This window comes from Lactobacillus sp. X-49, assembly GCF_057063645.1.
The window spans coordinates 1-52,730 of record NZ_JBXSQM010000014.1 but is presented as its reverse complement, the minus strand read 5'-3'; the positions used below and the strand labels follow the sequence as shown (position 1 = coordinate 52,730).

General features: G+C 33.2%; 41 protein-coding genes and 1 CRISPR repeat array. Of the genes, 33 read left to right on the top strand and 8 right to left on the bottom strand.

What is annotated here, in order from left to right:
• The first annotated feature begins 633 nt into the window (after positions 1-633).
• A complete protein-coding gene (locus ACYIAQ_RS07440; RefSeq protein WP_483563199.1) occupies positions 634-3,246 on the top strand; it encodes a class III lanthionine synthetase LanKC N-terminal domain-containing protein in 2,613 nt (870 codons plus the stop codon).
• Positions 3,246-4,874 carry an ATP-binding cassette domain-containing protein gene (locus tag ACYIAQ_RS07435; RefSeq protein WP_483563198.1) on the top strand — a complete coding sequence of 543 codons (1,629 nt, stop codon included), beginning with the start codon at positions 3,246-3,248 and terminating at the stop codon, positions 4,872-4,874. Before ACYIAQ_RS07440 ends, ACYIAQ_RS07435 begins: the two co-directional genes overlap by 1 nt.
• A gap of 692 nt (positions 4,875-5,566) precedes the next feature.
• Here ACYIAQ_RS07435 and ACYIAQ_RS07430 read toward each other — a convergent pair.
• From ACYIAQ_RS07430 to ACYIAQ_RS07420, 3 genes are read right to left on the bottom strand one after another with little or no spacing between them, the layout of a single operon-like run.
• Positions 5,567-6,370, bottom strand: a complete 804-nt coding sequence (locus ACYIAQ_RS07430) for an ABC transporter ATP-binding protein (RefSeq protein ID WP_483563197.1) — start codon at positions 6,368-6,370, stop codon at positions 5,567-5,569.
• 1 nt (position 6,371) lies between these two features.
• A complete protein-coding gene (locus ACYIAQ_RS07425) occupies positions 6,372-7,262 on the bottom strand; it encodes an ABC transporter permease (RefSeq protein ID WP_122022620.1) in 891 nt (296 codons plus the stop codon).
• 30 nt (positions 7,263-7,292) lie between these two features.
• Positions 7,293-8,261 (bottom strand): ABC transporter substrate-binding protein, encoded by a 969-nt coding sequence (locus ACYIAQ_RS07420; RefSeq protein ID WP_483563196.1) that lies wholly within the window; start codon positions 8,259-8,261, stop codon positions 7,293-7,295.
• Between the two features lie 443 nt (positions 8,262-8,704).
• On the opposite strand from ACYIAQ_RS07420, the gene ACYIAQ_RS07415 reads away from it, so the two are divergent.
• The 7 genes from ACYIAQ_RS07415 (at position 8,705) to rpoN (ending at position 15,996) form a co-directional block, all read left to right on the top strand.
• Complete coding sequence (locus ACYIAQ_RS07415; RefSeq protein ID WP_483563195.1) at positions 8,705-11,272, top strand: sigma 54-interacting transcriptional regulator; 2,568 nt, start codon at positions 8,705-8,707, stop codon at positions 11,270-11,272.
• A 136-nt stretch (positions 11,273-11,408) separates the two neighbouring features.
• A complete protein-coding gene (locus ACYIAQ_RS07410; protein ID WP_483563194.1) occupies positions 11,409-11,825 on the top strand; it encodes a PTS sugar transporter subunit IIA domain-containing protein in 417 nt (138 codons plus the stop codon).
• A gap of 11 nt (positions 11,826-11,836) precedes the next feature.
• Complete coding sequence (locus ACYIAQ_RS07405) at positions 11,837-12,328, top strand: PTS sugar transporter subunit IIB (RefSeq protein ID WP_122017721.1); 492 nt, start codon at positions 11,837-11,839, stop codon at positions 12,326-12,328.
• Between the two features lie 21 nt (positions 12,329-12,349).
• Positions 12,350-13,189: a PTS mannose/fructose/sorbose/N-acetylgalactosamine transporter subunit IIC gene (locus ACYIAQ_RS07400; RefSeq protein ID WP_483563193.1), complete on the top strand. Its 840-nt coding sequence runs from the start codon at positions 12,350-12,352 to the stop codon at positions 13,187-13,189.
• On the top strand, positions 13,186-14,013 hold the full coding sequence (locus ACYIAQ_RS07395) for a PTS system mannose/fructose/sorbose family transporter subunit IID (protein ID WP_122017723.1): 828 nt from the start codon (positions 13,186-13,188) through the stop codon (positions 14,011-14,013). The genes ACYIAQ_RS07400 and ACYIAQ_RS07395 overlap by 4 nt, the downstream gene beginning before the upstream one ends.
• Entirely contained in the window at positions 14,014-14,718 is a 705-nt protein-coding gene (locus ACYIAQ_RS07390; protein WP_483563192.1) for an MgtC/SapB family protein, read from the top strand.
• 18 nt (positions 14,719-14,736) lie between these two features.
• Positions 14,737-15,996, top strand: coding sequence for an RNA polymerase factor sigma-54 (gene rpoN, locus ACYIAQ_RS07385; RefSeq protein WP_483563191.1), 1,260 nt, complete (start codon positions 14,737-14,739; stop codon positions 15,994-15,996).
• A 104-nt stretch (positions 15,997-16,100) separates the two neighbouring features.
• Here the strand turns inward: rpoN and ACYIAQ_RS07380 are convergent, their stop codons facing one another.
• Complete coding sequence (locus ACYIAQ_RS07380; protein ID WP_122022599.1) at positions 16,101-17,042, bottom strand: aldo/keto reductase; 942 nt, start codon at positions 17,040-17,042, stop codon at positions 16,101-16,103.
• Between the two features lie 185 nt (positions 17,043-17,227).
• On the opposite strand from ACYIAQ_RS07380, the gene cas9 reads away from it, so the two are divergent.
• The 4 genes from cas9 (at position 17,228) to csn2 (ending at position 23,507) form a co-directional block, all read left to right on the top strand.
• Positions 17,228-21,418: a type II CRISPR RNA-guided endonuclease Cas9 gene (cas9, locus tag ACYIAQ_RS07375; protein WP_483563190.1), complete on the top strand. Its 4,191-nt coding sequence runs from the start codon at positions 17,228-17,230 to the stop codon at positions 21,416-21,418.
• A 229-nt stretch (positions 21,419-21,647) separates the two neighbouring features.
• The gene (gene cas1 / locus ACYIAQ_RS07370) at positions 21,648-22,559 is read left to right on the top strand and encodes a type II CRISPR-associated endonuclease Cas1 (RefSeq protein ID WP_483563189.1); all 912 of its coding nucleotides are present in this window, start codon (positions 21,648-21,650) and stop codon (positions 22,557-22,559) included.
• Entirely contained in the window at positions 22,537-22,842 is a 306-nt protein-coding gene (gene cas2, locus ACYIAQ_RS07365; RefSeq protein WP_305021738.1) for a CRISPR-associated endonuclease Cas2, read from the top strand. Before cas1 ends, cas2 begins: the two co-directional genes overlap by 23 nt.
• Entirely contained in the window at positions 22,839-23,507 is a 669-nt protein-coding gene (csn2, locus tag ACYIAQ_RS07360; RefSeq protein WP_483563188.1) for a type II-A CRISPR-associated protein Csn2, read from the top strand. The genes cas2 and csn2 overlap by 4 nt, the downstream gene beginning before the upstream one ends.
• Positions 23,508-23,539: 32 nt before the next feature.
• Positions 23,540-25,027: direct repeats of the CRISPR family, unit length 36 nt; unit sequence GTTTTAGATGGTTGTTAGATCAATGATGATTAGAAC.
• A gap of 316 nt (positions 25,028-25,343) precedes the next feature.
• On the opposite strand, the gene ACYIAQ_RS07355 is transcribed toward csn2, so the two are convergent.
• Together ACYIAQ_RS07355 and ACYIAQ_RS07350 are read right to left on the bottom strand one after the other, a co-directional pair.
• Positions 25,344-26,531, bottom strand: a complete 1,188-nt coding sequence (locus ACYIAQ_RS07355; protein WP_483563187.1) for a glycosyltransferase family 2 protein — start codon at positions 26,529-26,531, stop codon at positions 25,344-25,346.
• A 464-nt stretch (positions 26,532-26,995) separates the two neighbouring features.
• Positions 26,996-27,895, bottom strand: a complete 900-nt coding sequence (locus ACYIAQ_RS07350; RefSeq protein WP_122017731.1) for a proline-specific peptidase family protein — start codon at positions 27,893-27,895, stop codon at positions 26,996-26,998.
• Between the two features lie 165 nt (positions 27,896-28,060).
• On the opposite strand from ACYIAQ_RS07350, the gene ACYIAQ_RS07345 reads away from it, so the two are divergent.
• The 17 genes from ACYIAQ_RS07345 (at position 28,061) to ACYIAQ_RS07265 (ending at position 46,940) form a co-directional block, all read left to right on the top strand.
• Entirely contained in the window at positions 28,061-28,801 is a 741-nt protein-coding gene (locus tag ACYIAQ_RS07345) for a PAS domain-containing protein (RefSeq protein WP_483563186.1), read from the top strand.
• Between the two features lie 163 nt (positions 28,802-28,964).
• Positions 28,965-29,414, top strand: coding sequence for a DUF3290 domain-containing protein (locus ACYIAQ_RS07340; protein ID WP_122017733.1), 450 nt, complete (start codon positions 28,965-28,967; stop codon positions 29,412-29,414).
• An 11-nt stretch (positions 29,415-29,425) separates the two neighbouring features.
• Entirely contained in the window at positions 29,426-30,061 is a 636-nt protein-coding gene (locus tag ACYIAQ_RS07335; RefSeq protein WP_122017734.1) for a DUF421 domain-containing protein, read from the top strand.
• A 12-nt stretch (positions 30,062-30,073) separates the two neighbouring features.
• A complete protein-coding gene (locus ACYIAQ_RS07330; RefSeq protein ID WP_483563185.1) occupies positions 30,074-30,898 on the top strand; it encodes an SIR2 family NAD-dependent protein deacylase in 825 nt (274 codons plus the stop codon).
• A gap of 9 nt (positions 30,899-30,907) precedes the next feature.
• Complete coding sequence (locus ACYIAQ_RS07325; protein ID WP_483563184.1) at positions 30,908-31,861, top strand: exonuclease domain-containing protein; 954 nt, start codon at positions 30,908-30,910, stop codon at positions 31,859-31,861.
• Between the two features lie 100 nt (positions 31,862-31,961).
• Positions 31,962-32,834: a DNA/RNA non-specific endonuclease gene (locus ACYIAQ_RS07320; protein WP_483563183.1), complete on the top strand. Its 873-nt coding sequence runs from the start codon at positions 31,962-31,964 to the stop codon at positions 32,832-32,834.
• Positions 32,835-33,168: 334 nt separating this feature from the next.
• Complete coding sequence (locus ACYIAQ_RS07315) at positions 33,169-34,254, top strand: ABC transporter ATP-binding protein (protein ID WP_483563182.1); 1,086 nt, start codon at positions 33,169-33,171, stop codon at positions 34,252-34,254.
• Positions 34,254-35,120, top strand: a complete 867-nt coding sequence (locus ACYIAQ_RS07310; protein ID WP_483563181.1) for a carbohydrate ABC transporter permease — start codon at positions 34,254-34,256, stop codon at positions 35,118-35,120. The genes ACYIAQ_RS07315 and ACYIAQ_RS07310 overlap by 1 nt, the downstream gene beginning before the upstream one ends.
• Positions 35,121-35,945, top strand: coding sequence for a carbohydrate ABC transporter permease (locus ACYIAQ_RS07305; RefSeq protein ID WP_122022608.1), 825 nt, complete (start codon positions 35,121-35,123; stop codon positions 35,943-35,945). It begins immediately after the preceding gene.
• Positions 35,929-37,224 (top strand): MBL fold metallo-hydrolase, encoded by a 1,296-nt coding sequence (locus ACYIAQ_RS07300; RefSeq protein WP_483563180.1) that lies wholly within the window; start codon positions 35,929-35,931, stop codon positions 37,222-37,224. Before ACYIAQ_RS07305 ends, ACYIAQ_RS07300 begins: the two co-directional genes overlap by 17 nt.
• A 48-nt stretch (positions 37,225-37,272) precedes the next feature.
• A complete protein-coding gene (locus ACYIAQ_RS07295; protein ID WP_483563179.1) occupies positions 37,273-38,583 on the top strand; it encodes an extracellular solute-binding protein in 1,311 nt (436 codons plus the stop codon).
• A gap of 351 nt (positions 38,584-38,934) precedes the next feature.
• On the top strand, positions 38,935-40,239 hold the full coding sequence (locus ACYIAQ_RS07290; RefSeq protein ID WP_483563178.1) for an extracellular solute-binding protein: 1,305 nt from the start codon (positions 38,935-38,937) through the stop codon (positions 40,237-40,239).
• Positions 40,240-40,356: 117 nt separating this feature from the next.
• Positions 40,357-41,274: a magnesium transporter CorA family protein gene (locus tag ACYIAQ_RS07285; protein ID WP_122017744.1), complete on the top strand. Its 918-nt coding sequence runs from the start codon at positions 40,357-40,359 to the stop codon at positions 41,272-41,274.
• 15 nt (positions 41,275-41,289) lie between these two features.
• On the top strand, positions 41,290-42,213 hold the full coding sequence (locus ACYIAQ_RS07280; RefSeq protein WP_483563177.1) for a serine hydrolase: 924 nt from the start codon (positions 41,290-41,292) through the stop codon (positions 42,211-42,213).
• 161 nt (positions 42,214-42,374) lie between these two features.
• Positions 42,375-42,938 (top strand): TetR/AcrR family transcriptional regulator, encoded by a 564-nt coding sequence (locus ACYIAQ_RS07275; RefSeq protein ID WP_483563176.1) that lies wholly within the window; start codon positions 42,375-42,377, stop codon positions 42,936-42,938.
• 14 nt (positions 42,939-42,952) lie between these two features.
• Positions 42,953-45,817, top strand: a complete 2,865-nt coding sequence (locus ACYIAQ_RS07270; protein ID WP_483563175.1) for an MMPL family transporter — start codon at positions 42,953-42,955, stop codon at positions 45,815-45,817.
• Positions 45,818-45,929: 112 nt separating this feature from the next.
• A complete protein-coding gene (locus ACYIAQ_RS07265) occupies positions 45,930-46,940 on the top strand; it encodes a zinc ribbon domain-containing protein (protein ID WP_483563174.1) in 1,011 nt (336 codons plus the stop codon).
• Positions 46,941-47,047: 107 nt separating this feature from the next.
• Here the strand turns inward: ACYIAQ_RS07265 and ACYIAQ_RS07260 are convergent, their stop codons facing one another.
• On the bottom strand, positions 47,048-48,424 hold the full coding sequence (locus ACYIAQ_RS07260) for an NAD-dependent succinate-semialdehyde dehydrogenase (RefSeq protein ID WP_483563173.1): 1,377 nt from the start codon (positions 48,422-48,424) through the stop codon (positions 47,048-47,050).
• A gap of 75 nt (positions 48,425-48,499) precedes the next feature.
• Complete coding sequence (locus ACYIAQ_RS07255) at positions 48,500-49,291, bottom strand: alpha/beta hydrolase fold domain-containing protein (protein ID WP_483563172.1); 792 nt, start codon at positions 49,289-49,291, stop codon at positions 48,500-48,502.
• Between the two features lie 242 nt (positions 49,292-49,533).
• Here ACYIAQ_RS07255 and ACYIAQ_RS07250 point away from each other — a divergent pair, with 242 nt between their 5' ends.
• The 3 genes from ACYIAQ_RS07250 (at position 49,534) to serS (ending at position 52,353) form a co-directional block, all read left to right on the top strand.
• The gene (locus ACYIAQ_RS07250) at positions 49,534-50,139 is read left to right on the top strand and encodes a TVP38/TMEM64 family protein (RefSeq protein ID WP_122017751.1); all 606 of its coding nucleotides are present in this window, start codon (positions 49,534-49,536) and stop codon (positions 50,137-50,139) included.
• Positions 50,139-50,687 (top strand): GNAT family N-acetyltransferase, encoded by a 549-nt coding sequence (locus ACYIAQ_RS07245; RefSeq protein WP_483563171.1) that lies wholly within the window; start codon positions 50,139-50,141, stop codon positions 50,685-50,687. The genes ACYIAQ_RS07250 and ACYIAQ_RS07245 overlap by 1 nt, the downstream gene beginning before the upstream one ends.
• 358 nt (positions 50,688-51,045) lie before the next feature.
• Complete coding sequence (gene serS, locus ACYIAQ_RS07240; RefSeq protein ID WP_483563170.1) at positions 51,046-52,353, top strand: serine--tRNA ligase; 1,308 nt, start codon at positions 51,046-51,048, stop codon at positions 52,351-52,353.
• Positions 52,354-52,730 lie beyond the last annotated feature (377 nt).

Here is a 52,730-nt window from a genome sequence, read left to right as displayed (position 1 = left end):
ATTAAGCGAGTTCATTGGTAACTTCTTTCTAGAATTGATTGGGTAATTACATTCTATCAAAGAAGTCCAATGGACTTTTTTCATTTTTTAATTAGGGCAAGTGTTCAACTTCATTTTACAATTTACCATTTAATTTTGTTCAAGCCAATTTTTGAAATTAATATCCATTTTTAATCCGTTGGTCGTAATTATTCTTAAGTTACATAAAATAGCATGTTAGCTAGCTTTTTAATTTTTAGATTTTATGGAAAATATTACGTTAGTAGCAAAAATAAATTGGAGCATAAGCTCCACTGGTCCGTAATTTATCAAGTTGCAATCACTAAAACTAAATATAAATGACAAAAAATAAATATATGTGTTTACTTTTAATTTTTATAGCGTATAATTATCATAAAAATATAATTAATCAGAGCTATTAAAGGAGAAAATCATGAGTTTTGAACAAATGTTACAGAAAAAAGTAGAGAACATGGATATAGATGATGAGGAATTAGTTGTTTACTCCTGGTCTACAGGTAGTTGTCCTTGTCGAATAGGTTAATTTTTATAATATATAATTGTCATAAAAATATAATTACCACATGTGCCGTACAAAAAATTCGACACATGTTTTTTTAAAAGAAAATAAAAATGAATATACTTATCAAAAAACTGAATCCAAACAAGCATAATTATTATTTTTGTAAAAATAATAATAATTCTGTTGGCTGTTTCATCAATTTAGCTGTATATCAACAAAAATTTCGTTGCCTTATTAGACGAAAAGGAATGTTTACAAACATTTTTTTTGAAGATACCAAAAAATATCCTGAACAGGGGTGGAAAATACATGTATCAACCGATATTTATAATTCTAGTGAAATTTTGTCTTTAGTTTCTTCATACTTAGGTAAAAGAAAGATAATGTTTAAATTTATTACCAATATGACAGAATTGCTAAAAACCACAAGAAAAGATTTCCCTAAAATGCAATTTGGTAAATATATTACTATATATACCTGTGATCAAACTACAACAAAAAGAGTAGGAGAAGATTTATCACAAATTCTTAAACATTTTAAAGGGATAAAGGTATTGACAGATAAAAACTTTCCCAGTTCTAATATTGTTTCTTATCGTTATGGTGTGATAGTTCCTAAATGGAAAATAAATGGATATAATGAACACTTTTATATGATAAAAGATGGCATGGATAATAATATAAGTGATAGTAGAAAAAATTATTTTTATTTACCGTTAGGAGTAAAGGATATTTATCCTAATAATAGTAGCAGTAAAAATAGTTTATTTGATAATTTCAAAATACTGGATATAAGTAGAAACAACAATGAAGGAATAACTTTAGTTGGTGAAATCGGTTCAGAGAACAAAATAAATGTTATCCTTAAAGAGGGAAAACGTCTATCCGTTCTATTAGACGAAAAAATCTCAGTAGATGGTTTTTATTATAAGAAGAATGAAGCAAGGGTTTTAAAAGAATTTATTAATTATAATTTTGTTCCTAAACTTGTAGATCATCAAATAATTGATGGAAATTATTATTTAATAGAAACTAAAATGCCTGGAATATCTCTTAAAAAATTCGGACCAACCAATCCTATTTTGAAAAGTCATTATACTATCTTAGAAGTAAAAAATTATTTATTAGATGTTTTTATTATTTCTGAAAGTATAATAGAAATATTAATGATATTTTTAAATCATAATAAAATAATTAGTGATGTATCACCTGATAATTTTCTTTATGATATTAAAAGGAAGTCTTTATCTGTAGTAGATTTAGAATCTGTACAAAAAATTGGAGTAATTAATGTCCCATTATTGAGAACTACTGGATTTTTCAACCCTAAAACTCCAATAGGATCTATAGAAAGTGATATTAGTGGTATTGGATTGACGCTATTCTATCTTTTCTTTTCTAAAAGTATAGAGATAGAAACAAGATCAGAAGATATAAAAGTTGACATTGATTATGCTCAAAAAATTTATAATCAAAAGGATATTAAAGAACTTCTTACAATAATAAGGTTAATGATTTTTTTCCCTGAAAAAATTAAACTAAAAAGTACACTAAATCATATAAAAAAACTTTACACCAATTTTGTTAATAGTGAAGATTTCGAAATAAATTTACAACCTTCTATTGAAAAAAGTAAACTAAAGAAAGAGGTTAATGATACTTTTAATACATTAGTTAAACAGATAGAAAACAAGTGTAATGACAATTATACTTTTGTTAAAAAGCATCTAACCCCTTATTATGAGAATGAATTTTCTTATTCATATGGACTTGCTGGTATAGAAAGTGTTCTTGAAAATATAACTAAAAAGAGCAAATATAAGATACTTTTTTATAAAGACTTTAAAAATTATGATTACTCTGACAAATTGTCTTTAACGCTTAGTGGGGGGTTAGCAGGAGTTTTATATGCTTTACCATCATCACCTTGCAAAAACAAAATAATTACAAAGTTAGTTAGTTATATTAACCAATTTAAAGATATAAATTTTGGATTATTTAATGGCTATGCAGGAATAGGCCTTTCTTTATTGCATAATTCCAAATTAACTCCTGCAATTCAAGCCTCACTTTCGGATTTTTCCAAAAAACTATTAAATAAACAAATTATTTTGAATTATAATTATGCAGGGTTAGCACAAGGTGGAGCAGGTATAGCATATTATTTGTTACGATATGAACAAAAATTAAACTCTCACGAATATGATGATGCGATTTATAGTTGGATTGCTCATGATTTTGCCTTGGCAATACGTGATGAAAATAATGATTTCATTGGTCTTCCAGAAAAGAAAGAGGGAACTATAGAATATCCTTACTTAGCATATGGTACTGTAGGATTATTAAGAGTCTGTTTAGAAACTTATGATTACTGTAATAATCTGCGTCCAAGTCTTAAAAATAAGATAAAAGAAATGGCAATGAGCTTAGACTTGCCTTATACGGTATACTATGGATATTTTCTTGGAACCACAGGTATTATTGATACGCTGATTGAGTATAATAAAAGCTTTCCTTCATTAAAAGGGGAACAGATTATCGATCGACTATTGTCTTATGTTATGTTACATAAATTCAAGTCAAAATCTGGAGACATATTGTTTTTATCTGACCAATTACAGGGTGTTGGTACGGATTTGGGAGCTGGACTTATTGGTATAACAAAAGTCTTAGGAAAACATTGTAATAATTTAGAATATGATAGTTTATGGAGGGTTCCATAATGTCTTTAAAAAAATTATTTTCGTTTATTCCAAAATGGTTATTATTCTTACTTTTTATCACTTTATTAGTTAGCTCATTTGAAGGGGTTGTCAATTCTGCAATCATTGGGTACTTACCGGTTTTCAATCAAAAAAGCTCAGTGACTGAGTTTATTAAGTTCGTCATAGTTTCAGTGATTGCTTATATAATTATTTATTCTTCAGTTTGGCTATTTTCTAAAATTCAAAATAAAATTGTTTATATAATTAACACCAAATTGAAAGCAGAATATATTGAAAAAGCAACTTTTCAAAGAATTGATACTAATAAAGAGATTTCGACTTTAATTAATGATTTCAAGTTAATTGAAACTAATTATTTTACTTTAATCGTTCAGATTATCTCTGATATTTGTATGTCTTTAGTTTCAACGCTTTTTATTTTAAAGCTTAACTTTCTTCTGGGTATTGTCTTTATTCTTTTTGCCATTCCACAAGTATTTATTCCTAATATTTACCAATCCTTTTTAACTAGGCGCTCTACCACTTGGTCTAAGAATAATAGTGAGTTTGTTAAAAAATTACGTGACTTAATGGGTGGTAGAGATATATTGTTGCGCTATCATGCTTTCACCCCCGCCTATAAAAAAATCAAGCAACAGTTATTTTTGACTGAAGCTTCATATCAGGCCCTAAATGATTCGAAAATTAGTGCAAAATTGGTTTCATGGTTGTGGTCCCTTATTTCTTTATTTGTACCAATTAGCGTAGGATTTTATTTGATGGTTAATCATCAAGGGATCACTGCTGCGACTATTTTAGCTATCTACTTAGCCAGCAACCAAGTAATGATGCCACTAAGAGAAGCAATTGATGATTTTGCTTCTGTAAAAACCACTAGTTCGTTACGCCAAGAAATCGAAAATATTTTTGAAAAAGACAGTAACCTTGATAGTCATAATAAAACAGTTGTTGATAAACCGGCGGTTTTGCAACAGATTTTAGGAAAACAGCTTAGCTTTTCCTTTGGCAACAAACAAATTCTTAAAAATACTTCGTTTACTATTAAGCACAATGATAAAATCCTTCTAACCGGTGCCTCAGGAATGGGAAAGAGTACGATTTTTAATTTATTGATGGGAACACTTCTACCAACAGATGGTCAGCTTGTTTATCAAGTTAATGGGCAGTATCAAAGTCAAGTTGATCCAAATATGTTTGCACTAATTCAACAAGATCCATATATTTTTAATGAAACTATTCGCTTTAATCTAGGCTTGGGACTTAATTTCTCTGATGATATACTACTTAATTCATTAAAAGAAGTTGGCCTTGATCAGGAATTAGGTAATGCCCCCTTAGATTATCTATGTGAAAATGGTGGTAGCAATCTTTCTGGAGGACAACGTGCGCGTTTAGAAATTGCTCGTGCACTTGTGTTTAATCGGCAGGTGATTTTAGCGGATGAAATTGATGCTAATTTAGATCCCCAAAATGTCCTTCAAATCGAGAACTTGCTTACTAACATTAATAAAACAGTTATTATGATTTCACATCATATGGACTCTAAGCATGCAAAACAGCTTAAGCTTCAGCATTGGAATTTAGACAATGGAAAATTAGATATTGAAAATTACCAAGCTCGTTAATATTCATAATTAACAAAATTTGTAACCTAAGTATGTAGTGTAAGTTAACTGGTTGTAACATGTACTAGGCAAATGTAACAGATATAGGATATTACCCAAAAGCAAAAAAAATAAAGTGATACGAACTATTTTAATTTTTATAAACCAAATATATATGTTTTTATAGGAACGATCAAAGTTTATATTTTTTATAATATATTGCGTCTCAGGAGAAAATAATACTTTTGATTAATAAATATAGAAGGCAAATCTCAGCTTTAGAGGTTTGCCTTTTATTAGTATGTAATAATCTATGAATCGCATTATCATTAAGAATGTAATTTGGCATTTTTGGCAACTCATTTTCGTGTTGCACTACATACTTCTTAATGGTTTCTAAGTAAACTATATTTTGCAAAAAAATCTAAAAAATGTATAATAAAATTATTCCTTTTTGAATCTTTACTTTATATTAAAAAGCCGTCTAGAAATTAATCTAGGTGGCTTTTTGATTGTGTTTAAATATTTTTTTAGAAATTTCATCAACATTAACCCGTAGATCAATGGGTAATGGTAAAGTTTTTGCATCTTAAAATGAGGGCAGCTTTTTGGTGCAAAAAAATGTTAAAAAGAATAATTAAATTAAAAGGGCTGACTCCGATAGAATATCGAAAATCAGTCCTAAGTTAAACAATCTGTCTATAAAGTTCTAATTACCTAAGTAGCATTGCATCATCTTCCAATTCAGTACCGACTTGCTTTTGAAATAGTTCCATTAATTTAGTTACTGTTAAATTTTTCTTTTCTTTTCCAGCTAAATTTAAAGCGACACGACCTTGATGAAGCATGATTAACCGGTTACCATAATGAATAGCATCTTCCATGTTGTGAGTAACCATGAAAGCTGTTAACTTTTGCTTACTAATCAATTTTTGAGTTAATTCCATTACAGTAATGGAAGTTTTGGGATCTAAGGCTGCAGTATGCTCATCAAGTAAAATTAAATCAGGGCGCTTTAATGTTGCCATTAATAATGTAATTGCTTGTCTTTGACCTCCTGATAGCAAACCTATTTCGGTTTCCAAACGATTTTCTAAGTTTAAATTGAGTTGGGCTAATTGTTTTTTAAAAAATTGCCGATCGTGTTTTTTAACGCCGCTACGAAAACCACGATGTTGACCACGTTTCATTGCAAGTGCCAAGTTTTCTTCTACAGTTAGTCTCACAGCGGTTCCCATTTTAGGATCTTGAAAAACACGACTGATCTTTTTGGCGCGCTTTGTTACAGGCAACTTACTGATATCAGTATTATTTAAAATGATTTGTCCCTCTTGAACGGGAATTGTGCCAGCAATGCTATTTAATAAGGTTGATTTACCAGCACCGTTACTACCGATAATAGTCACGAAATCGCCCGCCTCTAGTTCAAGATCAATTCCTCTTAAGACACGATTTTCATTAACTGTCCCTTGCTCAAAGGTTTGATGAAGATTATTAATTGATAATACTTTAGGCATTTTATTTCCTTCCCTTTAAATTGTGTGGTAAATGAAAATTAGGCAGTATCAAACAAACAACCAGAACTAGTGCAGAAGCCAGTTTAGCATCGGATGGTTCAACATTCATTTGAAAGACTAGAGCTAATATTAACCGATAAATAATAGCACCTAAGACTAGGGTCAGTAATCTGGCTCCAATTGATAAGTGGCGAATTAAAACTTCTGCAATAATAATAGCGGCTAATCCAATAACAATTGTACCTACGCCAGAATTAAGATCAGCAAAGCCATTATTTTGTGCTAAGAGTCCACCTGAGAGAGCAATACAGGCATTGGAGATCATATAACCAAGAATTTTCATTGCTTGAGTATTGATTCCATTAGCAGCACTCATTTCGGAATTATCGCCAGTTGCCCGCATTGCCAAACCAATTTCGGTTTTAAAAAAGACGACTAATAGTCCAATAGCTAATAAGGCAATAAATAACCCCATTATAATGACGGCATTATTACGTGATAAACCCCAATTTTGGGCAATTGTAAAAATTGTTTGTTTACCTAAAAGTGAAACATTGGCTGCGTTATTCATTACTCGCGAAGTAATGGAGTACAACCCGGTCATTGTGATAATTCCTGCTAGTAATGATGGAATTTTTAACTTGGTGTTTAAAAATCCTGTGACAAAACCGGCAATTAAGCCCCCGCCAAATGCAGCTAGGGTAGCTAAGATCGGATTAATACCTTGAATTAAGCACATTGTGGTAATAGCACCACCTAAAGGAAAACTTCCCTCAGCAGTCATATCGGCTAGATCTAAGATTCGAAAAGTTAAATAAACTCCGATTGCCATTAATGACCATAGCAATCCTTGTGAGGTAGCTGAAAGAAATAGATCCCAAAAAGTATTCATCATAATTAACGTTCACGTTACCTTTCTATCTTATTTGGGTGCCTTAATTGAGTGGGGGTTAATGTCTAAAGCTTTGGCCATTTCTTTATTAACGACTAATTTTAATTGATTTGCTTTTTCAACAGGCATCTCAGCTGGATTAGCTTTACCATCTAAAATTTTGGCCGCCATTTTTCCAGTTTGCTTTCCTAGTTCTTCATAGTCAATACCAATCGAGGCTAAACCACCAGTCTTAATTTGGTCAGTTGAACCAGCTACTAATGGGATCTTCTTTTCTTTGACGACTTTGCCAATAATTGAGGCTGCTGAGGCAAAAGTATTATCAGTTGGAACGTAAATTCCCTGAACCTTTTCTGCAAGTGTTTCCGTAACTTGTTGAACGTCATTTGTCGTATTAGCCGTTTTAACTAAGACTTTTACACCAGCTTTCTTTAAAGCAGCGATAGCTAAATCGGCTTGAATTTTAGAATTTGCTTCTCCGGCATTGTACATAACACCGATTGTTTTTGCCTTTGGAACAATTGATAGAAGTAAACTGATTTGTTTATCAATTGAAACCATATCTGTCGTTCCTGTAATATTGCGACCGGGTTTTTTGTTTGAGTTGACTAGTTTAGCTGCTTTTAAATCTGTAACTGCAGTAACCACGGTTGGAATATCTTGAGTAGCACTAGCAATACTTTGAGCAGCCGGTGTAGCAATTCCTAGTATTAAATCGGATTTTTCGTTAACTAATTTTTCGCTCATACTTTTTAAATTATCTTGACTATTTTGCGCGTTTTGGTAATCAATTTTAAGATTTTTGCCTTCCGTGTAGCCACCTTCTTTTAGTCCTTCTTTAAAACCTTGGTAGGCTTTATCTAAAGAAGGATGCTGTACAACTTGTAAAACCCCAACATGCTTTACGCTTGCGGTGCTATTAGCTTTTTTGTTACTACAACCACCTAATACTAATAAGCTGGCTAAACTAATACCTGCAATTAATTTTTTAATATTCATCGTGTTTCCTCCATATTCTGTAACGACAAAAATACCCACTCATTTCTGAGTGGGTACACAAATTGATATTAAACAATAATTGCGGTTAACCACTCAGATACTATGTGGCTAACCGTAATTTAAAGGGCTTTAGCCATCATAGATAAATTCAAACTAGAATATGTTCGAATTCATCTATGATGAACCCAAACTTTATCTAAAATAGCTAAAGTAATAGCGGTTATTCAGTTGTAAGTTAGGTTTTAAATTGATATTCATTAAAATTTACCTCCAACCTTAATGAAAAGATTATAAAATATGAAAAAGATAATGTCAAGCTGTATTTTAAATAAATATTTCTTCCATAGTACTGTTAAAAGCAACTCAAGAAATCGAATTCACAAATTAACTATAATTGAATATAATTGAGTCTAAAGCTATACATAGTTGAGGAGAGTAAAAACATGAGGACGGCGCAAAAGATAGTTTTAAACAAAATAGAAGAATTAGCTGATGACGAAGAAATTTGTACAAGTGACTTAGCAAGAAAACTAAATCTATCTAGATCTGTCGTCAGTCATTACCTTAATCAGCTTGTTAAAGAAAATAAGGTTCAAAAAATCGAAGAGCGACCTGTAAAATGGCGAAAAATTTCTGTTGGTGACACTACTCCAACAGCTACTGGTGTTTTTAAAAATGTGATAGGAAATCATGGATCATTAAAGAAAATTATCAATCAGTTATGTGCAGCAGCTATTTATCCTCCTAATGGACTAAATGTTTTGATTACAGGGAAATCGGGTTCTGGTAAAAGCTTTTTAGCTAATAAGTTATATGATTATGCTAAAAGTAAAGGTGCTATTTCCGATAAGTCGCCATATATTGTTTTAAATTGTGCTAATTACGCTAATAATCCGGAATTAATTTCCAGTATGCTATTTGGTTATGTGAGGGGAGCTTTTACAGGTGCAGATTCTGAAAAAAATGGTCTACTTAAAGAAGCTGATAATGGTTATCTTTTCTTAGATGAAGTTCATCGGTTAAATAGTGAAAATCAAGAAAAATTATTTAACTTTATTGATTCAGGACAGTTTTATAAAGTAGGAGACAATGTTCATCCAATTAAAGCTAATGTTCGGCTAATAATGGCAACTACAGAAAAACCAGAAAATGTTTTACTTGATACTTTTTTACGCAGAGTACCGGTCCAGGTTAAACTACCAAATCTGATTTCAAGGCCAGTTGACGAGCGATTAGAACTTTTAAATGAACTATTTTATACAGAAGCACAGCGACTTAGCAAAAAGATAGTGGTAGATAAAGAAGTTGTTTCTGCATTAATGCAAATTGATCATGCAGGAAATATTGGTTATTTAAAAAATGTTATTAAAGTTTCATGCGCCACAGCATATCATGATTGGTCCAATTATGATATTATAAACTTAACATTAAAAGATGTGGTATTAAATAATTTGCAACCATTTAAGGATTACGGAACAATTACTGTTAATCCTAGACAAGAACCAATTTTTACATCAAACATTAGTTTAAGCCAAGAACTAATGTTTATTAATAATTCCTTGAAAGACTTAAGTACAAATTATTCTAAGGATAATCTAACTAGGTGTAAGCTACAGATTCAAAATATTAGTAAATTTATTATAAGGGATGGATCAATAACTGGATTACATTTACAGCATAAAAGAGTTTTTGAAAAAGTAATTAAAAAACAGTTTGGTTTAAAAACGGCAGATTACTTAGAGACAATTATATATGAACTTTATGAGCATCATTTTACACCAATTTGTAACAGTACTAAATTACGTACAATTATCTTAAATCATTTTCCACGAGCCTTTCATGTGGCCAAGAATTTTTATAATATGCTTCCAATTTTAGATATACAAAGTCATAAAGGATTAACAAATATTTTGGCTATTTTACTAAGTGATTATGTGGATGAGCAAATTCAATTACGTGGATTAATGGTAGCTCATGGTGAAAATACAGCCACCAGTATTCAAACTGTTGTTAATTCACTTTGTAATAATTATCTATTCGATGCAATTGATATGCCGATAGAAGCTAACATTGCATCGATTATCGAAGAGACAAAAAAATTGATTGCTAGTTATAATACATCTAATGGTTTTATTTTAATGGTTGATATGGGGTCATTAAGTCAGCTTTATACCCAAATTAGTTCACAATTAAATGGCGATTTACTAGTAGTTAATAATTTAACAACCTTGACGGCTCTTGACTTAGCTCTAAAAATGAAACAAAATCTATCATTTAAGCAAATAGCGCAGGAAGCAGAAAAAGATTATCAGATCAATACTAAATATTATGAAGGATTTTCTCAATCAACCAATATTCTGGTTTCTTGTATTTCTGGTTTAGGAATTGCAGAAAAGATTAGCGATATTATGCAGAAATATTTACCAGATAATATTATGGTTATCCCAATTGGCTATAATAAGTTAAAAGAAAAAATATCTAGTAAAAGTTGGTCGTATTTTAAACAGACATTATTTGTTTTAACAACGATTGATATTAGCGAAAAAGTCGAATTTAACCATATGAATCTTTATAATATATTGGATTCTACGGGGGAGAATAAACTAAATCATTGGTTAGCCCCATACTTAACCAAGAAACAATTGATAAGTTTTAATGATCAATTATTGCGTTTCTTTTCTAAAGAAGGAATTTCTGAACGTTTAAGTTTTTTGAACCCAGAGGTGGTATTAAAAGAAGTAGAAACAATTAATAAAAAATACGAAGATTTTTACAATTTAAAATTAGATGGCAAAGTTAAATTGAATCTTTATATGCATATAGCATTAATGATTGAACGTACAATGATGCGCAAGAGTAATTCAAGTATAGTTCAACCAAAAACAGAGAAAGAAAAAATCTTTTTTAAGGTTACACGTAGTATTTTTCAACCAGTTGAGTTAAAGTACAATATCCAAATATCATATTATGAAATATCGCTTTTATACGAATTGTTTAAACAGTTTATATAGGAATGTTTAACCATAAAAAAAGAAGTGTTTAAAAAATAAACACTTCTTTTTTTATACCAATAGACATGTATTTTTAGCAGTTGGCATGATTATTGCTAATAAAGAAATGAAACACAAAGATACAAAAGGAGAGAATATGACAGAAATATTAGTAGCAAGCCATGGCCACTTTGCTAGTGGTTTAAAAAATTCAATTGAAATTTTAACGGGCATGGGAGATAAGATACAGACAATTGATGCATATGTCGATCAGTCAGATTATACAAAGCAAATTATAAGATTTATTGAAAATGCACAGCACCCAGCAGTTATTTTCACAGATTTAAAGGGAGGAAGTGTTAATCAAAAAGTAGTCTTAGAAGCAGTTAATAAAAAAAATATTTTTGTAGTAACTCAAACTAATCTTGCGATCGTAATGGCAGTTTTACTTGATAATGAGAAATTAACCAGAGATCACATACAGGATTTAATTAATCAAAGCCAAGTAGAATTATGTCAAATTGATGATAGTCAAACTGAATCGAATGATGCAGATGGAGATTTTTTTGAATAGGGAGAAGAAAAATGATTGCACAATTAAGAGTAGACGACCGTTTAATTCATGGTCAGGTTGCACTAGTGTGGACCAAAGAATTAAATACGCCAGGAATTGTTGTTGCAAATGATAATGCGGCAAATAATACCATGGTTCAAATGACTTTGAAAATGGCTACTCCTACGGGAAAGAAGTTATTGATTCGAACAGTTGATGATGCAATTAAGGTGTTCAATAATCCTAAGGGAAGTGATATGAGAATTTTTGCGTTAACTAATAACATTGAAGATGCACTTAAAATTGCTAAAAATGTTAAAGAAATTGATGGAATTAATGTTGCCAATGTAGGTCGTTTTGCTAATGATGCAAATAAAGGAGTTCAGTTATCATCCACTTTGATGCTATCTGAACAAGAATTAACTTCATTAAAGGAATTAGCTGAATTAGATATTCCAGTATTTAATCAAGTTGTTCCTAGTAACGTAAAAACACCAATTAAGTCTTTATTGAAAGGAAAATAATTACTGTAAAGGAGGATAACTATGATACAAACAGCTTTTTTGGCAGCGTTATGTGTATTTGTCTGTCTCGGTGGTAATTGGCTCTGGGGTCAGACAATGATAGAACGTCCATTAATTGTCGGTACAATTACCGGTTTAATTATGGGTAATATGCAAACTGGTATTTTAATTGGCGCTTCTCTTGAAGCTATTTTTATGGGAGCGGTTGATATTGGTGGGGCACTTTCGGCTGAACCAGTTACAGCTACCGTCTTAGCAACGACTTTTGCTATTACTTTAGGAGTAAATACAAAAGCGGCGCTTGCATTGGCTGTTCCAATTGGCGTATTTGCTGCATTTATTTTGATGTTCATGAAAAACGTTGTTATGAACATCTTTGCTCCAATGGTTGATAAAGTAGCCAATGATGATAATGTCAAAGGTTTGACCTGGCTCCATTTTGGCATGTGGTTTTTAAATTATTTTGTTTTTTCGTTAGTAACTTTTTTTGCTGTTTTAGCTGGTGCTCGTCCTGTTCAGCAGTTAGTTGCACGAATCCCAGCTAATCTTATGTCTGGATTAGCTGCAACAGGTGGTCTTCTTCCAGCTGTTGGTTTTGCTATTTTGATGAGGATGTTATGGAGTAAGCAGTTATCCCCATATTACTTTTTAGGATTTGTTTTAGCAGCCTATTTAAATCTTCCATCTGTAGCAGTAGCAGCTGTGGGTATTATTATCGTTGCTATTCAATGGATGCGTGATAAACAACTAATGGATCTAGAAAATAGGCAGAAGCAAACCTTGGCTAAATCTGATGCGATAATTGCAAACAATAATTCTGAAACAACAGCAACGCAAGAAGAGGAGGACTTTTTCTCATGAAATTAACTAAAAGCGTTTCACCTCAAGACAAAAAGATTATTAATCGTATTTTTTGGAGATCATTTACGGTATTTGCAAGTCGAGTAGGTGCAACAAAAGCACATGCACCGGGATTCATGTATTCAATCATGCCAGCACTGGATAAATATTATGAAAAAGATAAAGCTGGACATCGTGAAGCTATGATGAGACATACTACTTGGTATAACATTACTCAGAATGTTGGTACGTTCGTAATGGGACTTGTTGCTTCGATGGAAAAGAAAACGGCTCAGGATCCGAACTTTGATCCTGAAACAACGGTTGCTATTAAAACTTCTTTAATGGGACCACTGTCTGGAATTGGCGATTCAATTTTTTGGGGTGTTCTACGTGTAATTGCTGCTGGTATAGGTATTAGCTTAGCCAGTCAAGGTTCAGTTTTGGGTCCCTTGTTATTTTTGATTATTTATAATGTTCCATCCATTTTGGCACGTTATTATCTTACTTACATGGGGTTTACGCTGGGCGACACTTTTATTCAAGACATGTATAAAAGTGGAAGTATGCAATTATTGAATAAAGCTGCGTCAACATTGGGATTAATGATGATTGGTTGTATGACAGCAACAATGGTTCAATTTAAATCAAAACTGAGTATTCCAATTACTGGTGGTAAACCGATTTTGATTCAAACTTATTTTGATCAGTTATGGAAGGGACTAATTCCTTTACTTTTAACGCTCTGCTGCTACTGGTTACTATCGAAAAAAGTTAATGTTAATTGGATTTTACTTGGTGTTTTAATTTTAGCAATTATTTTAGGATTAATAGGAGTGGTTTGAGTGAATGTTGCGGTAACACTACCAGAAATTATTATCAGACTATTACTATCCGTGATAACTGCAAGTGTTATCGGTTTTGATCGTGAACATAAAAATAGACCTGCTGGAATCAAGACACATGTTCTAGTTTGTGTTGGTGCATGTATAATTGCTCTAATTCAGAAAAAAATTGGATTTGATGCCTTACAAATTGCTCTAGCAAAGCCTAGATTAGCAGGAGTTGTTCGGGCCGATGAAGCAAGATTAATTGCACAAGTTGTTTCAGGAATTGGATTTCTAGGAGCAGGAACAATTTTGGTTCAACATCGAACAATTTTGGGTTTAACAACAGCGGCTAGTTTATGGGCAGTTGCTGGTGTTGGATTAGCTTTTGGAATGGGGGACTACAGTATCGGAATTGCCGGTTCAATAGTCGTTATTGTTGTTTTAGTTTTTTCAAAAAAATTGATTAATATTCATCCTATGAAAAAGCTGGAAATAAAGTACAAACATAAAGTTGAAACAAAAGAATTCATTAACGATTACTTTACTAAGCAAGGTATCACTGTGGTAAACGTTGATTTTAAAGTAAGGCAGGCAATGAATAATATCGTTTATGTTAATATATATGATATTGAGATGCCACGGTCAATTGATTATGCAAGTGTAATCGAAGATCTTTCCATGAATAAAAATGTGGTAGAAGTTCAGCTAGTAAGTATTTGATTTATAGGAGATAAGGTGATGTATCAAAAGCCTAAAATGGTTTTAAAGCCGCAGGAACAACTAGTAACACGACTTTTCTTGTCACCTAAGTTAAAACAAAATTTAAAAGTCTTATCATATAGTAGGCGTGATTTAGTAAACGCCATGAAGGATTTATGTATTAGCAATCCCTTTGTTAGTTTACGTGGAGCAAAGGACGAAATGAAAAATTTAGATTGGATTAGATCACCTGTAAAAGAGAACTTAATTGATCATTTGCTTTGGCAAGTAAATTTGAATAACTGGAAAAGTAAGGATAAGCAAGCCGTTAAGTTACTAATTTATAATCTAGATCAGGATGGTTATTTGCGAATTTCTCTGAGCGAGATCGCAAGAATGAATGAATTTTCATTACCAGAATTAGAAAAAGCTCGCACATTGTTACAAACACTTGATCCGCTAGGAATTGGTGCAACCAACCTCAGTGAATGTTTATTAATCCAAGCACTTGAAATTAATGATTTTAATCCCATAGCTTTGCAAATTTTACGTAATAATCAACTACAATTACTAGCCAGTCCTGAAAAATGGAACTGCTCTGCTTTTTCTCGTATTGAACTAACTAATGCATTGACTAGTATTCAGTCTCTAAACCCGATTCCTGCTAGTGAGTATGTGAATAATGATAATTCTCAATACTTAGTACCTGATTTAATTTATAAAGTGGAAGATGGCCGTTTAACTATTGAAAGTGCTCAGTCGCAATTGCCAGAATTATTGTTTGACGAAAAGGCATTTATTATAATGCAGTCACAGTCTGGTGAAAAGGAATATTTTTCTGCGCAAAAGCGACAATATCTGGAAATGAAACATGCTATTGAAGAAAGGCAGCGGACCATCATAAGACTAGGACAATGTGTTGGACAATACCAACATAAGTTTTTATTAACCTTGCATAAACAAGACTTAAAGCCATTGAGTCTAAGAGAAGTTTCCCAAGCCTTAGGATTAGCTCAAAGTACAATAAGTAGGGCAATTAAGGATAAATATCTTCAGTGTCAAAATCAAATTTTTAGTTTAAAATTACTTTTTCCACGTTCAGTTACTGAAAATATATCTCAAGAACAGATAGAGTATAATCTAATCAAAATATTTAAAAATGAAAATCCCCAAAATCCTTTAAGTGATCAACAAATAGTGGATCTTTTTAACAAGCAAGATGTCCATCTGAGCCGGCGTGTAATTTCAAAGTATCGCCAAAAGCTAGGGATTCCTAATAGTTATAATCGTAAATCCTAAAATTTTAATAATATAAAAGTGCCTGAAAAAAGAAAAGCTGACAAATCTATGTTTATTTAACAAAGATTATCAGCTTTTTATTTGTTTTTTGTACTCCCCAATTTTTATGGCAAATCATTTCCTGCAGCTAAATAAATGTCATACCAATCTTGAGCACTCAATTCAATATCGGCACCTTTTGCACTATCAATAATATGTTCTGGTGTCATGGTACCAATAATTACTTGAATATTAGCTGGATAGCGTAAAATCCAGGCGGCTGCGATTGCATTTTTAGAGCTCCCTTTTAGCTTGGCTAATTTTTCTAAGGTATCGTTAACTTGCGGAAATTTTGGATTACCAATAAAGTTACCCTCGATTTGACCGTATTGAAATGGTGACCAAGCTTGAACAGTCATTTGATGCAGTCTTGAATAGTCAAAGATACCACGATCGTGGTCAATACTACGATTGTCGGTCATATTAGTATGAATATTAAAATCAATCGGTCCAGTATGCATAACACTGAACTGTAATTGGTTGATCAGTAGTTTTTGGCTGATGCCAGCTTGTAACAAGTCAACTTGACAGGGATTGAAATTTGAAACCCCAAAATGGCGAACTTTGCCATCTTTTTGCAATTCGTCAAATGCAGCACCGACTTCTGCAGGATCCATTAGTGCATCAGGACGGTGTAAAAGTAAGCTGTCTAGGTAATCAATATTCATCCGCTTAAGTATGCCATCAACTGCATTAATAATATATTGCTTAGAAAAGTCATACCGAGTTGTTTTGTAATCAAGTGTCGGATCTTCATAAATCCCTGTCTTTGATTGAATATAAAAATCTTCTCGTTTAAGTGAGGACTTCTTTAAGGCATCTCCAAAAACTTCTTCGGACTTTCCATGACCATAAACATCGGCTGAATCAATATAATTAATGCCAACATCATGCGCTGTTTCTAAGGTCTTGACCGCGCTATCAATAGTTAATTTGTTCATCCGCATAATTCCTAGCGCAATCGCTGAACTAGTAAAACTCGTGTTACCAATCTTAATTTGTTTCATAATTTACCTCCTTTCTTAAGTATACGCCAAATTTGCTTAAATCATTTGGAAACGATTGCAAACAACTATCAAGTAAAGTAAAAATAATTGCTGTTTTTCAAAAATTAATAGTGAATGCGTTATCTTTTGGAGTTATTATAATAAAAACAAATAAATTAAATGTGTTTTTAGAAGGGGGTCTTGTAATGACTAAATTAAATGATGATTATATTTTAGGTCTCGATATCGGGACAAATTCTTGTGGTTGGGCTGTTACTGATAAAAAAAATAACTTATTGAAATTGCGCGGCAAAACTGCTTTGGGTTCGCACTTATTTGAGGAAGGTCATTCAGCAGCTGATCGGCGTGGTTTTAGAACAACCAGAAGACGACTTAAACGTAGAAAGTGGCGTTTAGGACTATTAGAAGAAATTTTTGCTGAGGAAATGGCACAAGTAGATCCGAGCTTTTTTGTACGATTACATAAATCTTGGATTTCACCATTAGATAAAATGCGTACCAAGTACCCAGCAATTGTTTTTCCAACGGCAGAGGAAGATAGCGAGTTTTATAAGAAATATCCGACGATTTATCATTTACGACATGCTTTAATGACTGAGGATAAGCGCTTTGATTTGCGTGAGATTTTCTTAGCGATTCATCATATTGTTAAATATCGTGGTAATTTCTTGCAAGACACGTCTATTAATAACTTTAATGCTTCAAAGATTGATGTGGGTCCTGTTTTAAGTGATTTAAATAATAGTTATCGTCAATTAACAGATGAGAATCTGGATTCAATTCAGTTTAAAATTGAAAATTCAGGACAAATTGAAGCTGTGATTCGCGGTCAAGATGATGAGCGTACTCTGTATAAGTCAGATAAGGTTAAGAAGATCGCACAGTTATTAGTTGATTCAAGTGACAAAGCAGCTAAGAATGTTGCTAAGCAAGTTGCCAATGCCATAATGGGTTACAAGACACAATTTGAGACAATTTTAAATAAAGAAATTGATAAAATCGATAAAGGAAGTTGGGAATTTAAACTAACCGACGCAGATGCAGATGACAAATTGGAATCGCTTTTAACTGAGCTAAATGAGCAAGAGGAAACAATTATTGCCGAAATTCGTAAGTTGTTTGGCGCAATTACATTAAGTAATATTGTCTATGAAGGGATGACCTTATCACAATCCATGGTGGAAAAATATAAACAGCATGGTAGTGATTACAAGCTACTTAAAAGTGTGGCTAAGAATCATCATGATAAGCAAAAAGCTGAAAATTTAAGGCTTGCCTATGATTTATACGTTAATTATCGTCATGGACGATTACTTGAAGCTAAAACAACATTAAAAAAATGGCATAAGGGTAGTGGTGTTTTAAGTAAAGAGGAATTTTATAAAATAGTCCAAGATAATCTCGATGATTCTGAAGCATCTATCCAAATTATCCAAGAAATTGAACAAGATAAGTTTATGCCTAAACAGCGAATTAACAGTAATGGTGTAATTCCTTATCAGCTTCATCAAATTGAGCTTGATCAAATTATTGCAATGCAGAGTAAATACTATCCATTTTTGGCTGAATTAAATCCAGTTGAAGAGCATTTAAAGCAGGCTCCTTATAAACTTGATGAGTTAGTAAGATTCAGAGTGCCATATTATGTTGGCCCAATGATCACTACTGATCAACAAAAAGAAACATCAAATAAAAATTTTGCATGGATGATTCGCAAAAGCGATGACGCGATAACACCGTGGAACTTTGAACAAGTAGTAGATACTCATCAATCGGCCAGAAAATTCATCACACGCATGACAATTAAGGATACTTATTTACTTGGTGAAGATGTTTTACCTGCTAATAGTTTGTTGTACCAAAAATATGAAGTTTTGAATGAACTTAATAATGTTAAAATCAATAAAAAACGACTTGATCCCCAACTAAAGCAGGCTATTTATAATGATTTGTTTATGCAAAACAAAATAGTTAAAGTTGAAGAATTAACTAATTATTTAAAACAAAATCAACATCTTGAATACATTGAAATTAAAGGCTTAGCCGATCCTAAAAAATTTAATTCTAGTTTATCTAGTTATCATAAGCTTAAAAAAATGAAGCTTTTTGATAAGCAACTTGATGATCCTAATTATCAAGCAGATTTTGAAAAAATAATCGAATTATCTTCGATTTTTGAAGATAAAAAGATACGTCAAGCAGAATTGCATACAATTAAGTGGTTAACAGAAGAACAAATTAAAGCTTTAGCCAATTGGCATCTAAAAGGTTGGGGGCGTTTATCAAAGAAATTATTGCAAGAACTACGTGATAGCAATAAGAAAAATATTATTGAATTGTTGTGGGCTAGTGAAAATAACTTTATGCAAATTGTTACACAGCCAGACTTTAAAGCAGCAATTACTAAAGAAAATGCCCAAGTTACTGAAGATAATGGAATTGAAGCTATTTTAGCTGATGCATATACTTCACCTGCTAATAAGAAGGCAATTAGGCAAGTAATAAAAGTAGTTGATGATGTTGTCAAAGCGGCTGATGGCAAGGCTCCGGCACAATTTGCAATTGAATTTACACGTGAGCCTGATAAAAATCCAAAGTTGTCCCAATTAAGAGGTAGTAAATTACTCAAAGCTTATCAAGATACTGCAAAGGAAATTGTAGATAAAGACCTAGTTAATTCTTTGAAGAATAACATGACTGCTCGAAAACTAGATCAAGATAAGTATTTCCTCTATTTCATGCAGGGTGGCAGGGATGCATACACTGGTAAAAAAATTAATATTGATGAAATTACATCACGATATGAAATAGATCATATTTTACCGCAGTCATTTGTCAAAGATGATTCATTAGATAATCGTGTTTTAACTTCTAAGGCACTAAATGCAGCAAAATCTGATGATGTGCCATATAAGCATTTTGCTAATAAAAGTATAGCCGATATTAATATGACCGTAGGTGAAATGTGGAAAAAATGGCAGGAAGATGGCTTAATTACTAAACGTAAGCTAGGGAACCTTTTACTAGATCCTGACCATATAAGTAAATACCAACGTTCTGGATTTATTAATAGACAATTAGTTGAAACAAGCCAAATTATTAAACTGGTTTCAGTTATATTGCAAAGCAAATATCCTGATTCTGAAATTGTTGTGGTTAAGGCCAGTTATAATTCTGCTTTACGTAAAAGGTTACAGTTATATAAGAGTAGAGCGGTTAATGATTATCATCATGCACTTGATGCTTATCTGTCAGTTATTTGCGCTAACTTCTTGTATCAAGTTTATCCAAAATTACGACCGTTCTTTGTTTATGGAAAATTCAAAAAGTTTAAAGAAAGTGAAAAAGTACAAGATGAAACTATTGAACAGGTAAAGACTTTTAGTTTCATTTGGCCATTATTGCAAAAAGATACTAAAGAGCGAAAAGCACCGGAAGAGATTCGAGAAAACAACAGCAATCAGATCGTCTTTTATAAACATCCAGATATTTTTGACAAATTACGAAAAGCTTATAATTATAAATATATGTTAGTATCACGTGAAACCACTTCAGAAGATCAAGCAATGTTTAATATGACTATTTATCCACGTGCTGAGCGCGATACTGCTAAAACTAGAAGCCTAATTCCGAAAGGTGAAGGATTAGATACTAAAATTTATGGTGGTTATAGTGGCAATACTGATGCCTACATGGCTCTTGTTAAAATTACTAGTATAAAAGATACTATCTATCGGGTAGTAGGAGTACCAATGCGCGGTCTTGCGGATCTTAAGAAGGCTAAAAAAGTTGGAAATTATAATGAGGTTCTTAAGCAAATCTTAGAGCCCTTAATAATGTATGACAAAAAAGGAAAACCTAAACGTGGTGTGGAAAACTTTACCATTCTTGATGGCCATTTATTAAATAAACAAGTAGTCATTGATGGTGATCGAAAATTTGCACTATCAAGTTCGGCATATATGTATAATGCAAAACAATTAACCTTATCGCAAGAGACAATGCGGATTGTTTCCGGCCACATTGAGAAAACTGAAGATAAAGATATGCTGTTTATATCTGCTTATGATGAAATTTTAGCAAAGGTTGATAAGTATTTGCCATTATTTGAAATAAATAGGTTCATAGAAGGTCTGCATCAAGGGCGTGAGAAATTTATTAGTCTTGAAACCAATGATAAAGAGAAAATTTTAAAAGAATTGTTGAATGGTCTACATGATAATCCAAAATTTGGAGATCTTAAATTAATTGGGATTAAAACTCCATTTGGCAAGATGCAAGTAGCAAGTGGTATCAAACTTTCACAAAATGCTAAACTGGTTTTTCAATCACCAACTGGTTTATTCGAGAAGAGAGTTAAAGTTACGGATTTATAAAGCAAAAAAAGGAACCGAAAAATCCGGTTCCTTTTTTACTTTATAAAAAAACCTCCGCTATAGAGCTGAGGCGGGACGATATAAATATCGCGTTAAAACTTACACCTAATGATGTTTGTTTGATTTTAAAATTTGGTTGTTAGATCAATGATGATCAGAAATCATCTGTCAGGAGCTACCTGACAAATAAATTATAACATTTTTAGTAAAAGATGCAAGGAGGAATTCTATGGGATGGCGTTCCGTAATTATTACCCAACATGCGAAATTAACTTATACAATGAACATGATGGTTGTACAAACGCGTGATGGTATTAATCAAATACCAATTGAGGATATTAATTTACTACTAGTCTCAACGACACAAGCAGTAATTTCAAGCGCATTGATTAGTAAACTAGCTCAAAATCAGGCAAAAGTAATCTTTGTGGATGAGAAGAGTAATCCAGTAACTGAGACAGTTGATTATTATCCGGGTGCTAGAAAAATGAAAAAATTGGTTGAACAAGTTAATTGGGATCAGGATCGCAAAGAAAAACTTTGGACAATGATTGTTAATAAAAAAATCACAAATCAGATAAAGGTTTTAGAAAATTATCACTTGAATACCCAAACTGTTTATGATGAACTGAATCAATTGGAATTAAATGATTGCAGTAATCGTGAAGCGGCTGCTGCAAGAAAATATTTTATGATATTGTTTGACAAGACCTTTGTTCGCCGTAATCCATGTGCAATTAATGCTGCTCTTGATTATGGTTATGCAATTCTACTGTCGAGTTTTAACCGTGAAATTGCAATTAATGGTTATTCTACTTATTTAGGAATTCATCACTGCTCTGAAGAAAATCAATTTAATTTGGCATCAGATTTAATGGAACCATTTAGACCATTTGTCGATTATTGGGTTAAGGCTAATGAGAAAATCAAGGAGTTAACGCCAGATATTAAGTATGGATTAGTTGAACTATTGAGTTTGGAAATTAATTTTAATGGTAAAAAGACGTTGTTAACTAATGCGATTGCAGACTACACACGCCATTGTTTAACTTTTCTAAGTAATGATAATTGCGGGTTACCAGAAATGGAGATGAATTTAACAAATGAGGTACCGAATAATGCGTTTAATGATAATGTTTGATTTGCCAACGGAAACAGCACAACAAAGAAAGGAATATAGACAATTTCGTAAGAAGTTAATTAATGAGGGGTTTTTGATGATGCAGTATTCTGTTTATGTTCGCGTTTGTGTGACGCGACAGACGGCACAATTTTTAGAAAAGAGAGTCAAAAAGTTTTTGCCTAAAGGCGGTATAGTACAGTCATTAATGGTCACGGAAAAGCAATATAACGATATGCACTTTTTGGTAGGGAAACCTATAGAAGATGTACGCAATATGTCGGATAGGACAGTGATTTTATGATTTTATCGTATTTGACTCACAAGAAATGGGTACTGACTAACTCTGGAATAAAAATTATTGCCACGCAAAGTCCAATTGCTTTTCGTGATTTAGTGCAGGCATTTCAGTGTCAGAATGAAATGCTAATTTGTGCAGATGACAGTTATGATTCACTTGATATTGCTAAAACATCTGATTTTGTTGGTGATCCACTTTTGAGTGATAATATAATTAAAAAACACATGTCAAATATTTTAAATAGTTATATTGCTAATATTAACGAAAATAATCGAAATCAAATTTTTGTCGCATTGCAAAATTTAGAGGGAGCTATTGATGATTCATTAATGCTGGAAGATTTACCATTAATAATTGAGTTTGATGATGATTTGAAAAAACTTTTAAAATTTGTTGATTTACACATAGATTCTAAATTTACTAAGAATCCATATGCTATAATAGATCTGGTTCTGAAAATTCATCAATCATGTAACTTGAAATCGATCCCTGTGATGTGTAATTTGACACACTATTTAGAACGGGATCAATTGATAGAGTTATCAAGTTTAGCTCAACAAATGAATAGGATGGTAGTCCTTTTAGAATTTACATCCCCAGATTTATTGGTTGTACCTGAGGGTGTGCAATTTTATTATATTGATCAGGATCTAATCGATTTGTACTGACATCTATATTAAAACTTTATTATAAAATATCGGTTTTAGATGGTTGTTAGATCAATGATGATTAGAACCAAACAAAATTAAAAATTACCAAAACAAACGTTTTAGATGGTTGTTAGATCAATGATGATTAGAACTCTTGATCCACAAAAAGTGGGAAGTATTGTGTTTTAGATGGTTGTTAGATCAATGATGATTAGAACAATTGCAGTAACTAAAGTTTGCCCAAAGTGGTTTTAGATGGTTGTTAGATCAATGATGATTAGAACGGCGATATCAATATACGGTGCTCTTTTTCTGTTTTAGATGGTTGTTAGATCAATGATGATTAGAACTACAAAGCTTTAAATCTAATCAAGAACTAAGTTTTAGATGGTTGTTAGATCAATGATGATTAGAACTCAAAGAAATTAGGCCCAATTGGATTGTTGGTTTTAGATGGTTGTTAGATCAATGATGATTAGAACGAGAACTCAAATTGAATTTATGATTCAGGTGTTTTAGATGGTTGTTAGATCAATGATGATTAGAACTATATAAGTCTTTTAGACCCTCCATAACTAGTTTTAGATGGTTGTTAGATCAATGATGATTAGAACAGATAGTTGTGCTATAGTGTATTTGGTGCTGTTTTAGATGGTTGTTAGATCAATGATGATTAGAACAGAAAAATGCTCCAGAATTTCATACATTGCGTTTTAGATGGTTGTTAGATCAATGATGATTAGAACAAATTACACGACAGTATTACGTATGAAATAGTTTTAGATGGTTGTTAGATCAATGATGATTAGAACCATTCTTACCAGTAATTGCGTCCAAACCTTGTTTTAGATGGTTGTTAGATCAATGATGATTAGAACAAAAAACATATTTGTGTTCATGGAAATGCTGTTTTAGATGGTTGTTAGATCAATGATGATTAGAACATCTGCAATTCAATCGCGACTGACCACCGCGTTTTAGATGGTTGTTAGATCAATGATGATTAGAACATTCAGAACCTAAAAAACGAGTAAAAAACGGTTTTAGATGGTTGTTAGATCAATGATGATTAGAACTAAATATTCCTAAGAATACTTTGAGTAGGTGTTTTAGATGGTTGTTAGATCAATGATGATTAGAACTACCTCACTCTACGGAAGAAGGGTAAGTAAGTTTTAGATGGTTGTTAGATCAATGATGATTAGAACCCAAAGTTACTTGCACATTAGCTACTGCAAGTTTTAGATGGTTGTTAGATCAATGATGATTAGAACGGCACTAGCGTCAAGTAGGTACTAGGCTCAGTTTTAGATGGTTGTTAGATCAATGATGATTAGAACTATTATTGGTATACAATTCGTCAACATGTAGTTTTAGATGGTTGTTAGATCAATGATGATTAGAACGGTTAACCTTATCTCCGCTACTCTGACTAGGTTTTAGATGGTTGTTAGATCAATGATGATTAGAACAGCAATTAACGGACACAAGCCAGACGCTAAGTTTTAGATAGTTGTTAGATCAATGATGATCAAATCCCAAAAATGGTGTGGATAGTGTTTTAACCAGTTGTTTAGAAAAGATGCAAAACTTAATGTATTATTAACTAAAGAAAAAAATACATGTTTTAATTGTAAATATTATGTAGAAATTGTTCATCAACCTATTTCAGTTAAAGACGTTGTAAAACAAAATAAAGGATATTATTTCCTTGATGTTTTAGCTACAGTTATATTGTAATATTCACATTTAAAGGACTAATTATAAAATTATATATCTTATTTGATACAAACTAATGATACTAGAAAAGCACTAAACCACGTCCGGTTTAGCGCTTTTCTAGTATTGTATTAATTAAGAATGGCTGGTTTTATCCCATGAATTGTGTCCACTTAATTGTCTCACAATTGAACAAAAGGGAACAATAGCCAATACCCAGCGATATAAACTAAAACTGAAAACATTTTTTATAATTTGATTAAAACTCAATTTAATATTGCCTTCGGAGGCCTTTAATTGTTTTAAAACCATTAAAGTATTAGTTGTGTATTCGATACATAGCAACGCAAGTAATATACTGAAACTAAGTACGAAATTTGTATTTGCATAAAAAATTAAGACAAGAAAGGAAATAATAGAGGCTGGCGTAATTATAATCGATAAATAAGGCATTGTTAAAAATAAAATAATATCAACTTTAATCATAATCGGTATTTTATTGGATTTAATAATTTTAAAACCATATTTGGTTAAACATTGCAAACCGCCTTGACACCAGCGTATACGTTGTCTAATTAGTTTTTTAATAGTTTTGACACCTTCTTGTTGAACACTATCAATATTGATGAAAGTGCCAAAATATCCTTTAAGTAATCCTCTTAATGAAAATTCACAATCTTCCAGTAATGAAGTTGACCAACCGATGTCCTGCGCCATCGACATAGTAACAAATTGTCCATTGCCAGATGCCAAAGCTGATCCCCAATTGGTACGAATCATCTGTAGTAACCCGTTGTAAATTGATAATTCAAAATTCTGCATATTGATTAAATTAGAATCAGTATTAAAGATGTCTACTCGTGTTTGTACTAAGTCATAGTTCGAATATTCAAAAGCATGCCAAACTTTTATTAAATAATTACTGTTTAAATGACTATCGGCATCAACAATTCCTATGAGTGTACTTTGGGGAGTGTCAATATGAGAAATTCTTTTAATAGCATCTTCTAGAGCAGGTCCTTTGCCTTCTTGAGCATGAGGCTTAACTCGATGAATAACAATAACATTATTTATGAAGGAGTATTTCTGCAATAATTCTGTGGTACCATCATTAGAATCATCATCAATGAAAACCAATTTAAGATTGAAATTATTTTTGCATTGATCGTGAAGACTAAGTAATGCATCCATATTTTTTGTAAGACATGATATTTCATTCATTGCTGGAATTATTAGTAGCATTGTATTAAATGATCGTTGCTTTGTAGTATATTTTTCTTGTTTTATATGGGGGTTAAATGATAAATAGATACTCCAAGCCATACTTAAAGTAAATGCTATAAAGCTAATTAATAATATGATTTTTATAAAAATGTTTATTTTTTTCATCTCCAATTTTTGTGAAGACAAATGCTTGTTTATACTACTATTAGCTTTGAATAATTTGTTGTTTTTGAAAGTATATTTATACTGCGAATTATAAATTACGGTTTAAATATTAGCGATATATAGGTAATTATATAGATTTCTTTTGATTTATGCAATTTTTGACAGAATGTTTTTTAATAAGTTATAAATAGATATGTACTTATATATGTGCGTGTATAAACTTCTATAGATTAAAAATTATAAAATGTTTTTATAAAAATTATTGCTATTTAACCTGATTTGTGTGTGCTTGTAGTTTAAACGAAAATACTCAACTTTGATAATTATCAAAGTTGAGTATTACTACACTAATTTAAAATTCAAATGTGATGCTGTTATTTAGAATTATTACCTTTAACTTAATTTCTTTCGACTTCACGGATAAAGTCAGCTAGATGCTTATAATAAACATTCGGATTATCAACCATGTGGTGATGGCCACCATCTGGAGTAGTTACTAATTTAGAGTTAGGGATTTCTTTTTGCATAATTTTTGCTGTGGCAATTGGCATCGTTTCATTTTCACCAAAAGTTATTAAAGTTGGTACTTTAATATTTTTAAGCTGATCTCTAAAATGCCAATCTTTTAGTTTGCCAGTGATAACGAATTCATTATCACCTTGAAAAGTGTTATAAACAGCATTGCCACCAAGATCTTTTAAATGATATAGCTTAGATGGTTGGCGCCGATCAACAAAGTTGATATTTAAGATAGTAACATCTTCTTGGTAGCGGGGATTAGCGTAATCATTATTTTTTTCGCATTCGTGCATAAAATCGATTTCAGTTTGCGACAAGATTTCTTGACGGCGACGATTGACAGCTTTAACGTAATCATCGATCTCATCAACCATTGATGAAATAATTGCTCCTTTTAAATGCTGCCCATATTTAACAGCATATTCTTGGACAAGTAATCCACCCCAACTTTGACCAATTAAGTAAAAATTATCTAGACCTAATTTAGCACGAACCTCGTCTACTTCATCTAAGAAGTAGTCATAGGTAAGATATTTAGCAGCAATCTTAGGATCAGAATAATCTGGCTGATCAGAATAGAGTGAACCTAATTGATCATACATCGTAACTTGAACATTTAAGCCTTGCTTTTCTAACTGTTCTGCGGTGTCTTCCCAATATTCGTGATTGCCACCAGGTCCGCCATGAAGTGCTAATAAATGGATGTCTCCATGTCCTTGGGTATTAGTCCATAGATGGTAACCATTGTTTAATGTGATTATTTGGGTACCTGTTTTCATATTTTTCTCCTTTATTAATTAATCTCAGTTTCTCTTTTAGCTTATCATAGATGAAAGAAAACATGGAATGATCAATTATAATTTTATATTTAGTTATAGCATATTTTATTAAAAGTTATCGTGCTAAAATTTAAGGGGAGAAGTTTAATTTTTAGGAGGGAAATTATGGCAGAACCAGATTGGTTACGGCAAATGGATGCTGAAGAATATTTAAAAGAAGATTTTACGGCTAGTGGACAGGGTCGGTATACTATTGCAGGAATTGATAAGAATGACCCTAACTGGCTTGAGCAAGCTGCGAATAAGACTCATGCGGCTAGTGGTGATGATTACGTCAAGTTAGATAGTGGTTTGCTGACAGTTAATCAATTAAATTGGATGTTACGTAATACAATTGGAGAGTTAACTTTTGTTGATAATAATAATCAATTTTTATGGTATAATCGCCCAGTTGATCCTCAAACTAAAATGAAAGCTAAAAGAATTCCTGAACAAGTTGGTGATTCAATGGGAGAAGTTCATCCTGATGTCCGTGATGTAATTCCATCAGCTAAAAAAGTTGCGCATGCCTTGCGCAAAAAGCAGGATGGTCATAATGAAGTTTTTATGCCTGTCCCAACAGGAAACTTACATGAACTGGTTTTACATTATTACAAACGAGTTGAAGACGATGAAGGCAATTATGCAGGTATCTATGAATGGGTGCAAGATTTATATCCACTAGTTAAATATTTTTGCGAAACAACGGGTCAAAAATTAGTAATGGATTCTGATGCAACTTCGGGTGCAACCTATCGAAGAAATTCTAATTCAGATTCAATTTCTGGTGCTTCAACTAAAGCAGAATCAGAACTAGAAAAGCAGAAGTCTGATATTCAAACTGGTGCATCATCAAGTAAAGATTAGAAGTAGTGAGTAGTTCAATTCTACTCACTTTTTGTTATACTATTATTATATATAATTATTAGCGCATAAATATCATTCAGTAATTTTGCGTCTAGTCGTAAATTAATTCATTAAACACCGCTCATATGAACGATGCTAGTTTTTTTAGTAAGGGTGACATATTATGACTTTTTACACACTTAAGTATATTGAGCGAAATCAAAATACCAATAAAACAATTCTGTATGCTTTAATTGCAATTGCCGCGTTGACATTGATTGCTTTTACGGTTCTTTATCTTCGCCATCGTTTTGACACAAGATACCGTGATTTGGGAATTATTGCTTTATTATTCTTGTTACTATTTGTTGGTACGCAATATGAAAAATATGTTCAAACAAATTTAGTTGAGTCACGTTCAGAACAGATCGCACCGTTTATTAAATCAATTGCTAAGGACTATCAAGTGGCTAACTCGGATGTCTTAGTAAATTCAACTACTTTAGAAAATGGCATTATTGTCCGGATTGACTCAAAAGATAAAGATTATCAATTGGAATTGAATAATGATAACAATAGTTATTCATTAAAACAGGCACATGTGATTAACCATCAAGTAGATATTAAAAATTAGGAGGTACAAGAATGGATTATACACAGCTCTTTATCAAATTTGTTTTAGGTGTGGTAACATTAATTTTTCAGATTAATGTTTTTGGTAAAAGTAATATTGCCCCGACAACTGCACTAGATCAATTACAAAACTATGTTCTTGGTGGCATTATTGGTGGTGTTATCTACAATGCTAATATTAATGTTTTACAGTTTTTATTAGTTTTGATAGTTTGGACCTTAGTAGTCTTTATTTTGAAATATGCACGTGAGCATAGCAATGTGATTCGAACATTGATTGATGGCAAACCGATTCAAATTATTAAAAATGGTAAGGTTTTAGTTAAAAATTGTCTTTCTGTTGGTATTTCTGCTAATGAGTTGATGTTTAAGTTGCGTAGCCAAGGAATTTATTCAGTTGAGAAGGTTAAGAACTGTATTTTTGAAAAAAATGGCCAATTGACTGTAATCAAAAAGGATGAAAAGAATTTACATTTTCCATTAATCAATGATGGTCAAATTAATCAAGATGCACTTGAATTCCTGAATAAGGATGAGGACTGGTTACAAGAAGAGATTAAAAAAGCTGGTTACCAAGATGTTAGTGATGTTTTTTTAGCTGATGTCGATGATGGTCAAGTTTCCTTTACTGGTTATGATCGAAAGTAGAAAAAGGTATTAATGGATAATTTGAATAAAGCATATCAATTAATTGACGATGCTGATGTAGTTGTCGTTACAGCGGGCAATGGTCTAGCAAAAATTGAAGGCCTGGATTTACTGGGACAGACAAACTTTTCCCAAGAATTTCCAGAAATTTTTAAAAACTATGGTGTCCTTTCAGTTGGGACTGCACTAGATTTGAAAAAGTTATCATGGAAGCAGCGCTGGTCAATATGGAGTGAATTTATCCAGAAGTATTCTCTAACTTATGAACCAAGTGTCACAATGAGGCAGTTAAAACAACTTCTGGAAAATAAAGAATATTTCATAGCTACATCTACGTTTGCTAATTTCTTTGAAAAAGCAGGTTTTAATAAAAAACGCCTTTTTAATATTTTTGGAAATTGGACTAAAATGCAGTGCTCCAGCGGTGTTAATCATGGCTTACAAGATGATACTGCGGTAGTTCAACAGTTTTTATCCGCTAAAGATAATACGAGGGAGCTTGCGTCTTTAGTTCCTCAATGTACAGTTTGTGGTCAGCCAATGGAAATTCATTTGCCATTGAATGATCATTTTTATCCAGATACTGATGACAATGCCCGTTTTCGTTGGTTTTTAACCGGAAGTGAAAATAAAAGAACTGTCTTTTTGGAACTGGGCGTTGATGAAACGAGTCCACAATTGCTTAACCCGGTTTTACACCTGGTAGAAGAATATGAGCAGTGGTCGTATGTTGCTGCTGATTTAAAGAAAGAGCGTCTTCCCGAGAGTATCAATAAGCGAAGCGTGGCAGTTAATGCTGATAGTAAAAGCTTACTGGCAGCCCTAGTTAAAGGATAATAAATTGTAATGAGTATTTTTATTAAAAACGGTATATTACATGTCTCAGGTGCACAAGATCAAATACGGGCTAAAGGTCAAGAACGACCAGGATTTATTGCTGACTACACCTTGCTTGATATTGAGACGACGGGTCTAAATCCATATCGTGATCATGTGACTGAATTGGGAGCGATTAAGGTACGTGATAATGAGATTGTTGATCAATTTAGCCAGTTAGTTGTCTACCCGCGTTCAAATCATGTCCCTGCTTTCATAACTAAGCTTAATGGAATTGCAGAAGAGCAATTGCTTGAACAAGGAATGCCTATTAAAGAAGCAATGACATTATTTCGTCAATTTATTGGAAAAGATATTATTATTGGCTATAACGTAAATTTTGATTTGAATTTTTTGTATGATCTTACTAAAAAATTTAAGTTACCCATCTTAAATAATGATTACGTTGATGTTTTACGATTGGCTAGAGTATATTATCCTTATAAGCATAATCGACTGCTGGACTGTATGCAACGAGCGGGGATTGCCGAAACTGAAGAACATCATGGCTTAGCAGATTCGATTGCCACCAAAAAAGTGTATGATGATTTTCGTAATCACTTTACAATTGATTTACTTCAAAAAGCGCAGACCAAAATTAAAAATATTGATTTATTAGAACGACCATTGCAATCATGGGAAAGAGGTTTTCATAATCCCATTAGTAATAAAAAGATTGTCTTAACTGGTAAACTGAATATGGATCAATCTGAAGCTACTATAATGATAAATAATCTTGGGGGACAATTTCAAGATTTAGTTCAAGCAGATACAGATTACTTGGTCATGGGCGATCATGACTTCTTTAAGAAGAATAATCCAATTTGGCAACAAGCCCAAAAATATAATCTTGCTGGTAGTAAAATTAAACGTTTAACTGAACGTTATTTTTTAAATTTACTTGATGAATGGGCCAGAAATTAATAATTGAAAAGTGAGCTTGGCTGGTAGGCTATTTTGTATTAGTTGCAAACAGTAGTTCGATTGATTATACTTGATTATTATTAATCAAGGAGCATATTGGATGGCACGCAGACGTAGAAGAACTAACAGAAAGAGTAACAATAATTTTTGGACAGTTGTCATTATCATCTTATTTCTGTTTTGGTTTATTTCCACTAAAGGTGGAAGCGATCCTAATGGTCATCAAGTTATCAATCGAATAACTCAAAACCAGCATAATTCCATTAACAATCAAATTGAACAGGCAAAGCCAGCAGAAAAAGTATATGGAGGATTATCAAAGTCAGACTACCAAAAATTGGCTCAACTTGATTTTAAAAGTGGTGATTCAGCTTATATTACGGTAAATAATGATCATTCAACATTAATTAAAAGTGCTTGGAGAGTCAATCGAGTTATCTATTCAAATTTGGATAATTTAAATAGAACGTCACATTCAAATACGGCTTTTTTGGAAAAAAGAAATGTTGCTAGCGACGAATTAAGGGTTCGTCAATTTGTTGAGCCGACAGCTTGGCACTATAACCGTCATAATGATACACAAATTTATAATCGTGGTCATATGATAGCCTACTCAGTTTCCGCTGGAATTGATTTAGAGGGTAATTATAATCCGAGGAATCTTTCAGGTGATCAAAATAATCCCAAAAATTTATTTACGCAATCGGCTTTTTCTAATCAAAAAATTCAGACAATTTTTGAAAGCAGGGTGCGTCGAGCATTGCGGCAAAATCAACGAGTGATCTATCAGGCAACACCGATTTTTCGTAATAATGAATTAATGGCTCGCGGAATAAATTTACAGGCAATTTCAACCGATGGGGGTTTGGATTTTAACGTTTACTTGTTTAATGTACAGCCAGGATTCTCTTTTGATTATAATAATGGTCGTGCACGAATTGATCATGAACTGCAAGTTAAAGAAGAATATTAGTTATAAAAAGCCACTGCTATTGCAGTGGCTTTTTATAACTAAATGTTCGGATAATTCGATTTATTATTGAATTATACTAGATATGGTAATAGTAGTAAGAAAAGCCAGGAGTTTATCTTATGATGATTATACTTAAAAATAAGAACATTATATGAAAAAAAAGTTATAATAATTAATAAATGTAGGTAAAATTACGAATATTTGAGACTTAAGATATTTAATTCTATGCAAAGACCGAATATTTAATTAGGCAAATAAAGTTGTGTTTATAACAAATTTATTTTAAAATTAAAATTGAAAACATGTTAGATACAAGATATAGTGGTGCAATTTTATGGATAACAACAAATTTGTCGAAGTTAAAAATCTAAGAAAAGTATATGATAATGGCCATGAAGCTATTAAGAATGTAAGCTTTTCAGTTAAAAAAGGTGATTTAGTTTGTTTGTTAGGGCCATCAGGCTGTGGGAAAACAACCATTTTAAATATTTTAGCTGGTTTACTTAATCCAACGTCGGGCGAAATTTTATTTGATGGAAAATCAGTAGTAGAAGTTGCACCAAAGGATCGTCAAATTGGTTATGTTTTTCAAAATTATGCATTATATCCGCATATGAATGTACTTCAGAATGTCATGTTTCCGTTAACAGTGGGTAAAAATAAAAAGTCAAAAGCTCAGGCACGTGAAATTGCTCAAAAATATATGAAATTAACTCAAATTACGGATATTGCTGATCAAAAACCAGGCAACTTATCTGGCGGACAGCAGCAACGTGTAGCAATTGCACGAGCACTGGTTCAAGAACCAAAAATCCTCTTAATGGATGAACCGTTAAGCAATCTTGATGCAAGACTAAGACTAAAAATCCGTGAAGAAATTCGCTCATTGGTTAAATCCGTTGGAATTACAACTTTATTTGTGACTCATGATCAAGAAGAAGCTCTTTCGATTGGGGATAAAATTATTTTGTTCAATGATGGTGTAATCCAACAGGATGATTTGGGTGAAAACTTCTATTTAGAGCCAAATAATTATTTTGTAGCAAACTTTGTTGGTAATCCAGTAATTAATAATTTCAAGATAACAAAAAGTGCCAATGAATTACGTACTAAATACTTCACTTTGGATTTGGCTAAACTTAATCAGCAACGTTTTAAACGCCAGTTAGTTGATGGTGATTATATATTATCTGTTAGACCGGAAAATATTATACCTGAAGAAGGAGGCGTTTTTCATACAAAAGTGGCGGATGTTGAACTAATTGGTCGTGAGCGAATTTTGAAATTTAATTATGATCAAGTCCAAGGCCGTTCATTAGTGAGCTTGGAATCTTCAATCAAACGAGGAGACGAGATTGATCTTAAGATAAGATTAGATCGGGCATTTATTTTTACAACTGATGGGGAGCGCGTCTACTAATGAAAACTAATCAAAAAAAGGCATGGCTTTTCTTAGCACCAACAATAATTTTTGTAACTTTGTTTAGTATTTATCCTATTTTGCGGGCTTTTAGCATGAGTTTTCAGAATGGTCCACTAATTAATTTGACTTGGGCAGGCTTTAATAATTATCAATATATTTTTAAAGATCCTGAATTTTGGTTAGCAATTAAGAATACTGTTCTTTATGCGGTAATTTCAGTTCCGATAGGGTTAGCAATTTCTATCATGTTGGCGTGGATTATTTTTGCCAAGGTAAAACACAAATCTTTATTTGAGACCACCTTTTTTATGCCATATGTTACCTCAACGATTGCGATTGGAATTGTCTTTCGCTATATCTTCAACGGTGATTACGGGATGCTCAATTTTTTGCTCAGGAGCATTCATTTACCAGCACCTGATTGGATTGATGATCCGGCAATGTCATTGACAACAATTATTATTTTTGGGATATGGACGTCATTAGCATTTAATATTGTCATATTGATGGGGGCGCTGAGAAATATTGACCCTAGTTTTTATACGATTGCCGATATGTATGGCGCTAGTGGCAGAGATAAATTTTGGCGGATTACGATGCCAGAGCTTGTTCCAACGCTTGCTTTTTTGTTAACGATGAACATCATTGGTGCATTTAAGATTTATACATCGGTTTACGCACTTTTCAACGGACAAGCTGGAGTGGGTAATTCTGGAACAACTGCTGTTTTTTATATTTATAATAAATTTCAAATTGTTGGGACACCTGGTGTTGCGATGGCTGCAACAGTAATTTTATTTTTAATTATTTTGTTTGCAACTTTTTTGCAACGGAAAATGATGAAGAAGATAGGAGAAAATTAAATGAAACGAATTCGCTTGGGCGTCTTGCTTAGTTATATTATCCTATTCATCTTTGCGATTGTTACTGTCTTTCCTTTTATTTATATGATTTTGGGTGGCTTAATGAGTTTTCAAGAAACCACTTCAATTCCGCCGACATTGTTTCCCCATCACTTTGAATGGTCAAACTATGCGAAGGTTTTTGCTAGAGCTCCTTTTGCTCGGTACTTTTTTAATACGATTTTAACGGCAAGCATTACAACGATAATTAGTTTATTTAACTCACTTTTGGGTGCGTTTGCCATGGTCAATTTAAACTTTAAAGGTAAGAAAATTGTGCAGCTGGTTCTATTATCTCTTTTGATGGTTCCTGGGGAGGCAATAATTTTTACTAACTACAATACCATTGCACACATGGGATTGCTAAATACTTATATTGGTCTAGTTTTGCCGTTTTTGACATCAATTTTCTATATGTATTACTTGCAGAGCTATTTTAGCTCTATTTCTACGACAATTTACAAAGCAGCGATGATTGATGGTGCTAGTGATTGGGACTACATCTGGAAAATTCTGGTTCCAATGTCTAAGGGAGGTTTATTTACCGTAGGTTTGCTTAGTTTCATTTCGGGTTGGAATTCTTTTCTTTGGCCTCTGTTAGTAACTAATGAAGATACTATGCGCTTATTGAATAATGGATTGTCTTCATTTGCTTCAGATGCTGGAAGTGAAACACAATTGCAACTTGCTGCAGCAACCTTAACGGTTTTGCCAATTTTGGTTTTGTATTTGCTTTTTAGAAAACAAATAATCAAGGGGGTAGTGCGCAATGATCTCAAGGGCTAGGACATCCATTACTTTTTATAATGGATTGACGACAATTGGGGGACCCATGATTGAGGTTGCCTATGATAAATCGCATGTGCTTTTCGACTTGGGTGAGGTTTATCGTCCAGAGTTAACTTTACCTGATGAAAAATATCAAACTTTACTAAGTCACCATTTAATTGGTGATGTGCCCGATTTTTACGATCCGCTACTAACGGGAAAAACACTTGATCATGTTAAATGGAAACATGCCGCTGCATATATATCACATTTACATTTAGATCACAGCAAAGCCATAAACTTTTTGGCACCCGAAATTCCACTTTATGCAGGAAAACTAACGGCGCAATTGTTGCCAGTTTTAAATGAGCATGGTGATTTTCTTTTACCAGCAGCTGGTCACGATATAAGTTATACTAGACCAATTATAGCTGCTAATTATAAAGAGCCAATTAAGGTGGGAAAGATCACTTTGGAAATTTGGCCAAGTGATCATGATGCTTATGGAGCAACGGGTTTGATAATTACAACACCAAATAAAAAAATTGCTTATACAGGCGATATTCGCCTTCATGGTTATCATCCTGATCGGGTTCATCAATTTTTACAGGCTGCAAAAGGCTGTGATGCTCTAATTATTGAAGGTACTGGTGTCTCTTGGCCAGAAGAGAGACATGAACCAAGTAGTGAGGAATTTACTGGTCCGAAAAATGAAATTGAATTAATAAATCGGATTGTTCAGCTTGAGCAAGAGAACCCTAAGCGGCAAATAACTTTTAATACCTATCCAACCAATGTAGAGCGTTTGCTACGGATTATTGCAGAATCACCGCGTCAAGTTGTACTTCACGCACCGCGAGCTCACCTATTAAAAAGGAGTTTGGACTTGGATAATCCATACTATTACTTGCCAAAAGAAAAACAATTTGCCGATTTGAAGTCGGAGTTAGCAATTCCTTATCAAAAATTGCTAACTGATGATTGTGATTACTTTTGGCAGGTGGATAGTAACTATGATAACTTGCAACGTGGGGGATTATATATCCATTCTAATGCCGAGCCGCTTGGTGATTTTGATCCAGCGTATGGTCTGTTCATGCAAGCATTAGTAAATAACCAGATTGAGTTTAAAACATTGCGTTGTTCTGGTCATGCTGACGAGAAAGAGCTCAATGAAATTATTGGCGAGGTTCAGCCACAGGCACTTATTCCGGTGCACACATTGCATCCGGAGCTGGAAGAGAATCCATTCGGAGAACGGATTTTACCTAAGCGTAATGAAACAATTACGCTTTAGTTAATCAAAAATTGTTGTTTAGTTTTTAATTTTTGGGAGGTTTACCAAATGAAGTTTAGTAAAAAACTTACCGCAGTATTTGCTGTTGGTTTGACTTTGATCGGAACTGCTGCTTGTTCTAATGGCGGCAACCAGTCTTCTTCGTCTAGTTCTAAAAGCACTGAAAAAATTGCCAAAGTGACTAAAAAGACTGAAATTGTCTTTTGGCACGGAATGCCAGGTGTACAGCAGGAAACGCTAAAAGAATTGACACAGGAGTTTGAAAAAGAAAATCCGAAGATTAAGGTAAAGTTGGAAAATCAAGGAGCATATAATGACTTGCAAGCTAAGATTAATTCTACCTTGCAGTCGCCAAATAACTTGCCAACAATTACACAGGCTTATCCGGATTGGCTTTATACAGCTGCCAAAAATAAAATGTTGGTTGATTTAACGCCGTACATTAATAACAAAGATGTTGGTTGGGGTAGTAGCAAAGCTTCTGATATCAAGCCAGCCTTACTTGATGGTTCAAAGATTGCTGGTGTGCAATACGGAATTCCATTCAATAAGTCGATAGAATCATTAACTTACAATGCAAACATCTTTAAGAAATATGGTATTAAAAAAGCACCATCAACAATGGACGAATTGAAAAAGGATGCACAAATTATTTATACTAAGAGTAATCATAAAGTGGTTGGTGCAGGTTTTGATTCCCTTTCCAATTATTATGTCTTAGGGATGAAGAATGAAGGTAATGATTTTTCAAACAAAATTAATTTTAATGGCGCTGCATCTAAGAAAGTTATTAATTACTATGCCGATGGTATCAAAGCTGGTTACTTTAGAGTAGCTGGTTCAGAACATTATCTTTCAGGACCATTTGCTAATCAAAAAATTGCAATGTTTATTGGTACGTCTGCTGGTGAAGGCTTTGTAAAGCAAGGTGTTGGAAATAAATTCACCTATGATGTTGCCCCGCGTCCAGGTAAATACACTATGTCACAAGGAACTGACATTTACATGTTTAAACATGCAACAGCTGATCAAAAGGCAGCAGCATTTATTTATATTAAGTTCTTAACTTCAAAGGCAAGTCAACTTAAGTGGGCAAATGCTACGGGTTATATTCCGGTTAATAATGCTGCTGCTGAATCTCCTGAGTACAAAAACAGTAAAAAGATTAAATTGCCTGCTAAGTTAGAAGATGCTATGAAGAACTTATATAGTATCCCAGTTGTTAAGGATGCAGGTGCTGCATATGGTCAACTGAGTCCAATCATGCAAAACATTTTAGCAGCCGCTCAGAAAAATCAAGATGTCAATAGTGCAATTGATTCCGGTAAGTCAAAATTTGCTGCTGCTTGGAAGCAATAAACTAAATAACAATTGAAAGTTTGAAATTAAGTCCAATTAAGATTTTTTTGAAAAACTTTGATTAAGCGTTAAGTTGTACCCTGTAATTAACGGTGATACAGGCTTAACGCTTTTTTGATGTATAAATTTTAGTATTAGCTCTTTCTAATCATATTTACATAAAGAAAGTAAAACTGTAGTAATTGCTAATAAAGCCGAACTTTTGCAAAAAAAGCAAACAAATATTGAAAAAAAGGCGAATTTTTATATTTATTTAATTGTGTATTAAGCTGAGTTGCTTTACAATTAGTAAGAATTTATGCTTATAATTCAAAGTCCACGATATCACTATTCTGGGAGGGAAAAGATCTTATGAATTTTGCTAAAAAGTTTGCTACTCTGGTAATGGTAGGACTAACTTTTGTTGGAATTACGGCTTGTTCAAATAAAAGTCCGTCTTCAACTTCTGATTCAAATCAGATTCCTAAAGTGACTCAAAAGACAACGGTTGTCTTTTGGCACGGAATGCAAGGCAAACAGGAAAGCACATTAAAAAGTTTAGTACAAAGTTTTGAAAACAAAAATCCGAAGATTCGGATTAAACTTGAACAACAAGGTAACTATGATAATTTACAGGCTAAGATTAACTCAACCTTACCATCACCTAAAAATTTACCAACAATTACTCAGGCTTACCCTGGTTGGCTTCAAAGTGCAGCAGAAAACAAAATGTTGGTCGATTTAAGTCCGTATATTAATAATAAGAAAGTCGGATGGGGTAATAAATCTGCTTCAGGAATTAAACCAGAGATGTTAGCTGGGGCTCAAATTCAAGGAAAACAATATGGAATTCCTTTTAATAAATCAATTGAGGTTTTAATTTATAATCCAACAATATTTAAGCAATATGGTATTAAAAAAGTGCCAGCTACAATGGCGGAATTGAAGACAGCTTCTCAAATAATTTATCAAAAAAGCAACCATCAGATAGCTGGTGCAGGGTTTGATAATCTGGATAATTATTATGTTTTAGGGATGAAGAATGAGGGTCAGAATTTTTCAAGCAAAATCAATTTTACTGGTACTAAATCTCGCCGCGTAATTGATTACTATGTAAGTGGAGAAAAAGAGGGTTATTTTAGAATGCCGGGTTCAGATAAATATCTTTATATCCCATTCACAAATAATAAACTGGCAATGTTTTTGACATCTTCTTCAACAGAAACTTGGATTAAGCAGACCAGCAGAAAGAGTTTTACTTATAATGTAGCGGCGCGACCAAGTAAATATACAATGCAACAGGGAACAGATCTATATATGTTTAGTCAAGCGACTGCCATGCAAAAAGCTGCTGCTTTTAAATTTATAAAGTTTCTTTGTTCAAAAGAAAGTCAGCTTAAGTGGGCTCAATCTACCGGTTATATTCCAATTAATACTGATGTAACCCAAGAAGCTGCTTATCAGAAAGAAAATCAATTTAAATTACCGGCACGATTAAATGATATTTTAAGAACGAATTTTTTATACAGCGTTCCCGTAATTAAAGATTCAAATGCAACCTTTAGTCAGTTAACACCAATTATGCAATCAATATTAGTAGCAGCTCAAAAAAATCGGAATGTTGAAAAAGCAATTAAGGCTGGTAATATTAAGTTTAATGCTGCATGGAAGCAATAAGGTTTGTTAATAAATAAAAAGCAGGCAAAGCCTGTTTTTTATTTATCGTTTTTTGTTTGAATGGTAAGATAATATTGGCATGTTAAAATTAATAGCCAGCAACTGGGGGTAACAAAAATGATTAAAGAGCAAAAATTCCCGATAATAACTAATTATAGATGGTATGACATCAGTAATTTAAGTGAAACGGATAGTAATCAGTTACAAGATGATTTTAATTTTACACCAGATATGATTTCTTATATCTCTGATCGTCATGAACGGCCACACTACGATTATGATACTTATACTCATATTAACTTGCTAGTATATGACGTGCCTATCTGGCCAACGCAGGTTATTAAGCATTTTACAGCTCATCCAGTTACTTTTTTAATATCAGAAAAAAATATTTTTACTTTTCATACTGAGTCTACTAGTTATGTCTTTGATCAATTCAATGATCTTATGATGCGACGAGAACTTGCTAAAGCGCAGGATGTTACTGAACTATTAATGAAATTTTTGCTTTTTTCTTCGCAATATTTTCAACGAGCAGTCACACAACTGGATGATGAACGCAATCTATTAGATAAAAAGTTATCTGGAGATATTAATAATCGGGATCTTGTAGAGCTTTCTAATATTGAAAAGAGTTTAGTATATTTATCAAGTTCTATTCAAACCAATTTAATGATGCTTCATAGTTTGAAAGTGTCTGAACTGGACTTTACTAAGCGTGCATGTGAACGGCTTGATGATGTGTTAATTGAATCAAACCAATCGGCAGAAATGGTAAAAATTTCGCAACAAGTAACCCAGACATTATCTGCAACATCAAATAATATGATGAATAATAATTTGAATGATACCATGAAGTTTTTAACGGTCTGGTCATTAGTATTAACAATACCTACTATTTTAACCGGATTTTATGGGATGAATGTCAGTTTACCAGTGGGGCATAGTTCATCTGACTGGATCATAATTATGGTTTTAACAATTATTTTGATGGTTTGGTTAGTAATTTTGATGAAAAGACACCATTTCTTTTAAGATGGGGATGGATTTATGAAAAACAAAGTATTAATTGGCTCATTAATTACCACTTTGCTCGCATTTGTTCTCTATTCAGCCAATCTTAAGCGAACGGAAAATGCTAGTTTGCAAATCGTGGGTTCCAAAACACACCAAGTATTCAATAGTAGTAAGAATAAAAATGAAGCTTCGCATGAACCAGATGTGTCTGATGTAGAATATAATAACCAAATAAAAGTTGTTCATGGAAGTGATCGTGTTTGGACACATAAAATTGAACAAATTATGGGTAAAGAACGGTCTTATCAGGTATATGTTCAAGATTTAAATTCGGGTAAATTTGCGGACATAGGCAATACGGTTAAATCACATGTTGTTAATAAATCAACTAGGTTATTTTTACTAACAGCAATTTTTTATCAAGAGCAGTATGGTAAACTATCAGGTAAGTCTGTTATTAAAATTAAAAAAGCCGATCAAGTGGAGTCAGAAAGATTACTTCAACCAGGAATAGGGTATGGGATTACTTATCTAAAGCAAGCGATGATGAATAATAGTCAGACGGCAGCTAAAGCATTATTACGTAAAATTAAACCTACACAAGTCATTTTAGTAGCACGAAAAATGGGTGCAACACACACAACTTTTGGTAAAGTTGGCAAAAACACACTTAATATTCAAACGACGGCTAAAGACATGGCACTTGTGCTGGCTAACCTGTATCGGAATAAAACTTTAAATCGGCAAAATTCTAATCAAGTTTTAAATGCTCTTCATACATCTTCTACTAAACCTAAAATCGCCAAAAGTATTAGTGGGTCTATTTATACAATTGGTGATAGTAAAGCAAGCGTTGAATTGGTTCAAACACATGGAAATTCATACTGTGTGAGTGTTTGGAGCAATAGTGATCATAATCTGGCTGAATTAGGCCAGACTGTCAATCGTTTTTTTTAAATAAAACTAGTATGGAATTCAATTTGAATTCCTTTTTTGTATATAAAACTATGTGTTAGTAGTAATCGACAAATAATCGATAACAATTTACATATTGTAGATTGTATTCTTCTGATTGTAGTGTTATATTGTTCAGTATGCTGTTTAAAGGAGGGAAGGAAATGGTTAAAAAAAGAAGTCTTGACTTAGATAAAGTAATTGCAAAGGCAACAGAAATGATAGGCCGAAATGGATTATCAGAAACAACCTTGCCAAGTTTGGCAAGTGAGTTGGGAGTGCGTTCTCAGTCACTTTATCACTATGTTTCTGGTCGTAAACAATTATTGTCGCTTGTAGGTGCAAGTAGAATCAAAATTTTAATCAAAAAGTTAACGGATAGCATAATTGGATTATCTGGTCAAGAGGCATTACTTAAGTTTGCTGATATTATACGTAAATTTATTCTAGATGATCCAGCATTGATAAGCATTTTGTATCATTTAAATGAATATCAAAAAGATGATGCAATTACCCAAGAAATTATGAATATAATTGCGCTGGCTGATAAGTTGAATTTACGTAGTGATAGTACCGTTTCACTTCATTCTTTAATTGGCGCTGTTTTAGGATATGTCTTTTTAGATGTATCTGATTCCTTTGCGGATGAAACTGGCACCGAAGCTGATATAGGCTACCATGAACTAATTTTACAACTAGTTCGGCCAAAAGATTTTTTGCAAAAATAGAAAGGAAAAGTAGAGTGCAAAAATTATTAAAGAATCATATTTTTTCATTAATTGCATGGGTAATAATTTTAATTATTTCTGTTGTGGTTTTGCCGGATGTTACTGGGTTAACTAGAGAGCACTCAAATATTTCCTTGCCACAAGATGTGCAAAGTGAGGTTGCGCAATCAATTCAAAATGATTGGGGACCAAAGCAAAGAAATACTTATCAACTTGCAGTTGTCTTTAACAAAAAGAATGGCAAGTTAACGGCTGATGATAAAAATGCCATCAACCAAACTATTACTAGTTTGAAGGATAATGAAGATAAGTATGGTATAAAACAAATATTGGGACCCAATGATAATATTGCAACCAAGAAAAAATTACAGTCAGATGATAATACAACATGGATTGCACAAGTAAATGTTGCCAAACATCATGCTCCAATTAATGAAGTGGAAGAACAGATTAATTCAGCCGTGAAGACAGCTGGGATCAGAACTTATGTTACTGGAGCAGATGTTTTGCAAAATGCTTTCTCCAATTCGATTCAAGAGGGTATTAAGAAAACTGAAGCTATTACAATTGTCTTTATTTTTATTGTTTTGGTTATTGTCTTTAGATCACCAATTGTCCCTTTGATTTCATTATTAACAGTGGGGATTTCCTTTATTACATCGTTTGCGATTGTAACAAATCTAGTTAAGTATCAGAACTTTCCGTTTTCAAATTTCACCCAAGTATTTATGATTATTGTGTTATTTGGAATTGGAACGGATTACAATATTCTACTTTACGATAAATTTAAAGAGAATTTAGGACTGGGTATGGATCGCTATCAGGCAATGAAAAATGCTCAAAAGATAGCAGGGAAAACAATTCTGTATTCAGGATCATCGATTTTAATTGGATTTACCGCTCTGAGCCTAGCTAAATTTTCAATTTACCAATCAGCTGTTGGTGTAGCTGTTGGTGTAGCTGTTTTATTAATTGTTTTATTGACTTTGAATCCATTTTTTATGGCTGTCTTGGGTGAAAAGATGTTCTGGCCAGTCAAGAAATTTACGGGCGAAAAAGAAGATAAATTATGGCATGGAATTTCTAAGGGCACTTTAGCACACCCAATAATTTATTTGATTGTTTTAGCTGTAATAATCGTACCATTTGGTTTAATGTATTCAGGTCATTTAAATTACGATGATACTGATGAAATTGGTAACGATGTACCTGCTAAAGCCGGAATGAAGATAGTTGAGCAACATTTTTCAAAAGGAATGGCCGAACCATCTATTCTTTATATCAAGAGTAACCATCGGCTTGATAATGAGGCGGATTTGCGGTTAATTGATCAGCTAACCCGACAATTACAGTCTTCAAAGAATGTGTCAATGGTAACTTCAGTCACGCAACCTTATGGAGAAAGTATTCAAAAGTTATACGTTAAGAATCAGTTGAATACAGTTAATGAAGGAGTTGATCAGGCTCGGATTGGCCTAAATAAGCTTAGTCAAGCAAGTAAAAGTGTAGCAAATGGTGCTAGCCAACTAGCTACTGGTACAGGACAATTGCAAAGTGGTACAGGTCAACTGCAAAGTGGTGCTGGTCAATTGCAGAGTGGTACTGCTCAGATGAGTAATGGGCTAAATCGGCTTAACTCAAGCATAAATAGTGGTACTCAAGGACTTGCTGGAGCACAACAAAGTACGAAAGCAACACTTGAAAGTAGCTACAAAGCCAATTTAGCTAAAACAATTGGTGCTTTACCGGGACTATCACCTCAGCAAAAAATGGCCGCAATGCAGGCAGCCGGAATTGCTCTTGAAAAGTCATGGTCACAAGCGTCAGCTTCTTTACCAGATGTAGCTAGTCAGATGGGACAATTACAATCTGGTGTTGGGCGCTTGGCGTCAGCTTCTAACCAATTGCATTCTGGTGCCACAAGTTTAAATGGAGGAATCGGTCAGCTCAATTCTAGTGTTGGTCAATTAAATTCAGGTGCAGGTCAACTTGCAAATAATACGCCGAAGATTACCGCTGGAGTAGATAAAGTTAATAGTGGCTTGGGTCAAGGTGCTTCCTATTTGACAGGATTAGCAAATTCGTCAGCTGCGGATACTTTCTATATTCCTAAAGAATTTATCAAAGACGATACTTTCCAAACCGCAATTGAAAATTATTTGAGTCCAGATAAAAAATCGGCAATGCTGATGATTGTTTTTAATACCAATCCAAGTAGCATTAAAGCGACTAAAAAGGCACAAGATTTAAGTGTGATGGCCAAAAAATCGCTGGAAGGTACACGATTAGCCAATGCAACAATAGCTATGGGAGGACAAAGTGCTAAGATAGCAGATATTAAAGAAGTAGCTAACAAAGACTTTATTAGAACCGCTGCTATTATGTTAGTCGGTATTGGCATTGCATTAATTTTTGTTACTAGGTCGCTTCTTCAACCAATATATATTTTAGGGACACTTTTATTAGCTTACTTTAGTTCGTTGTCGATTAGTGAATGGGTTGTGAAAGCAGTAATGGGCAATAATATGCTCGCTTGGAATACACCATTTTTCGGCTTTATATTATTGATTGCATTAGGTGTTGACTATAGTATTTTCTTGATGACTCGTTATCGTGAACTGGAAGGCTCAAGTCCTAGTGATCGAATTCTGAAGGCGTGTGGTATTATTGGAACTGTTGTTATTTCAGCAGCAATAATCCTTGGTGGTACATTTGCCGCATTAATTCCTTCGGGTATTCCAACTTTGATTGAAGTGGCGTTAACGGTGATCATCGGCTTGATTATTCTTGTCTTTATTATGCCAATTACTCTAACAGCCGCAGTTAAATTGACATATGAGGGAATACACTTGAAAAAGAACCGTCGAGTTAAAGATTAACAAGGTAAATTATTAAGTTAAACGAAAAAGTACGATAAAGAGATTTTCTTTCTCGTACTTTTTGTTTTATGATTAGGATACCAAATATAAAATGATTAAAAGGATGGTTTTTATGACTACTTGTCCAAATTGTGGCCGCCTGATATCCGATAATGATGAAATTTGTCCAAAATGTCACTTTGATTTACAAAAATATAGGGACACTTTTTTTACCGATCAATATCAGAAAGGCAATTATGAAAATGAAAAAACCGGCGAAAGTATAGTAAATCGTAAACTTTATCGTCAGCAGTTTTACCCAGAAAAACAAAATCCAACTGTTAAAAAAATGCTCCAATGGATGCATAACAATAGTATGATTGTTTTTTTATTGGGAATTGCTCTATTACTTGTTATGAGTTTTTCTCGAAGTATTGGCTGGGTCTGCTTTTTTGCATTATTAATTTGGCTTTATCTAGTTTGTGTAAAAGATGGAAAAATTGAACGATATACGGTAGATAAACGCTTGACAGAAAAAGTTAATCAAATTTGTTCAAATATGTTTAATAGCGTTGAAGAATCTAGTCAAAAGGTGCATTCAAAAAGCAAAACCCATGATCGCGTAGAAGAACATGCAGTGAGAAAACATTTTAGTTATGTTCAATTGTTAGTTTTATTGATGGCTGTAATTAATTTAGTGGTTATTTTTACAGGTTCAGGTGCATCGGTTTCTGATGTCACCTACACGGGTAAAATGTCGTTAACACGGGTAACATTTAGGTTGGCAGGGCACTTGTTTTCTTCTAGTGCAACGCAATTATCGGGAGTGCTATTATGTTTTTTATGGGCGCTTATTGTAATTTTGCCATTGGTTATTATTTATAACACATTGAAAGATGGTAATAATCGTCGTCTTGTTGCCTTTGTGTTATCTTTAATAGAATCAGTTTTCTTAATTTATTTAATTTTCAAACTACCAACATTGACACTGACTAAGGGTGGAATTCTTAAAAACATTTCAAATGAAATTCTTTTATATGCTGTTTCGATTGGAGCATCAACTTACTTTTTAGTTTTATCAAGCATTATGACAACTATATTGACTGGCTATAACCTATTTAAAGAAAAGAAACAGAGTCATTAATTTTAATGAGATATTGAATAATGCGAGCTCAGTAAATTGCTTGATTTACTAGTTGATTTTATACAAAAAAGCTAGACCTCAGTTGGTCTAGCTTTTTGGCTTTGCAATTATTTCATTGACGGATCGATTATTAGATGCTCATTGACAAAAGCCATCATACCTAAGTCGCTTAATTCACGGCCGTAGCCAGACTTTTTAATACCGCCGAAAGGTAATTCACCTGAAGTAATCCAAGTTCCGTTAATAACGGTCATCCCCGTTTCAATTTGAGCAGCCACTTTTTCTGCATGTGCAATATTGCTGCTGATGACGGAAGAGCCTAATCCATAACTAGAATCATTGGCTAAAGTAATTGCCTCATCTTCATCCTCAACTGCATAAACGATTGCAACTGGTCCGAAGAATTCTTGATCATAAGCTGGATTATCCTTAGTAATATTGGTTAAAATCATTGGGCGGAAGAAAGCACCATCTGAATTAATTTCAGGATACTGATAGTAAACTTTTCCACCGGCAGAGATTGCTGCGTTAACTTGTTGTGTTAACTTGTCTTTAGCTACTAATGAGTTCATTGGTGCTAATGTGGTTTTTTCATTTAAAGGATCGCCAGCTATGAGGACTTCAAATGAGTTCTTTAAATCTTGTAAAACTTCATCGTAATGAGATTTAACGGTAATTATTCGTTTTGACGAAGTGCAAACCTGACCGTCATTGTAAATTCGGGCAGTTTGGAGAGCCTTCTTTAATGTTGAGGAGTCGGCATCATTTAATACGATAAAAGCATCATTGCCGCCAAGTTCCATAGTTGATTTTTTAAGATTTTTACCAGCAGCTTTGGCCACTGATTCTCCGCCACGTTCGGATCCTGTTAGAGCAACACCCTGAACTCGCGGATCAGCAATAATTTGATCCAATTGATCGTAATTAAGATAAAGGTTAATCAAACTACCCTCAGGAGCACCGGCTTGTCTGATAAGCTTTGTCATTAGTGCAGCCGAACCGGGTACATTATGGGCATGTTTAAGAATAATTGGGTTTCCTACAATAAAATTGGGTGCAAAAACTCTAATAACCTGGTAAAGTGGGAAATTCCAAGGTTCACAGGCTATAATGACACCGGTTGCCTGTTTTAGATAATATGCTTTGCCAAGTTGTGACTTAATCGGTTGTTTCATCATCATTTCTGGACCGTGCTCAGCATAATAATCACAAATTGAGGCACAGAGTTCAACTTCTCCCTTAGCTTCCCCAATTAGTTTTCCCATTTCCTTGGTCATTATTTCGGCCATTGGGTCTATTTTTTCACGCAATTTAGATGCGATTTGATGTAGAATAACAGTTCGCGAAGTTGGTTCTTCGAAACGCCATTTTTTGTATAGGGCATGGCTTAAATTGAGAGCATCTTCAATTTGAGTAGCAGTTGGGTTGCTATAATTACCAAACTTTTCATTAGTATACGGATTGATTGATTGGTATTTAGCCATAATGTTATCTCCTTAAGTATAATTATATTTTTGAGTTATTCATAAATATTATAAATCGTTTTCACATAAATTGCTTTAGTTAATTATTTCGATAGCCTTGGTTAAATAAGCAACAGATTCAGCGAGATATTGTTTTGCATAGGCCATTGCGTGTCTGGTTCCCGGGAGTAGTTTAAGATCGACTTCGTGATTTTCTTTTGCGAGAACAGAGATGAATTCAAGCAGATAGCTAACAGGGGAGAGTTCAGCAGTTGAATTAATCATTAATAAGTGAGTTAATTTTTGATAATTATATGATTGAACGTCAAGCTTTTGTAAAGTTGGTAGCTGGTCTGAACCGGCATACGTGATGGTGAAATATTTATAAAAAGCATTATTAATATCGGTAAATTTTTTTAGACCAAGTTCTTTTCGGGCAGCAGATGAGGCAGGAGTACTTGCATGATCTTTCATCCAGGTTGAAAAACTGACAGGGGCTGACCATGTGACAGTTGGAAATCCAAATTTACCTGCTAAATAAAGGGCAAGGACACCACCACTGCTAGCCCCAATTTGAACAATTTTAGTGGTAGGTGTAACGGAATATTTGCTATTTAGCAGCCATTTAACAAATTTTACACTATCTTGGTGAGCGACTGGGAATGTGTACTCTGGAGCAAGTGAGTAATTGGGAGCAAAGACAATAAAGCCCTGTTCGACGATTTTCAGGCTTAGTTCTTGAAGATCACTTTTATCGCCACGGAACCAGCCACCACCATGCCAAAAGAGCAAAATCTTATGCTGAGGCTTGATTTGTTGTGGCAGATATATATCAGTGGTCAAATTATTTTGCTGATCATAAGTTATATTAGATAAAATTTGAGTCATTGTTACCTCCGAATTGAAAATTTTATTGTAAAACTATTATACTTTAAAACAAAGTAGTATTTTTATTGGCAGCTCTCTTAATATAGGCTAATTTAGTGATAATCAGGTAACCAATAGGGGATATTTGTTTGCTGACCTATTTTTAAATATTTAAATTATTGTAATTATTAATCGAATATAACTAGAAAATAATCAAGCAGGAAATTTTTTTGGTAAAATGAGATTGTTATTGGAGGTAGGTTATGCATTTGTCAGCTAAAGCTAGTCGAAGACTGATTAATATCTTGACCGTTGTCAGCGGAGTCATTATTATTTTACTGTGTGTTTATTGGTACCGGTTAGGAATTTTTACGAGCCAAGCAAAAATGAGAGCATATTTGGCTGATAAGAAAATAATAGGACCAGTAGTTTTCGTTTTGATACAAATTATTCAAGTGGTATTTCCAATTATTCCTGGGGGTGTTTCCCTGCTTGGTGGGGTAGTTTTCTTTGGTCCACTTGCAGGATTCATCTACAATTATGTCGGTGTATGTGTCGGTTCAATAATAGATTTCTTTTTATCGCGGTTTTATGGTAAGCCATTTATTTTACACATAGTTTCTGAGAAAACTTTTGATAAGTACATTAAGTGGACAGAAAATCAACATAAATTCAATTGGTTTTTTGCCATCTGTATTGTTGCGCCAATGGCACCGGATGATGTCCTCTGTTTGCTTGCAGGACTAACTGAAATGAAATTTTCAACATACTTTTGGATTATCGTGCTTGGCAAGCCGTGGACAATTGCAGCTTACAGCTTTGCTTTAATGTTTGGGATGGATTGGTTATTGAAATTGGTTGGTAAATAATGAGTACGCGTGTTTTTTTACGATCATTCAATAAAAGCGATGCACCCACAATTTTTAAATGGGGGCAAGATGATTATTACCAGCGTTTAGGTGGTTTTCAGCATTATGAAAATTTGACTCAAGCAGAAGCTGCAGTTAATCAATATACAGCTAGAAAGTATAGTTATGCAGTTTGTCTTCACAAAAATCAACAATTAGTTGGCTTAGTTGAACTTTATGAGCGAGGAACTAATGAGAGGGATTTATTAAAAACAAAGGAAGTGGGATTTTTATTAGATAAAAATTTTTCTGGCCATGGGTTAATGACGGAAGCCCTAACATTGCTTTTCACTTATGCCTTTGGCCAACTTAAACAAAAAGAACTTTGGGCAGGAACTTTTAAAGATAATTTACGTTCACAAAAGTTATTGCAACGACTAGGTTTTCATTATGTTTATGCAGTTGATTTAGGTCAGATTAGTGATATTTTCACTTATGAAGAAAAGTACTATTTATTAAAAAAGGCGGATTGGCTTAAGGGTCAATCAAAAGAAAACTTAAAATATTAAAAGATACAGATTTTAATATTTTAAAGCTAAAGTGCTAATTAATTTAAATAAGGTTTGACAAAAAGATAATTAATGTTTGCTTAAAAGCGCAGAATAGCATAAAATAAACCCAAACACAGAATCCTAAGACTGATTTTTCAGAGAATCCGTATTTTGGTGTAAGCGGATAGAGGTCGTTTCCAGATTCTATTAATGTGGGTAATTAACAGTTACACGGCTAGCGGCACCGTTATCGCCAACTAAGTGAGTGCAGCTATTTTAAGTAGCTGAAACTGGGTGGTACCGCGAAGCCATGTTTAAGCCGATTCGTCCCAATATAAGGGGATGAATCGGCTTTTTGTTTTGATGGAGGTTAGATATGTTAGACATTAAGGTAATTCGCGAAAATCTTGACTGGGCAAAGAAAAAACTTGCTACACGTGGTATTAAACCAGAGCAATTGGATGAATTAATCAAAATTGATCAAGACCGTCGTGATGATTTAAATCAAAGTGAACAATTAAAGGCAAGACGTAATCAAGTTTCAAAGCAAATTGCTGAAGCAAAACGTAACAAAGAAAATGCTGATAAAGTGATTCAAGAGATGCGTGAGGTAGGCAGTCAAATCAAGTCTCTTGACGAGAAGGTAAATGAATTAACAACTAAACAAAATGACATTTTACTAAGATTGCCTAATTTTCCAGATGATTCTGCGCCAATTGGTCCTGACGAAGACTATAATGAAGAAGTCCGTCGATGGAGTGAGCCAACAAAGTTAGCTTTTAAGCCGAAAGCACATTGGGATTTGGGTACAGATTTAGATATTCTGGATTGGGATCGTGGTGCCAAAGTTTCTGGTGCACGGTTTGTTTTCTATAAGGGTGCAGGTGCATTACTTGAACGTGCTGTCTTTAACTATTTCTTAGATGAAAATACTAAGGCAGGTTATACAGAAATTATTCCACCATACTTGGTTAATGATGAATCTATGCAAGGAACAGGCCAATTTCCAAAATTCCGTGAGGATGTTTACACAATTGTTGATAATGACAATCCAGAAAAGCAATTGGATTTGACTCTTATTCCAACAGCTGAAGTTCCATTGGTTAATTATTTCCGTGATGAAATTATCCATGAAGACAAGTTACCAATCAATGTTACGGCACTTTCTCCTGCTTTTAGAAGTGAAGCGGGTTCAGCTGGTCGTGATACGCGCGGTTTAATTAGAATGCATGAATTCCGCAAAGTAGAAATGGTTAAGATTTGTAAACCTGAGCAATCATGGGATGAGTTGGACAAGTTGACGAAAAATGCTGAACACTTATTGCAAAAGTTAAATCTACCTTACCATGTTGTTGCGCTGTCGACAGGAGACGCTAGTTTCACTAGTGCTAAAACCTATGATTTAGAAGTTTGGATGCCAGCACAAGATAAATATCGAGAAATTTCAAGTTGCTCTAACTGTACTGATTTCCAAGCTCGGCGTGCACAAATTCGTTATCGGGATGAAGATGGCAAGCTTCATTTGGCACATACTTTGAATGGTTCTGGACTTGCTGTGGGCCGTACAGTTGCTGCTATTTTAGAAAATTACCAAAATGAAGATGGAACTGTAACTGTTCCGAAAGCGTTAATCCCATATATGAATGGAATAACCAAAATCACTAAGAATGAGAGTCTAATTTAGATATAAAAAAGTTACTGTAAAATAATTCTACAGTAACTTTTTTAATGCTCAAATATTTAAAATATCGAATAATTAAGAAGCAAAAATAGAATTAGTTTACGAAAATCACATAATAATTAATCTTAAATAATATAGAAGAGAGTAAGAAAAGTGTAAAATACGAACGAAAATAAAAAGTTGACGAAGTGATTTAAAAATAGTAAAGTATTATCTGTGCTTGAGTACAGCAGTAAGTTGTTGCCGAAAGCAGAAAAAACATTTGAAAGAAAAGCTTGACAAAGGAAAGCTGATTTAGTAAGATGATAAACGTTGCTGCTTGAGAGAGCAGAGAGCGGACAGAAAAAAGTTCTTGACAAAGAGAACAAGATCTGATAAAT

Bases quoted from the DNA above. Each gene is read 5' to 3' on its own strand.
- ACYIAQ_RS07440 (WP_483563199.1), top strand. From the start codon at position 634: ATGAATATACTTATCAAAAAACTGAATCCAAACAAGCATAATTATTAT.
- ACYIAQ_RS07435 (WP_483563198.1), top strand. From the start codon at position 3,246: ATGTCTTTAAAAAAATTATTTTCGTTTATTCCAAAATGGTTATTATTC.
- ACYIAQ_RS07430 (WP_483563197.1), bottom strand. From the start codon at position 6,370: ATGCCTAAAGTATTATCAATTAATAATCTTCATCAAACCTTTGAGCAA.
- ACYIAQ_RS07425 (WP_122022620.1), bottom strand. From the start codon at position 7,262: ATGAATACTTTTTGGGATCTATTTCTTTCAGCTACCTCACAAGGATTG.
- ACYIAQ_RS07420 (WP_483563196.1), bottom strand. From the start codon at position 8,261: ATGAATATTAAAAAATTAATTGCAGGTATTAGTTTAGCCAGCTTATTA.
- ACYIAQ_RS07415 (WP_483563195.1), top strand. From the start codon at position 8,705: ATGAGGACGGCGCAAAAGATAGTTTTAAACAAAATAGAAGAATTAGCT.
- ACYIAQ_RS07410 (WP_483563194.1), top strand. From the start codon at position 11,409: ATGACAGAAATATTAGTAGCAAGCCATGGCCACTTTGCTAGTGGTTTA.
- ACYIAQ_RS07405 (WP_122017721.1), top strand. From the start codon at position 11,837: ATGATTGCACAATTAAGAGTAGACGACCGTTTAATTCATGGTCAGGTT.
- ACYIAQ_RS07400 (WP_483563193.1), top strand. From the start codon at position 12,350: ATGATACAAACAGCTTTTTTGGCAGCGTTATGTGTATTTGTCTGTCTC.
- ACYIAQ_RS07395 (WP_122017723.1), top strand. From the start codon at position 13,186: ATGAAATTAACTAAAAGCGTTTCACCTCAAGACAAAAAGATTATTAAT.
- rpoN (WP_483563191.1), top strand. From the start codon at position 14,737: ATGTATCAAAAGCCTAAAATGGTTTTAAAGCCGCAGGAACAACTAGTA.
- ACYIAQ_RS07380 (WP_122022599.1), bottom strand. From the start codon at position 17,042: ATGAAACAAATTAAGATTGGTAACACGAGTTTTACTAGTTCAGCGATT.
- cas9 (WP_483563190.1), top strand. From the start codon at position 17,228: ATGACTAAATTAAATGATGATTATATTTTAGGTCTCGATATCGGGACA.
- cas1 (WP_483563189.1), top strand. From the start codon at position 21,648: ATGGGATGGCGTTCCGTAATTATTACCCAACATGCGAAATTAACTTAT.
- cas2 (WP_305021738.1), top strand. From the start codon at position 22,537: ATGCGTTTAATGATAATGTTTGATTTGCCAACGGAAACAGCACAACAA.
- csn2 (WP_483563188.1), top strand. From the start codon at position 22,839: ATGATTTTATCGTATTTGACTCACAAGAAATGGGTACTGACTAACTCT.
- ACYIAQ_RS07355 (WP_483563187.1), bottom strand. From the start codon at position 26,531: ATGGCTTGGAGTATCTATTTATCATTTAACCCCCATATAAAACAAGAA.
- ACYIAQ_RS07350 (WP_122017731.1), bottom strand. From the start codon at position 27,895: ATGAAAACAGGTACCCAAATAATCACATTAAACAATGGTTACCATCTA.
- ACYIAQ_RS07345 (WP_483563186.1), top strand. From the start codon at position 28,061: ATGGCAGAACCAGATTGGTTACGGCAAATGGATGCTGAAGAATATTTA.
- ACYIAQ_RS07340 (WP_122017733.1), top strand. From the start codon at position 28,965: ATGACTTTTTACACACTTAAGTATATTGAGCGAAATCAAAATACCAAT.
- ACYIAQ_RS07335 (WP_122017734.1), top strand. From the start codon at position 29,426: ATGGATTATACACAGCTCTTTATCAAATTTGTTTTAGGTGTGGTAACA.
- ACYIAQ_RS07330 (WP_483563185.1), top strand. From the start codon at position 30,074: ATGGATAATTTGAATAAAGCATATCAATTAATTGACGATGCTGATGTA.
- ACYIAQ_RS07325 (WP_483563184.1), top strand. From the start codon at position 30,908: ATGAGTATTTTTATTAAAAACGGTATATTACATGTCTCAGGTGCACAA.
- ACYIAQ_RS07320 (WP_483563183.1), top strand. From the start codon at position 31,962: ATGGCACGCAGACGTAGAAGAACTAACAGAAAGAGTAACAATAATTTT.
- ACYIAQ_RS07315 (WP_483563182.1), top strand. From the start codon at position 33,169: ATGGATAACAACAAATTTGTCGAAGTTAAAAATCTAAGAAAAGTATAT.
- ACYIAQ_RS07310 (WP_483563181.1), top strand. From the start codon at position 34,254: ATGAAAACTAATCAAAAAAAGGCATGGCTTTTCTTAGCACCAACAATA.
- ACYIAQ_RS07305 (WP_122022608.1), top strand. From the start codon at position 35,121: ATGAAACGAATTCGCTTGGGCGTCTTGCTTAGTTATATTATCCTATTC.
- ACYIAQ_RS07300 (WP_483563180.1), top strand. From the start codon at position 35,929: ATGATCTCAAGGGCTAGGACATCCATTACTTTTTATAATGGATTGACG.
- ACYIAQ_RS07295 (WP_483563179.1), top strand. From the start codon at position 37,273: ATGAAGTTTAGTAAAAAACTTACCGCAGTATTTGCTGTTGGTTTGACT.
- ACYIAQ_RS07290 (WP_483563178.1), top strand. From the start codon at position 38,935: ATGAATTTTGCTAAAAAGTTTGCTACTCTGGTAATGGTAGGACTAACT.
- ACYIAQ_RS07285 (WP_122017744.1), top strand. From the start codon at position 40,357: ATGATTAAAGAGCAAAAATTCCCGATAATAACTAATTATAGATGGTAT.
- ACYIAQ_RS07280 (WP_483563177.1), top strand. From the start codon at position 41,290: ATGAAAAACAAAGTATTAATTGGCTCATTAATTACCACTTTGCTCGCA.
- ACYIAQ_RS07275 (WP_483563176.1), top strand. From the start codon at position 42,375: ATGGTTAAAAAAAGAAGTCTTGACTTAGATAAAGTAATTGCAAAGGCA.
- ACYIAQ_RS07265 (WP_483563174.1), top strand. From the start codon at position 45,930: ATGACTACTTGTCCAAATTGTGGCCGCCTGATATCCGATAATGATGAA.
- ACYIAQ_RS07260 (WP_483563173.1), bottom strand. From the start codon at position 48,424: ATGGCTAAATACCAATCAATCAATCCGTATACTAATGAAAAGTTTGGT.
- ACYIAQ_RS07255 (WP_483563172.1), bottom strand. From the start codon at position 49,291: ATGACTCAAATTTTATCTAATATAACTTATGATCAGCAAAATAATTTG.
- ACYIAQ_RS07250 (WP_122017751.1), top strand. From the start codon at position 49,534: ATGCATTTGTCAGCTAAAGCTAGTCGAAGACTGATTAATATCTTGACC.
- ACYIAQ_RS07245 (WP_483563171.1), top strand. From the start codon at position 50,139: ATGAGTACGCGTGTTTTTTTACGATCATTCAATAAAAGCGATGCACCC.
- serS (WP_483563170.1), top strand. From the start codon at position 51,046: ATGTTAGACATTAAGGTAATTCGCGAAAATCTTGACTGGGCAAAGAAA.